At 54.8% G+C, this 54,830-nt stretch carries 54 protein-coding genes (1 of these 54 cut by a window edge); 12 read left to right on the top strand and 42 right to left on the bottom strand.

The genetic code is table 11. The annotated features are described in order from the left end of the window. Window positions 1–42: 42 nt before the first annotated feature. From cysA to OGX89_RS09485, 9 genes are all read right to left on the bottom strand, one after another. Entirely contained in the window at window positions 43–1,140 is a 1,098-nt protein-coding gene (gene cysA / locus OGX89_RS09525; protein WP_003038066.1) for a sulfate/thiosulfate ABC transporter ATP-binding protein CysA, read from the bottom strand. After that, the gene (gene cysW / locus OGX89_RS09520; RefSeq protein WP_003038064.1) at window positions 1,130–2,005 is read right to left on the bottom strand and encodes a sulfate/thiosulfate ABC transporter permease CysW; all 876 of its coding nucleotides are present in this window, start codon (window positions 2,003–2,005) and stop codon (window positions 1,130–1,132) included. Before cysW ends, cysA begins: the two co-directional genes overlap by 11 nt. Continuing rightward, on the bottom strand, window positions 2,005–2,838 hold the full coding sequence (gene cysT / locus OGX89_RS09515; protein WP_003038061.1) for a sulfate/thiosulfate ABC transporter permease CysT: 834 nt from the start codon (window positions 2,836–2,838) through the stop codon (window positions 2,005–2,007). Before cysT ends, cysW begins: the two co-directional genes overlap by 1 nt. Beyond that, complete coding sequence (gene cysP, locus OGX89_RS09510) at window positions 2,839–3,855, bottom strand: thiosulfate/sulfate ABC transporter substrate-binding protein CysP (protein WP_003835019.1); 1,017 nt, start codon at window positions 3,853–3,855, stop codon at window positions 2,839–2,841. A 157-nt stretch (window positions 3,856–4,012) separates the two neighbouring features. After that, window positions 4,013–4,804 (bottom strand): SDR family oxidoreductase UcpA, encoded by a 792-nt coding sequence (gene ucpA / locus OGX89_RS09505; RefSeq protein ID WP_003835020.1) that lies wholly within the window; start codon window positions 4,802–4,804, stop codon window positions 4,013–4,015. 171 nt (window positions 4,805–4,975) lie between these two features. Beyond that, entirely contained in the window at window positions 4,976–5,875 is a 900-nt protein-coding gene (gene yfeX, locus OGX89_RS09500; protein WP_003835022.1) for a porphyrinogen peroxidase, read from the bottom strand. 93 nt (window positions 5,876–5,968) lie between these two features. Next, the gene (locus OGX89_RS09495; protein WP_003835025.1) at window positions 5,969–6,544 is read right to left on the bottom strand and encodes an RpoE-regulated lipoprotein; all 576 of its coding nucleotides are present in this window, start codon (window positions 6,542–6,544) and stop codon (window positions 5,969–5,971) included. A 59-nt stretch (window positions 6,545–6,603) separates the two neighbouring features. Beyond that, the gene (locus tag OGX89_RS09490; protein WP_003835027.1) at window positions 6,604–7,053 is read right to left on the bottom strand and encodes a DUF2919 domain-containing protein; all 450 of its coding nucleotides are present in this window, start codon (window positions 7,051–7,053) and stop codon (window positions 6,604–6,606) included. After that, window positions 7,040–7,465, bottom strand: a complete 426-nt coding sequence (locus tag OGX89_RS09485; RefSeq protein ID WP_003038048.1) for a GNAT family acetyltransferase — start codon at window positions 7,463–7,465, stop codon at window positions 7,040–7,042. The genes OGX89_RS09490 and OGX89_RS09485 overlap by 14 nt, the downstream gene beginning before the upstream one ends. A 212-nt stretch (window positions 7,466–7,677) precedes the next feature. Between OGX89_RS09485 and amiA the strand changes: the two genes are divergently transcribed. Together amiA and hemF are read left to right on the top strand one after the other, a co-directional pair. Further along, window positions 7,678–8,547, top strand: coding sequence for an N-acetylmuramoyl-L-alanine amidase AmiA (gene amiA / locus OGX89_RS09480; RefSeq protein WP_003038046.1), 870 nt, complete (start codon window positions 7,678–7,680; stop codon window positions 8,545–8,547). A 2-nt stretch (window positions 8,548–8,549) separates the two neighbouring features. Then, the gene (hemF, locus tag OGX89_RS09475) at window positions 8,550–9,449 is read left to right on the top strand and encodes an oxygen-dependent coproporphyrinogen oxidase (RefSeq protein WP_048224960.1); all 900 of its coding nucleotides are present in this window, start codon (window positions 8,550–8,552) and stop codon (window positions 9,447–9,449) included. Between the two features lie 95 nt (window positions 9,450–9,544). On the opposite strand, the gene eutR is transcribed toward hemF, so the two are convergent. The 18 genes from eutR to maeB all read right to left on the bottom strand — a co-directional run bounded on the left by eutR (window position 9,545) and on the right by maeB (window position 26,844). Next, window positions 9,545–10,597 carry an HTH-type transcriptional regulator EutR gene (eutR, locus tag OGX89_RS09470; protein ID WP_003835032.1) on the bottom strand — a complete coding sequence of 351 codons (1,053 nt, stop codon included), beginning with the start codon at window positions 10,595–10,597 and terminating at the stop codon, window positions 9,545–9,547. A gap of 48 nt (window positions 10,598–10,645) precedes the next feature. Continuing rightward, window positions 10,646–11,176 (bottom strand): ethanolamine utilization microcompartment protein EutK, encoded by a 531-nt coding sequence (gene eutK / locus OGX89_RS09465; protein ID WP_003835033.1) that lies wholly within the window; start codon window positions 11,174–11,176, stop codon window positions 10,646–10,648. Between the two features lie 11 nt (window positions 11,177–11,187). Continuing rightward, complete coding sequence (gene eutL / locus OGX89_RS09460) at window positions 11,188–11,847, bottom strand: ethanolamine utilization microcompartment protein EutL (protein WP_063941688.1); 660 nt, start codon at window positions 11,845–11,847, stop codon at window positions 11,188–11,190. A gap of 9 nt (window positions 11,848–11,856) precedes the next feature. Next, a complete protein-coding gene (gene eutC / locus OGX89_RS09455; protein ID WP_125112667.1) occupies window positions 11,857–12,753 on the bottom strand; it encodes an ethanolamine ammonia-lyase subunit EutC in 897 nt (298 codons plus the stop codon). Between the two features lie 20 nt (window positions 12,754–12,773). Beyond that, window positions 12,774–14,135 carry an ethanolamine ammonia-lyase subunit alpha gene (gene eutB, locus OGX89_RS09450; protein WP_003038029.1) on the bottom strand — a complete coding sequence of 454 codons (1,362 nt, stop codon included), beginning with the start codon at window positions 14,133–14,135 and terminating at the stop codon, window positions 12,774–12,776. A gap of 11 nt (window positions 14,136–14,146) precedes the next feature. After that, entirely contained in the window at window positions 14,147–15,550 is a 1,404-nt protein-coding gene (eutA, locus tag OGX89_RS09445; RefSeq protein ID WP_003835041.1) for an ethanolamine ammonia-lyase reactivating factor EutA, read from the bottom strand. Next, window positions 15,547–16,779, bottom strand: a complete 1,233-nt coding sequence (gene eutH, locus OGX89_RS09440; protein WP_125112668.1) for an ethanolamine utilization protein EutH — start codon at window positions 16,777–16,779, stop codon at window positions 15,547–15,549. Before eutH ends, eutA begins: the two co-directional genes overlap by 4 nt. A gap of 119 nt (window positions 16,780–16,898) precedes the next feature. Further along, a complete protein-coding gene (gene eutG, locus OGX89_RS09435) occupies window positions 16,899–18,086 on the bottom strand; it encodes an ethanolamine utilization ethanol dehydrogenase EutG (RefSeq protein WP_125112669.1) in 1,188 nt (395 codons plus the stop codon). Beyond that, entirely contained in the window at window positions 18,076–18,915 is an 840-nt protein-coding gene (gene eutJ / locus OGX89_RS09430) for an ethanolamine utilization protein EutJ (protein ID WP_063941690.1), read from the bottom strand. The genes eutG and eutJ overlap by 11 nt, the downstream gene beginning before the upstream one ends. Window positions 18,916–18,927: 12 nt before the next feature. Then, window positions 18,928–20,331 carry an aldehyde dehydrogenase family protein gene (locus OGX89_RS09425; protein WP_003835050.1) on the bottom strand — a complete coding sequence of 468 codons (1,404 nt, stop codon included), beginning with the start codon at window positions 20,329–20,331 and terminating at the stop codon, window positions 18,928–18,930. Between the two features lie 11 nt (window positions 20,332–20,342). Then, window positions 20,343–20,630, bottom strand: a complete 288-nt coding sequence (gene eutN, locus OGX89_RS09420; RefSeq protein WP_003038011.1) for an ethanolamine utilization microcompartment protein EutN — start codon at window positions 20,628–20,630, stop codon at window positions 20,343–20,345. A gap of 114 nt (window positions 20,631–20,744) precedes the next feature. Continuing rightward, window positions 20,745–21,038, bottom strand: a complete 294-nt coding sequence (gene eutM, locus OGX89_RS09415) for an ethanolamine utilization microcompartment protein EutM (protein WP_003835054.1) — start codon at window positions 21,036–21,038, stop codon at window positions 20,745–20,747. Window positions 21,039–21,074: 36 nt separating this feature from the next. Continuing rightward, complete coding sequence (gene pta / locus OGX89_RS09410; protein WP_032944169.1) at window positions 21,075–22,091, bottom strand: phosphate acetyltransferase; 1,017 nt, start codon at window positions 22,089–22,091, stop codon at window positions 21,075–21,077. After that, window positions 22,088–22,891, bottom strand: coding sequence for an ethanolamine utilization cob(I)yrinic acid a,c-diamide adenosyltransferase EutT (gene eutT, locus OGX89_RS09405; RefSeq protein ID WP_125112671.1), 804 nt, complete (start codon window positions 22,889–22,891; stop codon window positions 22,088–22,090). Before eutT ends, pta begins: the two co-directional genes overlap by 4 nt. A 9-nt stretch (window positions 22,892–22,900) precedes the next feature. Then, on the bottom strand, window positions 22,901–23,599 hold the full coding sequence (eutQ, locus tag OGX89_RS09400; protein ID WP_032944171.1) for an ethanolamine utilization acetate kinase EutQ: 699 nt from the start codon (window positions 23,597–23,599) through the stop codon (window positions 22,901–22,903). Then, the gene (eutP, locus tag OGX89_RS09395) at window positions 23,577–24,056 is read right to left on the bottom strand and encodes an ethanolamine utilization acetate kinase EutP (protein WP_003037998.1); all 480 of its coding nucleotides are present in this window, start codon (window positions 24,054–24,056) and stop codon (window positions 23,577–23,579) included. The genes eutQ and eutP overlap by 23 nt, the downstream gene beginning before the upstream one ends. Window positions 24,057–24,068: 12 nt before the next feature. Beyond that, window positions 24,069–24,404, bottom strand: a complete 336-nt coding sequence (gene eutS / locus OGX89_RS09390; RefSeq protein WP_003037995.1) for an ethanolamine utilization microcompartment protein EutS — start codon at window positions 24,402–24,404, stop codon at window positions 24,069–24,071. 160 nt (window positions 24,405–24,564) lie between these two features. Then, window positions 24,565–26,844 carry an NADP-dependent oxaloacetate-decarboxylating malate dehydrogenase gene (gene maeB, locus OGX89_RS09385; protein WP_003835063.1) on the bottom strand — a complete coding sequence of 760 codons (2,280 nt, stop codon included), beginning with the start codon at window positions 26,842–26,844 and terminating at the stop codon, window positions 24,565–24,567. Window positions 26,845–27,124: 280 nt separating this feature from the next. Between maeB and tkt the strand changes: the two genes are divergently transcribed. Then, entirely contained in the window at window positions 27,125–29,119 is a 1,995-nt protein-coding gene (gene tkt / locus OGX89_RS09380; RefSeq protein ID WP_125112673.1) for a transketolase, read from the top strand. On the opposite strand, the gene OGX89_RS09375 is transcribed toward tkt, so the two are convergent. The 3 genes from OGX89_RS09375 to aegA form a co-directional block, all read right to left on the bottom strand. Further along, window positions 29,109–30,152 carry a DUF1176 domain-containing protein gene (locus OGX89_RS09375; RefSeq protein ID WP_125112675.1) on the bottom strand — a complete coding sequence of 348 codons (1,044 nt, stop codon included), beginning with the start codon at window positions 30,150–30,152 and terminating at the stop codon, window positions 29,109–29,111. The two genes, tkt and OGX89_RS09375, sit on opposite strands and share 11 nt — an antisense overlap. Before the next feature lie 123 nt (window positions 30,153–30,275). Then, complete coding sequence (gene nudK / locus OGX89_RS09370; protein WP_008785426.1) at window positions 30,276–30,851, bottom strand: GDP-mannose pyrophosphatase NudK; 576 nt, start codon at window positions 30,849–30,851, stop codon at window positions 30,276–30,278. 156 nt (window positions 30,852–31,007) lie between these two features. Beyond that, on the bottom strand, window positions 31,008–32,987 hold the full coding sequence (gene aegA, locus OGX89_RS09365) for a formate-dependent uric acid utilization protein AegA (protein WP_286560323.1): 1,980 nt from the start codon (window positions 32,985–32,987) through the stop codon (window positions 31,008–31,010). Between the two features lie 260 nt (window positions 32,988–33,247). Between aegA and narQ the strand changes: the two genes are divergently transcribed. Both narQ and acrD read left to right on the top strand, forming a co-directional pair. Further along, entirely contained in the window at window positions 33,248–34,945 is a 1,698-nt protein-coding gene (gene narQ, locus OGX89_RS09360; RefSeq protein WP_125112678.1) for a nitrate/nitrite two-component system sensor histidine kinase NarQ, read from the top strand. A gap of 184 nt (window positions 34,946–35,129) precedes the next feature. Beyond that, window positions 35,130–38,243 carry a multidrug efflux RND transporter permease AcrD gene (gene acrD, locus OGX89_RS09355; protein ID WP_125112679.1) on the top strand — a complete coding sequence of 1,038 codons (3,114 nt, stop codon included), beginning with the start codon at window positions 35,130–35,132 and terminating at the stop codon, window positions 38,241–38,243. Window positions 38,244–38,318: 75 nt separating this feature from the next. Here the strand turns inward: acrD and ypfM are convergent, their stop codons facing one another. Continuing rightward, window positions 38,319–38,378, bottom strand: a complete 60-nt coding sequence (gene ypfM / locus OGX89_RS09350; protein WP_001386977.1) for a protein YpfM — start codon at window positions 38,376–38,378, stop codon at window positions 38,319–38,321. A 389-nt stretch (window positions 38,379–38,767) separates the two neighbouring features. Here ypfM and OGX89_RS09345 point away from each other — a divergent pair, with 389 nt between their 5' ends. From OGX89_RS09345 to OGX89_RS09335, 3 genes are read left to right on the top strand one after another with little or no spacing between them, the layout of a single operon-like run. Beyond that, on the top strand, window positions 38,768–39,124 hold the full coding sequence (locus OGX89_RS09345; RefSeq protein WP_086504403.1) for an ArsC family reductase: 357 nt from the start codon (window positions 38,768–38,770) through the stop codon (window positions 39,122–39,124). 3 nt (window positions 39,125–39,127) lie between these two features. Continuing rightward, window positions 39,128–40,255, top strand: a complete 1,128-nt coding sequence (gene dapE / locus OGX89_RS09340) for a succinyl-diaminopimelate desuccinylase (protein ID WP_003037976.1) — start codon at window positions 39,128–39,130, stop codon at window positions 40,253–40,255. Between the two features lie 27 nt (window positions 40,256–40,282). Then, window positions 40,283–40,483 (top strand): YpfN family protein, encoded by a 201-nt coding sequence (locus tag OGX89_RS09335; RefSeq protein WP_003835080.1) that lies wholly within the window; start codon window positions 40,283–40,285, stop codon window positions 40,481–40,483. A gap of 103 nt (window positions 40,484–40,586) precedes the next feature. On the opposite strand, the gene ypfH is transcribed toward OGX89_RS09335, so the two are convergent. The 6 genes from ypfH to dapA form a co-directional block, all read right to left on the bottom strand. Then, entirely contained in the window at window positions 40,587–41,285 is a 699-nt protein-coding gene (gene ypfH / locus OGX89_RS09330; RefSeq protein ID WP_063941697.1) for an esterase, read from the bottom strand. 73 nt (window positions 41,286–41,358) lie between these two features. Beyond that, on the bottom strand, window positions 41,359–43,374 hold the full coding sequence (locus OGX89_RS09325) for a tRNA(Met) cytidine acetyltransferase TmcA (RefSeq protein WP_125112680.1): 2,016 nt from the start codon (window positions 43,372–43,374) through the stop codon (window positions 41,359–41,361). Window positions 43,375–43,389: 15 nt separating this feature from the next. Next, on the bottom strand, window positions 43,390–44,256 hold the full coding sequence (ypfJ, locus tag OGX89_RS09320; RefSeq protein ID WP_003037967.1) for a KPN_02809 family neutral zinc metallopeptidase: 867 nt from the start codon (window positions 44,254–44,256) through the stop codon (window positions 43,390–43,392). Between the two features lie 128 nt (window positions 44,257–44,384). Then, complete coding sequence (purC, locus tag OGX89_RS09315; RefSeq protein WP_003835086.1) at window positions 44,385–45,098, bottom strand: phosphoribosylaminoimidazolesuccinocarboxamide synthase; 714 nt, start codon at window positions 45,096–45,098, stop codon at window positions 44,385–44,387. Window positions 45,099–45,209: 111 nt separating this feature from the next. Beyond that, entirely contained in the window at window positions 45,210–46,244 is a 1,035-nt protein-coding gene (bamC, locus tag OGX89_RS09310) for an outer membrane protein assembly factor BamC (RefSeq protein WP_003835088.1), read from the bottom strand. Between the two features lie 16 nt (window positions 46,245–46,260). Continuing rightward, window positions 46,261–47,139: a 4-hydroxy-tetrahydrodipicolinate synthase gene (gene dapA / locus OGX89_RS09305; RefSeq protein ID WP_003037957.1), complete on the bottom strand. Its 879-nt coding sequence runs from the start codon at window positions 47,137–47,139 to the stop codon at window positions 46,261–46,263. A 145-nt stretch (window positions 47,140–47,284) separates the two neighbouring features. On the opposite strand from dapA, the gene OGX89_RS09300 reads away from it, so the two are divergent. Together OGX89_RS09300 and bcp are read left to right on the top strand one after the other, a co-directional pair. Then, window positions 47,285–47,857: a glycine cleavage system transcriptional repressor gene (locus OGX89_RS09300; RefSeq protein ID WP_003037954.1), complete on the top strand. Its 573-nt coding sequence runs from the start codon at window positions 47,285–47,287 to the stop codon at window positions 47,855–47,857. Next, window positions 47,857–48,327, top strand: a complete 471-nt coding sequence (gene bcp / locus OGX89_RS09295) for a thioredoxin-dependent thiol peroxidase (protein ID WP_003835095.1) — start codon at window positions 47,857–47,859, stop codon at window positions 48,325–48,327. Before OGX89_RS09300 ends, bcp begins: the two co-directional genes overlap by 1 nt. Window positions 48,328–48,432: 105 nt before the next feature. Here bcp and iadA read toward each other — a convergent pair whose 3' ends face one another. The 4 genes from iadA to OGX89_RS09275 all read right to left on the bottom strand — a co-directional run bounded on the left by iadA (window position 48,433) and on the right by OGX89_RS09275 (window position 51,961). Then, a complete protein-coding gene (iadA, locus tag OGX89_RS09290; protein WP_125112681.1) occupies window positions 48,433–49,596 on the bottom strand; it encodes a beta-aspartyl-peptidase in 1,164 nt (387 codons plus the stop codon). A gap of 11 nt (window positions 49,597–49,607) precedes the next feature. Then, entirely contained in the window at window positions 49,608–50,069 is a 462-nt protein-coding gene (locus tag OGX89_RS09285) for a YjiG family protein (RefSeq protein ID WP_003835099.1), read from the bottom strand. A gap of 1 nt (window position 50,070) precedes the next feature. Continuing rightward, window positions 50,071–50,730, bottom strand: coding sequence for a nucleoside recognition domain-containing protein (locus OGX89_RS09280; RefSeq protein WP_063941700.1), 660 nt, complete (start codon window positions 50,728–50,730; stop codon window positions 50,071–50,073). Between the two features lie 166 nt (window positions 50,731–50,896). Continuing rightward, window positions 50,897–51,961, bottom strand: coding sequence for an AI-2E family transporter (locus OGX89_RS09275; protein ID WP_003037941.1), 1,065 nt, complete (start codon window positions 51,959–51,961; stop codon window positions 50,897–50,899). 226 nt (window positions 51,962–52,187) lie between these two features. On the opposite strand from OGX89_RS09275, the gene bepA reads away from it, so the two are divergent. Next, the gene (gene bepA, locus OGX89_RS09270; protein ID WP_125112683.1) at window positions 52,188–53,651 is read left to right on the top strand and encodes a beta-barrel assembly-enhancing protease; all 1,464 of its coding nucleotides are present in this window, start codon (window positions 52,188–52,190) and stop codon (window positions 53,649–53,651) included. A gap of 123 nt (window positions 53,652–53,774) precedes the next feature. Then, window positions 53,775–54,134 carry an arsenate reductase (glutaredoxin) gene (arsC, locus tag OGX89_RS09265; protein WP_125112684.1) on the top strand — a complete coding sequence of 120 codons (360 nt, stop codon included), beginning with the start codon at window positions 53,775–53,777 and terminating at the stop codon, window positions 54,132–54,134. A gap of 35 nt (window positions 54,135–54,169) precedes the next feature. Here arsC and OGX89_RS09260 read toward each other — a convergent pair whose 3' ends face one another. Continuing rightward, window positions 54,170–54,830, bottom strand: partial view of a DnaA inactivator Hda gene (locus tag OGX89_RS09260; RefSeq protein ID WP_211924219.1) — the 3' portion only. It continues 41 nt past the right edge of the window; the window shows 661 of its 702 coding nt (coding positions 42–702); its start codon lies off the right edge, out of view; its stop codon occupies window positions 54,170–54,172.

Here is a 54,830-nt window from a genome sequence, read left to right as displayed (position 1 = left end):
TAAGCACAGCGCCACCGGATGATAACTATACGAATTAACCTATCAGGCGCTTTGCGCCAGGGCAAGTTCCTCTTCCCGCGTTTCAATACGCTGGTCGCCGTTATACAGACGCGCATTTTGCAGCCCGACAAACAAACGTTCGCCGCGGCTTGGGGAATCATCGCCCTGCATGATGACCGTCAGCGGCTCGTTGTACCACCCCAGGGGTTGCACAACTAATTGGGTGTAGTGTCCTTTCGGGCTGGCTTCCAGCACCTGTACCGGCAACGGCGAATCCAGGCTGGTACGACGGCTCACGTCCACTTCCCACGGACGCAGGAACAAATCCACCGGTCCCTGATAGCCTGGCGTATAACCCAGCGGCCAGCGGTGTGCGCCCACGTGGAATTGCCCACCGCGAATCGTCCCCTGCAGGCGGTTAACCTCACCCATAAATTCCAGAACAAAACGGGTAGCCGGTTCGCGCCATACCTGATCTGGCGCATCAGCCTGTTCGATATGCCCCTGGCTCATCACCACCACGCGGTCTGCGACTTCCGTTGCTTCTTCCTGGTCGTGGGTCACAAACACGCTGGTAAACTTCAGCTCTTCATGCAGCTGGCGCAGCCAGCGACGCAGTTCTTTACGCACCTGCGCATCAAGCGCGCCAAACGGCTCGTCGAGCAGCAGGATCTGCGGCTCTACCGCCAGCGCACGCGCCAACGCCACGCGCTGTTTTTGGCCGCCGGAGAGCTGTGCCGGAAAACGGTCCGCCAGATGAGCCAGTTGAACCATTTCCAGCAGTTTGGTCACTTTTGCTTTGATGGCCGCCGCATTCGGGCGCTCACGCCGTGGCAGGACCGTCAGACCAAACGCGATATTGTCGAAAACGGTCATATGACGAAACAGCGCATAGTGCTGGAACACGAACCCCACCTTACGGTCGCGGGCGTGCAATCGGCTAACGTCGGTACCGTGAAAACGGATATGCCCGCTGGACTGATGCTCCAGCCCGGCAATAATGCGCAGCAGCGTGGTTTTGCCCGAGCCAGACGGCCCCAGCAGCGCAACCATCTGACCTGAAGGAATATCCAGCGAGATATCGTTCAGCACCTGGGTGCGACCAAAAGACTTCTTAATATTGGCAATCTCAATGCTCATGATTTTCCTCCTGCTGCGCGCGTTTCTCCTGGTTCTCCAGACGCCATTGCAACATGCTCTTCAAAAACAGGGTAATAATCGCCATCAGCGTTAATAGCGCCGCGGCGGTAAAGGAGCCGACCGTGTTGTAGTCCTGCTCCAGTAATTCAATCTGTAGCGGCAGCGATAAGGTTTCGCCGCGAATCGAGCCGGAAACCACTGACACCGCGCCAAACTCACCAATCGCACGGGCGTTGGTCAACACCACACCGTACAGCAATGCCCAACGGATATTCGGCAGCGTCACGCGGCGGAACATCTGCCAGCCGGACGCGCCAAGCAGCACAGCCGCTTCATCTTCATTGCTACCCTGGCTTAACATCACCGGCACCAGCTCACGCACCACAAACGGACAGGTCACGAACACTGTCACCAGCACCATCCCCGGCCAGGCAAACATAATTTGCAGGTTATGCTCATCCAGCCATCCGCCAAGCGGGCCGTTAGAGCCGTAAAACAGCAGATAGACCAGGCCGGCAACCACCGGCGAGACAGCAAATGGAATATCCAGCAACGTCAGCAATAGTTGGCGTCCGGGGAAGTTAAAGCGGGTCACCAGCCAGGCCAGCAACACGCCAAACACCAGGTTCACCGGCACCGCAATCAGCGCAATCAGCACCGTCAGCCAGATGGCATGCAGCATGTCCGGGTCCGCCAGATTCTGTAATACCGGCATTAATCCCTTGCTGAACGCCTGCACGAAGATGTAAATCATCGGCACCAGCAAAATAAACGCGGAGACCAGCATGCCCGTGCCGATCAGGAACCATTTCCCCCAGTTGATGCGGGGTGCGCCATAGCGTTTCAATTGGGTAATGTCTGCCATCAGTGACCTACCACACGTCGACCAAAGCGACTTTGCAGAGTGTTAATTGAAAACAGCAGCAACAACGAAGCCCCGAGGATCACAGAAGCAATCGCGCTGGCGGCCGGGTAGTCAAACTCCTGCAAGCGAACAAAAATCATCAGCGAGGTCACTTCCGTCTTCCATGCGATGTTTCCGGCGATAAAAATAACCGCGCCAAACTCACCGAGGCTGCGGGTAAACGACAGCGCAACGCCCGCCACCAGCGCGGGAGACAGCTCCGGCAGCACTACTTTACGGAAACTTTGCCAGCGCGTAGCACCGAGTGTTTCAGCTGCTTCTTCATATTCCGGGCCTAACTCTTCCAGTACTGGTTGCACAGTACGCACCACAAACGGAATGCTGGTAAAGGCCATCGCTACCGCGATACCGAGCCAGGTGTAGGTCACCTTGATATCCAGCTTCGCCAGCCACTCGCCGTAGAAGCCATTAACCGAAAACAGTGACGCCAGCGTCAGACCTGCCACCGCCGTAGGCAGTGCAAACGGCAGGTCCATCAGCGCATCCAACAGCGTACGGCCCGGAAAGCGATAGCGGGTTAATATCCACGCCATCAGCAAACCGAACACGCCGTTAAAAATCGACGCCACAAACGCCGACAGCAGCGTCACTTTATAAGCCGCCACCACCTGCGGATTGGTAATCACATCCCAGTATTGCGCCCAGCTCATTTGCGCCAGTTGCATCACCAGCGCGCTCAGCGGCAGCAGCAATATCAGGCAGACAAACAGTAAGCTGGTGCCCAGGCTCAAAGTGAAGCCGGGCAGCACGCGTCGGGAAGAAACAGCAAACATTTACTTACGCCCCGCCGCCAGCAGTTTGTCCAGCTCACCGCCGCTGACAAAGTGTGTTTTCATCACTTCAGGCCACGAGCCAAACTTATCTTCCACACGGAACAATTCGGTCTGCGGGAATTTATCTTTCAGCTTGTCCATTACCTGTGGGTTATTCACGCGGTAGTAGAAATCGGTAATGATGGTTTGCGCCTGCGGGCTGTACAGCCAGTTCAGGTAAGCTTTCGCCGCTTTTTCAGTACCGTTGGCCTGCACATTTTTATCTACCCAGGCCACCGGGAACTCCGCCAGAATGTTGACCTTCGGCACCACCACTTCGAAGCCCTGGTCTTCATACTGTTTACGGATATTGTTCACTTCCGATTCAAAGGTAATCAGTACGTCGCCCAGACCGCGCTCCACGAAGGTGGTAGTTGCACCACGACCGCCGGTATCAAATACTTCCACGTTTTTCAGAAACTGGGTCATGAACTGTTCGGTTTTAGCTTTATCCCCACCGTCCGCTTTATCTGCCGCGCCCCACGCTGCCAGATAGGTATAGCGTGCGTTACCGGAGGTTTTCGGGTTCGGGAAAATCAGCTTCACGTCCGGGCGAACCAGATCGTTCCATTCATGGATATTCTTCGGGTTGCCCTTACGCACCAAAAACGCCATGGTGGAATAGAATGGCGAACTGTTATTCGGCAGGCGGCTTTGCCAGTCGGCAGGGATCAGCTTGCCTTTGTCATGCAGGATCTGCACGTCGGTCACCTGGTTATAGGTCACGACGTCAGCTTTCAGCCCCTGCAGAATCGCCAACGCCTGTTTTGATGACCCGGCATGAGATTGTTTAATCGTCAGTTTGTCGCCGCCGTTATCCTTCGCCCATTGCTGTTCAAACGGTGGATTAAGGGCGGCAAACAGCTCGCGGGAAACATCGTATGAACTGTTCAGCAGTTCCGTTGCCTGCGCCTGCCCCACCAGCAACAGCATGGCTGCCAGCGTCAGTGTTCTTTTTTTCAGTAAGTTAACGGCCATTGCGCACCCTTATAAATTAAATGACTTTCTTATGGTCATCATATTTATAACCAGTGCTAAAGGAGTAACGGTTTTATATACCGTTTGATGATTTGAAAGTTGAAAAGAGAATAAGGGGTATCTCCTCCCCAACACATGGGGAGGAGACCGGCATCAATCAGACGCCGACGCTTACGCTTTCAGGCAAAGTGCTGCCGCCATCAATCACGTTTTGCGTGCCAGTTAAATAACTGGACTCATCCGATGCCAGGAACGCCGCCAGTTCGCCGACCTCAAGCGGGCAGGCCAGACGACGCATTGGGATCGCTTTCGCCATTTCGACTAAAACGGATTCAGGATCTTCCGGGTTAGACTGACGCGCAATGCTTTCCGCCATCGGCGTACGAACGTAGCCAGGGCAAATGGCATTCACGCGAATGCCGGACTGCGCATATTCTACCGCCAGGGATTTGGTCAAACCGATGATCGCGGCTTTCGACAGCGCGTAGGCCGTTTCGCCCGGGTCAGCAACCATATCGCCGGTCACCGATGACATCATCACGATGCGCCCATCTTTGCGCGCAATCATCTCCGGCAGAACGGCTTTCGTCACGTTCCAGACGCCTTTAATGTTGATATCAATGTGAAAATCGCGATCTTCATCGCTCATATCAAGGAAGTTGCCGAGGCGGCATACGCCGGCATTGTTCACCAGAATATCGATTTTGCCTTCAATCTGCTTCGCGCGCGTCACCGCTTCCTTGACCGACGCAAAATCTCTGACGTCAGCGTGAACGGCTGTGCAACGGTGCCCACGTCCAGCCAACTCATCCGCCAGTTTTTCAATCTCATCGGAGATATCCAGCAGGATTAAGTTCGCACCATGGCGGGCAAACGTTCTGGCGATACCCTCGCCAATACCCTGAGATGCGCCCGTAATCAATGCTGTTTTGCCCGTGAGTTTTCCCATTTCAATATTCTCCTTTTGAATATGAAGCCTTCGCTTCATTCACGCAGAAGATACAGCAATAACAAATTAGTGCTGAGGAATAGCTCACTAAATCAGGTTAATCTCAGGTAAAAAAATCCCCGACGATGCGGGGATGTCTATTTCGTGGCCGATAACAGGATCAGCTCACCATTACAGCGCCATTAAACGGTCCAGCGACGGTGCAAAGTAATAGCCGCCGGTTACCGGTTTGGTGAAGCGCAGCATCGCATCACGCTTACCGTCAGTGTCACCAAACATGCTCAGCAATTGTTGTTCAATGTTGTGCAGACGAGCGCAGTAGGCGCAGAAATAGAGACCATGCGTGCCGCTGGCAGTACCGTATGGCAGGCTCTGGCGCACAATTTTCAGCCCTTTACCGTCTTCTTTGAGGTCAACACGGCTCAGGTGAGAGGTGACCGGACGGTCATCACCGTCGATCTCTTCGTTGGCTTCCTTGGTGCGACCAATCATCATTTCCTGGTCATGGATGCTCATGCGATTAAGCTGCTTCAGGTTATGTTCCCAACGCTGTACAAACACATAGCTGCCACCGGCATCCACGCCATCTTTGATAACGGCAACTTCACGGCGCGTTTCTTCGCCTGCCGGATTTTCCGTACCGTCAACAAAGCCGCTGAGATCGCGCTCTTCGACCCAACGGAAACCGTGGATTTCTTCTTTGACTTCAATACAGTCGCCAAATGCTTCCATTGCCGCCTGCGCAACGGAGAAATTCACGTCATGACGCAAAGAGAGAATATGGATCAACACGTCATATTGGGTTGCTGGTGCCAGACCTTTACCGTAAGGGATAAAGTCTTTTAACTCTTCAGCACCGACGCCGCCGCTCAATGCACGCCAGGTGTTGTTGCCAAAAGCGACAACCGCGCCCAGATGCGCATCCGGGAACTTAGCTTCAAAGGTCGCCAGCTTATCGGCGAAGGTTTTGCTGGCCGCACGCAGGGCATCAACGTCGCCTTTAACATTGGCTTCAATCCAAATCGCCGCACGGCAATGTTCTGGCAAAATGCCACTCTGAACCTGAGACATTGTTCCTCCTGAAAAAAAGATGCCACGACATCGTGGCATTGATGGGCGCTATTCTACCTGTTTTTTTAACAAGCCGATTTGTTCAGACGCAAATTAACGCCGCCAGATAATTTTGCTTACTTTCCACGCTTTCAGCGTGTCGTCAGACGGCATTATATCCTCAGGCCCGCTCCATTCACCGGAAAAAATATAGCTAATATGTTGACTTCCCTCAGCTTTACACTCAACGCCCGCGCTGTCATCGCCGGTTGCTTTTTGGCAATTACCGAAAGCTTTAGTGTAAAGGTCGCTAAACGGTGTACCGATTTCGACACCCGCGGCTGACGAAATATCGTGATCTAATATATCAATACGACTGATGGTTCCCTGGCTGCCGTTGATGACTATCGCCAGCTTGTCGTCTTTCATCGCTTCATAGAAGCGCACCACATTACCGTTATCGGTCTTCATTCCGCTACGCAGGCGGTAATCACCGTCCAGCGCATCAGCAATGGCTTTTTCATCCAGCGGCGTAGCGCCCGTTAACGCTCCGACGCCCTGCTCTGTGACCTGCGTTGAAGAACCAAACCAGTTCCACGGATTGGCGGCAGACCAGTTCACCGAGGACAACGTTGAACACCCGGCCAGTAGCAGCGGCATCGCGCATAAAGTCAAACGCAGTGATTTCATTTCACTTCCTTCCTTATTTATCAACGTTGCTTGGAGTCCGGTTTCCCCAAAAAGTGCCGTTATTCTTTCTCAAGGGAAAAACAGGCGCGCAGACGTTGATTGGTTAACAGCCAGATCAGCGCGACAATATCCGCCACCAGCAGCGCCAGTCCGACGCCATTGAGCGGATCGCCTGCCAGCCACATCACCGGCTGCCAGCACAGCAGCACTAGTTGAGCGAGAATCAATAATCCGCGCAGCCAGCGCCAGATCACCGGAAACGCAAAGCGTCGCCCGCTGAGTAAAAACGCCAACACGGCGGGAACGCCGGGAAGCAACCCCAGCCAGAATGCGTCATGATCGGGATAAAACAGATTCAGCAAGGTGTTGCCCTGCTCACGGGAAGAACCGGCAATCACAAACAAAACCCAGGTGCGTGCCTGCAACAGCAGTACGCACCAGAAGAGAAAAGGCAGGCGCAGACGCCCATGACCATCATAGTCGGCCGGATGAAACTCAGTACTCTTCATCTTCGATCAAACGCTTGCCCAGATTGAGTACATCCGCATGTTCATAGCCCAGACGTTCATACATGCCCTGTACGACGTCGTTATCGTCACGCACCATGATTTGAATCTTCGGACAACCGCGGGCAATGAGCTTTTTCTCCAGCCGGTTGAGCAGCGCATTGGCAATACCGCGTCCGCGAAACTCAGGATGCACGCCCAGGTAATAGGCGGAACCGCGATGCCCGTCGTATCCGCCCATCACCGTGCCGACCACCTCGCCGTTCACTTCAGCAACGAGGAACAAGCTGACGTCATGATTGACTTTACGTTCGATGTCCATTTCAGGGTCGTTCCATGGACGCAGCAAATCACAACGCTCCCAGAGGGTGATCACCTCTTCGAAATCTTCCTGGCGAAAAACGCGTATTTCCATGGTATTGGGTACCTTTTCAGGACGTTAAAAAGCGATTATGGCGCGAACGGCTGATTTAGCCAATATCTGACGCGAAGCGGCGGAAAAAATGGCATAATACGGAATTGTCACGTATTGAAATGAAAAGTAAAACAATTCTTATCTCGATCCGTCGCAACGGACTACGCGATACGATATAACGTTTAGAACCTTTTTTTTACAACTCAGGCCGTATGAGCACTTTTAAACCACTAAAAACACTCACATCGCGCCGCCAGGTGCTGAAAGCCGGGCTGGCCGCCCTGACGCTGTCAGGCATGTCACAAGCCATCGCTAAAGAAGAAGCGCTAAAGACCAGCAATGGACACAGCAAACCGAAAGCGAAAAAATCCGGTGCTAAGCGCGTTGTTGTCCTTGATCCGGGGCACGGAGGGATTGATACCGGCGCAATTGGTCGCAACGGCTCGAAAGAAAAGCACGTTGTGTTAGCTATTGCCAAAAACGTGCGCTCGATCCTACGCAACCAGGGGATTGATGCTCGCCTGACCCGCTCCGGCGATACGTTTATTCCGCTCTACGATCGCGTCGAGATCGCCCACAAGCATGGTGCCGATCTGTTCATGTCGATCCACGCCGACGGTTTTACCAATCCGAGCGCTGCAGGTGCTTCGGTCTTTGCCTTATCCAATCGCGGCGCCAGTAGCGCCATGGCGAAATATCTGTCCGATCGTGAAAACCGGGCCGATGAAGTCGCCGGAAAGAAGGCCACTGACAAAGATCATTTGTTGCAGCAGGTGCTGTTCGATCTGGTGCAAACTGACACCATAAAAAACAGCCTGACGTTAGGCTCGCATATTCTTAAGAAGATCAAGCCGGTACACCGTCTGCACAGTCGCAGCACGGAACAGGCCGCCTTCGTGGTGCTAAAATCACCTTCGATTCCGTCGGTCCTGGTCGAAACCTCGTTCATCACCAACCCGGAAGAAGAACGATTGCTGGGTACGGCGGCGTTTCGTCAGAAAATCGCCACCGCTATCGCCAATGGCATCATCAGCTATTTCCACTGGTTTGATAACCAGAAAGCCCACTCGAAGAAACGTTAACCATGAAGCCCGATGCACAGCGCGTAAAACAGTTCCTGCTCAGCCTGCAGGATGAGATTTGTCAGCAGTTATCCACCGTAGACGGCAGCGAATTTGTTGAGGATAACTGGCAACGCGAAGCGGGCGGCGGCGGGCGCAGTCGGGTGTTGCGTAACGGCGGTATTTTCGAGCAAGCAGGCGTTAATTTCTCTCACGTCCACGGCGATGCTATGCCGGCCTCAGCTACCGCGCATCGCCCGGAGCTTGCCGGGCGCAGCTTTGAAGCGATGGGCGTCTCGCTGGTGGTGCACCCGCAGAATCCCTACATTCCAACCAGCCATGCCAACGTACGGTTTTTTATCGCGGAAAAACCGGGGGCCGATCCCGTGTGGTGGTTTGGCGGCGGCTTTGACTTAACGCCCTACTACGGCTTTGATGAGGATGCGGTTCACTGGCATCGCACGGCGCGGGATCTGTGCCAGCCGTTTGGCGATGACGTTTATCCACGTTACAAAAAGTGGTGCGATGACTACTTCTTCCTCAAGCACCGCAACGAGCAGCGCGGCATTGGCGGGCTGTTTTTCGATGATTTGAATACCCCTGATTTCGACCACTGCTTCGCTTTTATGCAGGCAGTAGGTCAAGGTTACACCGAGGCGTATCTGCCCATCGTCGAACGCCGCAAAATGATGAGCTGGGGCGAGCGCGAGCGTAATTTCCAGCTTTATCGTCGTGGGCGCTATGTGGAATTTAATCTGGTGTGGGATCGCGGCACGTTGTTCGGTTTGCAAACCGGCGGGCGCACGGAATCGATTCTGATGTCGATGCCGCCGCTGGTACGCTGGGAGTATGACTGGCAGCCGGAAGCAAACAGCCCGGAAGCTGCCCTTAGCGAGTTTATTCAGGTCCGCGACTGGGTGTAATTGCCTGATGGCGCTACGCTTATCAGGCCTACAACAACGGCAACCCCGTAGGCCGGATAAGACGCGTTAGCGTCGCATCCGGCACAATAGTCTCATCATGCCCACTGGCGCATACGCTGATGCAGCGTCAACGATGGTTTCTCCGCAAACAGCTGCTGGTAGTCGGTGGCAAATTGCCCTAAATGCCAGAATCCCCACTGCATGGCGGCGTCTTTCACCGTCGCACTCTGCGACCATGGGCTTATTAACTCACGGCGCACGGCGTTCAGGCGAATACGTTTCAACCATGCATTCGGGCCAATACCGAGGATCGCGTGAAAGGCGTTTTGCAATGTCCGGCGGCTAACGTGCAGTTGATTGCATAAGTCGAGCACGGTCAGCGGCTCTGACATATTTTCCAGCACATATTCGCGCGCACGCGACAGCAAGCGACGATAACTCTGATGGCTGATGCTCTCCGCAGTCATAATCGGCTGCGCTTCTTCCAGCATGGTGCCCATCGCCAGCAGCAGGTTATCCCCCAACACTTTACGCACCGCGGGTTGGTGAAGGTTTTCAGGATTCTCACTAAACGTCGCCAGCGCCTGCTGCACAAAGCCCCATAGCGCGGCTTTGTGTTGTTCTTTAACTTCCAGCGCCGACTGATTGCGCAGCATATGCAACACCCTTTCCGGGTTATGCAGGAAGTTGGCCTGACGAGCAATGGCCTCTTCCGAAATGACGACACCCAAAATGGTGTAATCATCCGGCGTACTCAGTTCAAACTCCGTCCCGCCTGGGCGGGTGGCAATTTCAGCGCTACCCAAACACTGGGTACCAATAAATCCCTGCTCGCCGCGCGTGGCCGGAATGCCAAACCAAAATGAGTTTGGCCAGACAAGGCACGACTGACGCAGCGCCAGTCCGGTGTATTCACGGAACACCTGAATATCATCGAGCAGGATTTCCGTGAACTCGCCATGAAATTTTCCCGGATGCAACTGGTCGTAGATCTGCTGCCAGGCGGTAATCGTCAGCGCATGCTCATACACATCCGTTGTTCGCCGTTGGTGAACGTTGTCCACTTCCACTTTCGGCGTCAGTTTAACGTCTTCGGGTAATACTTCATGATAAAGATGGTGCAAGTTTGCAGTACGGTTCTTTTTCATGATCTTTTAAGCCGGAAGCTTCAACGAAGCCCCCGGCCCTCCGACAAGTTAATTTTTTAAGCGGTAGCGACTACTGCGTTTACGCAACGCTCCATCAGAAAAGAGCTGTTCCAGCGCATTTCTGGCTTCATCAAGTGACCAGCCAAAGTGGGCAGCCACTTCCCCTGCCGTCATTCCTTGACGGACCGATGCTAACAGCGTCAGAAGTTGGGCAGAGGATTCAGACGTCACTGGGGCGTCCTGTGTCTTCTCTGGTTTCACTTCTGTTTTCGCTTCTGGCTTCTGTTCAGGTTTCTTCGGCTGGCGTTTAAAACCGCCGATCAGCCACTGGGTGTCATCGTCCGGCCGGCCTATTTCCTTACGGCTGATAACACGGCCCGTACGCGCTGCGGCTGCACTGCCAGCATCCAGCGCTGCGCGGCATGCCGCCAGATCGCCTTCCACCACCAGCGTCAGCCGACCAGGATCGAGCACTTCGTGGCTAAGCAGACGCACGTTCGCGGCTTTCAGCATGGCATCGGCCGCGTCCACGGCAGCCACCATGCCATCCACTTCCAGTAATCCCAGTGCATTGATCATCACTACCTCTCTTACGCGCGCTGGATTGGATTACGGGCAATATCCAGAACGGCATCGGTAAAGGCGTTACATGCGGCTTTACAAGCGGCCTGGCTACCGGTCAAAAACGCGGCTGAATAGTTAGTTTCTGACGGCGGTGGTACATAGGTCACCAGTTGTACATCGGCAGATTTCAGCGCGGCATCAATACCAAATGTCGCTTCCAGCGGCGGAGCTACCAGATACGCCATCGGATCACCCAGTCGGCATCCCGCGGTTGCGGAGAGATACGAACCGGTACGCGAAACCACATGCGCCAGGAAGGCGGTATCTTCTGCGTCATTCGCCCACTGGAATGCCGCCCCGCTTTCAATATTGGCCACCATCGCGTCCAGACCCGCGCGAACTTCGGCCGGGTTTGGTCCACCGAGCATAATCAGCACTTCGCCCGATGTTGGAGAAGGACTGTGCGCCGCACCGGCATACAGCGAGCGGCCATAAACCACTTCGACCATTGCCTGTTTTGTCGCTTCGTCTGCGGCAATATACGCCACGTCATCAGAATCTGCTGTGATGAGTCCGAGGCTACGTATATGTGGCGGCAACTTAAGTTCGCGGGCAAAACCGTCATTAACCGAGGCAATCACGCGCATCGCGGTGACTGAAGGTCTAATCAAATCTAATGCTGGCATGATGCCTCCTTAACGGGTCATATTGATGCCGGATGCTTTTTGCTCCAGCATGCGCTTGGCCAAATCCACAATTACTGCTGCCGCTTCAACCGGAGGCGTACCGCCCTGGTGAATGTTCGAGATGCAGGTACGGTCAGCCTCAACGGTGGTTGCCACACGCGGCGAATAGACGGCGTAGCAAGAAAGACTTTCCGACTGACCGAGGCCCGGACGTTCACCAACCAGCAGGATTACCGCTTTTGCACCCAGCAGTTCGCCGATCTGATCTTCGATTTTCACGCGCCCATAGCGAACAAAGAACGGCGTCCCGACTTTCAATCCAGCCTGTTTTAAGCCCGACAACAGCGGCGGCAGGATCTCTTCGTAGTTGGCGGTAATCGCGTCGGTAGACAGGCCATCAGAAATAATCACCTGCACATCCGGATTCATTACACACTGTGATTTCAGTGCTTCAATGGCTTCCGCACTCAGACGACGCCCCATGTCCGGACGCGTCAGATACAGGTTTTTGTCGCCGATTTCCGAGCGCACTTCCAGCAGCCCCTGGGCTTTTACCCACTCTTCCGGCACTTCTTTCAATACCGTATCTTTCGAACGTGAGTGGTCAGCCAGGAAACGCAGCAGCGCCTGGGTACGCGGACGAGGACCGGCACGACCGGTACATACACGCGCAGCGGTGCTACGGCGAAGTTCAGTCAACACCTCTGCACGGTGCGGATTCTCTACGCCAATCCATGCTTTGGCTTCGGCTGAGCCTAAGTCCATCGCGCAGCTTTCACCGGTCGGCGCGGCGCACTGCGTGGTGCTGCATTTTGCTGGTGCTGACGGTTCTTGAGCCTGCGGTTGAGACTCACCCATTGACGCCATTACGCTGCGTACAATTTCTTCAATCTGTTTTTGATCCATCGTGTGTCATCCCCGCGTCATCAGAAGAACAGTGACGGATCGCCCGCCCGTTTGGTCAGGCGACCGTTTGCCATAATGCCCATGGTTTCCAGCCAACGTTCAAACTCCGGCGACGGACGCAGGTTCAGCAGCTGACGCACGGTCGCGGTGTCGTGGAAGGCGGTGGTCTGATAGTTGAGCATGATGTCGTCACCGAGCGGCATGCCCATGATGTAGTTGCAGCCAGCGGTGGCGAGCAGAATCATCAGGTTTTCGTTAAGGTTCTGGTCAGCATCAGCATGGTTGGTGTAGCAGCAGTCGCAGCCCATCGAGATGCCGCTCAGCTTGCCCATAAAGTGATCTTCCAGACCCGCGCGAATAATCTGACGGTCGTTGTAGAGATACTCCGGCCCGATAAAGCCCACCACGGTGTTCACCAGGAACGGATCGTAGTGGCGTGCCAGCCCGTAGTTACGCGCTTCCATCGTCACCTGATCGGCGCCGAAGTTCGCGCCCGCGGAAAGCGCAGACCCTTGCCCGGTTTCGAAGTACAGGCAGTTTTCCCCGGCGATACGGTTGAACTCAGCGCCCACTGCACGCGCTTCATCCAGCATGGCCAGCTCAACGCCAAACTCTTTTAAGCCTTTTTCGCTACCGCAGATACTCTGGAAAATCAGCCCGCCCGGCGCACCGCGACGAATCGCTTCGATCTGGGTAGTCACGTGTGCCAGTACGCAGCCCTGGGTCGGGATGTTGAATTTGTCGATAACGCCGTACACGGTATCCAGTACGCGGCTTAAGTTTTCCACGTCATCCGTTACCGGGTTAACACCAATCACCGCATCGCCCGCCCCGAAGGACAGCCCTTCGTAGATTTGTGCGGCAATACTCTGCACGTCATCACGGGTGTCGTTCGGCTGTAAACGGCAGCTGAAGGTGCCCGGCAGACCGATGGTGGTATTGGCCTTTTTGATCACCGGCATTTTCTTACCGCCGTAGATCAGGTCCGCGTTAGAGCAGATTTTTGCTACCGCAGCGACCACTTCCGACGTTAACCCTTTGCGCGTAAACGCAATGTCATCAACGGAGGTTTCATCGCTCAGCACGTACTCGCGCAGCTCGCTGATACTCCAGTTTTTGATACGGTTATATGCCGTTTCGTTGACGTCATCCTGAATCAGACGCGTTACACAGTCCTCTTCATAGGAAATCACCGGGTTATTGCGGATATCCGCCACCGTCATTTCCGACAGTACCTGCTTGGCCGCCACGCGCTCCTGCGAACTGGTTGCAGCCACTCCTGCCAGCACATCCCCCGAACGCAGTTCGTTGGCTTTTGCCAGCACCTCTTTAACATCCTTAAACTGATAAACATTGCCGAACAATGTGGTCTTTAGTTTCATAAGTCGTTCCCTCAGGAAGGAAATGCGAGTGATTTCACCGTCACCGGCACAACCGATCCGCCAAAAAGAGGCGTACCAATGTCGATATAGTCCCCCGCCCGGACAACCACCTCATCGATGACTGCCAGCGGGTGTTGCTGTAACTGTGGGCGTAACAGCATGCCCAGGGCCTTACCAAAATCCTGCTCGGCTACCACCAGCAGGGGATGCGGATTCGGATAGCGCGCGACGAAGGCCAGCAGCGCATCAATCACCGTTAACAGCGCGGCGTAGCGCACCGGCAGTGAACCGGGCAGCGCCAGCACGTAGGCGTCTGTTTGCGGGTCAAGATCGAGCTGCATTAGCGCCTGTTGCCAGGCGGCCACCAAATCAGCCTCATCAACCGGAATCGCCACCGGCAGATTGCGCAGCGGAAGCGCCACACCTTCCAGCCAGATAGTGCTGCCCGAAAGCGACAGCGTATGTGCACCAGCGCCAATCACCGTGGCGCGCACGGTTTGCGCCGGGAACTGCACGTTCATCTCACGCAGGCGCGGATGTTCATGCAGAGCCGTCGCTAACAGCGGGCCAATGTCGGAAAAACAGAACGGGTCGGCGGGTTGGTTGCGGTAGCACTCGCCCACCCCGCCGGACAACGTAATCACTTCCGGTTTCATGCCCGCCGGTAACAGGCCGGTTTGCATCAGCGCCTGTGCCAGCGGTGATAACGTGCCGTCGATCACCTCCACAATCAGCGCCGCCATCCGTCGGGCTACCTGAACAAGCTGCGCCGCATTGAGAGTTCGGGCATCAGTGCCCGGACCAAATACGTCATCAACAATCATCTGCCCCGGCTGATGCGCATGCACTACTCGCCCCTGGCCGTCCGTTTCCAGCAGTCGTCCGCCGACGTTGAGGCAAGCCGAACCGCTGACCTTTCCGGCATCGAACAGAACGTAGTTCGACGTACCGCCACCGATGTCGATATTCAGTACGCGGCACAACTTCTGCTCGGACAGGGTTTGTGCCCCCGCGCCGTGACCGGCAATCACCGATTCCAGATGCGGACCGGCGCTGGCAACCACGAAGTCCCCCAGAGACTGAGAGAGCGCCATCACCGCCGGACGCGCATTTCGGGTTTTGGCACTTTCTCCGGTGATGATGATCGCGCCGGAATCGACAGTCTCAGGCGCAATACCCGCCGCCTGATACTGGGCGAGGATTAGCGCCTTAAGTTCGGCCTCTTTTAACCCGCCCTGCTTATCAACGGGGGTAAAGAACACCGGGCTTTGCCAGCTAATTTCGCGTTTGATGAATTCGTAGCGCGGCACCTGCGACACTGCCGCACGGTTGACCAGCTCAAGGCGCGAGAAAATGACCTGAGTGGTGGTGGTGCCGATATCGATACCGACGCTCAGTAGCTGGCGAGTATTCACGATTGCGCCTCCGGGTTGGTTTCTACTTCAGTTGGCACATCTTCATCTTTCGGTACCAACAGCATAGCCACACCAATCGCCGTCACACCGCCAATCAGCTTGCCGACAATCATCGGGAAGATCATCGCGTTCATGTTGGCAGCGGCGAAGCCTAAGTGGTCACCCAATGCAAAGGCCGCGGAGACCGCAAAGGCGCAGTTGATCACTTTGCCGCGGGTATCCATATTCTTCATCATGCCGAACATTGGGATGTTGTTCGCCAGCGTCGCGACCATGCCGGCAGCCGCAATATTATTGATTTTTAACAGGTTACCGACACTCATCAGCGGTTTTTCAAACCAGCGAGTCAGCAGCAGTACCATTGGATACGCACCGAGCAGTACGCAGGAAATAGAACCGATAACTTCGATGGCGCGCATCACTTCACCCGGCTTGTCGCCCGGAGCCATGAAGATAGGATCAAGACCTGGGATCAGCTCCCAGCCGAGCAGGAATTTAACCACCGCTGCTGCCAGGCCGATGGTGATCAGCGCCACCAGGAATTTCGCGAAGATCTGGAAGCCGTTGATCATTTTTTCCGGGATGAATTTCAGTCCCAGCGCCACCAGCACAGCCACGATCAGCACCGGGATCATATTCATCAGGATCAGCGCGAAGGTGAACTCCACCGGCTGCCCGTTGATTTCGACGCCGGAGTACATCGCAATCAAACCGCCCGCAATACAACCAATCGGAATGGTGACAATACCCGCCAGCACGCCCAGCGCCAGATAACGACGGTCAGACGGTTCAATAATCCCCAACGCAACCGGAATGGAGAAGACCAGCGTCGGCCCCATCATCGCCCCGAGGATCAGGCCAGAGTACAGCCACGCCGCAACGTCGCCGCCCGCCAGTTCTTTCGCCAGGAAGAAGCCGCCCATATCGCACGCCAGCAGCGTTCCGGCAAACATCGACGGGTTCGCGCCCAACATTTCATACAGCGGAATAATCACCGGCCCGAGCACATGCGCCAGAACCGGCGCCAGCGCGGTCATACCAACCATCGCCAGACCCAGTGCGCCCATCGCCATAAAACCTTCTTCAAACTGGCCGCCCGATCCCTCAATACTCTTACCGAATTTACCGAGGAAGCGTGCCGAACCGCCGAACTGCGACAGGATCCTGTCCACGGCGGCAATCAGCATAAAGAACATCATGATGTACATGATGATTTCGTTAATTCCCATAGCCCCTACTCCCTGTCATTTGTGATTTGTAGGCCGGATAAGACGTTTACGTCGCCTCCGGCATTAACGCCGTGTTATTGCCGGATGACGGTGCGAGCACCTTATCCGGCCTACAGGCATTACCCAGCAGCCGCGTACAGGTCGATGATCTGTGCCTGCGTGGCGGTGCGTGGGTTACTGCGAATACAAATATCCTCCAGCGCAGCGTGAGCCCATGCGCTGTACTGCTCGGGCTTTGCCCCAACGTCAGAGAGTCGTTTGGTCTGGCCCACTTCGCTAATCAACTCGCTGACCGCGTTGATAGCATCACGATCGTCCGATTTCTTGTTGGTTAACGCGCGTCCGATATGGCTAAAGCGCTCACGACACACCATGCGGTTGAACCCCATTACCGTGGGAAGCAGCATGGCGTTAGCCTGTCCGTGTGGAATGTGCAACGTCGCCCCCGGCTGGTGCGCCATCGCATGGCACAGGCCAAGCCCAGCGCTGGAAAACGCCATCCCGGCCATACAGGAAGCCAGCAGCATGCTTTCGCGCGCAGCCAGATCCTGACCGTAGCCGACGGCCTTCGGCAGCGATTTACCGATCATCGCTATCGCGCCAATCGCCAGGCTGTCGGTAAACGGCGTCGCGTTCAGCGCGCTATACGCTTCAACGGCGTGCGTCAGTGCATCAATCCCAGTCATCGCCGTTACGTGTGCAGGCACGCCTTCCGTCAATGCGGCGTCAAGGATCGCCACATCCGGCATCAGGGTTGCGTGGGCCAGCACTTTTTTGAGTCCGGTCACGGCGTCGATAATCACCGTGACGTTCGTGGTTTCTGAACCCGTTCCGGCGGTAGTCGGTACGGCAATCAGCGGCAGACGCGGGCGTAACACGCTACGCTCGTCCATGTCAGCCAGCGTCTGGGTAGGATTGGTCACCAGCAACGCCACTGCCTTGGCGGCATCCAGCACGGAACCGCCACCGAAAGCCACGACGCCGTCGCACTTTGATTCACGCAGTTGCGCGACTGCCGCGCAGACGTCCGTAATGCACGGTTCACCTACCGGACAAGGCCACAGCGTCATTGCCACACCTTTCATCGCCAGGCTGCGCTCCAGTGCGGCGGTCATCCCCGCCTGATGCAGAAAGCTGTCAACCATGACGAACATATGCGTCAGTCCGCGCGTTTGTGCTTCCTGTCCGCAGGTACTGAGCGCTCCCAGTCCACATAACGTAACCGGGGGAACGCTAAACGTTTTTACGCGTTGCAGATTCAGGGTATCGAATGCCTGAAAGAGCGCGGTCTGCAATTCAGCTTGCATAGATTCCTTCCGCTTTTTCTTTTCCGCTGTTTGCAATCGCCAGCGGAGTCATAAACAGGCTGTGCTGGGGTAAATGCACCTGCAGTTCCGGGAAACGCTTACGGAACAGTTCATCAACGCCTGGCTGCATACAGGAGCCACCCGCCAGCCACAAATCAGCGACACTCTGTCCGGCAATATGGTGCGCCACGATTTCCGCCATCTTTTCGTAGACAGGCTTCACCACCGGCCAGATTTCTTTGCCATTGCTGCGCTTGTACTGCTCGGCTTCCTCCAACTGGATACGACGGTTCCCGGCCAGCGTCAGAGAGATATGGTGCCCGCCGGTCGCTTCATCAGCGGAGTAAGTCACTTTTCCCTGTTTAACAATTGCAATCCCGGTAGTGCCACCACCAATATCCACCACGCCGGCGTTATCAAGCTGCAACAGATCCGCCACCGCGGTTGGTTCGTCGAGGACATGGCTCACTTCAAGCCCGGCAGACTCCAGCACGTTAATAGAGATGCGTGGGTCAGTTCCCGGTGGAAACGAGGTTGCCGCATGGGTAAAACGGCAACCCAGCTGTTGTTCGAGCGTATCGAGATGGCGACGAACGATGGTCACCGCACCAAAGAAATCCCAGACGATGCCATCGCGCACGACATCGGCCCAGTCCAGGCAAACCGCGACCGGTTGTCCGTCACTGTCCACAACCATCGACACCACATCACACGTTCCCAAATCAATGCCCAACCACAGCGGTGAATCGCTCTTTGCGGGCGTCTGGTTACATAGCGTTGCCGCTTTTAGCAGTCTGGGTGTCAACCAACGTTGTTCGTCGTGCGCCATCTCATTTACTCCTTATACAATTCTGAAGGCGTCCACCAACACACAGCGACGCAGACGCACAAACGTACGCGCACTGGTCACCCCTTCCCCGGTTGGTGTGGTAATGGTCATCGTGGTCCAGCCTTCACCGCCCAGTCCAAGACCGGCAATGCACGGTCCGTTCTTAACGAAGATGCTGGTATCAATGGCGTTTGCCATACGGTTCATATTTTCGATATTGCGTGAGTGCATCGCCGCCGTATGGTGGCAGCCGCCTTCCAGCTTGACCGCCAGTTCAATGGCTTCATCGACGTTGGCAACCCGTACGACCGGCAGCACCGGCATCATCAGTTCGGTAACGGCAAACGGATGCGTCGCTGAGGTTTCGACGAATAACAGACGGGTTTGCTCCGGTACGTTCAGACCAATCGCCGCAGCGATTTTTCCGGCATCGCGTCCGACCCAGTCACGACTGACCGTGCCTTTACCGCGCTCATCGATATTTTTCAGCAGCACCGGCTGCAGCTGTTCGGCCTGAGCAGCGGTCAGTTTCACCGCATGCTGGCTTTCCATCAGACGCATCAGTTCATCAGCGACGCTATCGACCACGATCAGCACTTTTTCGTCGGCGCAGATGATGTTGTTGTCAAACGATGCACCTTTGACTATCGACTGCGCCGCACGTGCCAGGTCAGCCGTTTCATCAACCACCACTGGCGGATTACCCGCACCAGCGGCAATCAGACGTTTGTTGGTGTGCTTACGCGCGGCGTCCACTACGGCTTCACCACCGGTCACCACCAGCAGGCCGATACCTGGGTACTTGAACAGACGCTGGGCAGTCTCGATATCCGGGTTGGCAACCGTCACCAACAGGTTTGCCGGACCGCCTGCGGCAACCACCGCCTGGTTAAGCAGAGTGATAGCGCGCTGAGAGACTTTTTTCGCCGCCGGATGCGGTGCGAAAACCACGCTGTTACCAGCGGCAATCAGGCTGATGGCGTTGTTAATGACGGTCGCGGCCGGGTTGGTGGATGGGGTTACCGAGGCCACCACGCCCCACGGCGCGTTTTCAATCAGCGTCAGACCGTTATCGCCGGTCAGAACCTGTGGAGACAGGCATTCCACACCCGGCGTGCCGCGCGCCTGCGCCACATTTTTGGCAAATTTATCTTCGACGCGTCCCATGCCGGTTTCAGTGACGGCAAGTTCCGCTAATTCTCTGGCGTGCTTTTCGCCCGCCTCACGTAGGGCCGTGATAGCCAGTTGGCGCATGGCGACGCTTTTCAGCCCCTGCTGGGCCAGTTTTGCTGCCGCCACTGCGTCATCCAGGGAGGCAAAAACGCCCATTTCTTGAACGGCACTGACGGGTTGGCTGCTGTCTTTCATTTTCAGCAGTACCGCTTTCACGACCTGTTCAATATCCTGTTGATTCATGATTTTCTGCCTTATTTATGGAAGATCACCTGACCACCTGCCACCACTTCATCGACAATGCCAATCACGCACAGATCGACAGGCGATGATTCATTCCGGTGCGCCTGACGGGCGGAGCTTCCGCTGACCAGCAGCACCCACTCTCCGGTTCCCGCCCCGATGCTGTCGATAGCAACAGCACATTGCCCGTCGGGATTTCCCTGGGCGTCAATCATTTCCACCATCAGCAACTTGTCGTGCGCGAGCCCCTGATGGCGTACGGTACAAACAATTTGTCCTGTAACGATTGCCAGTTTCATACGCGCCTCCGTGGCATATTTCAGGTAAAACCTCCCCCTACCCTCCGCAGAAGGTAATGTGAAAAGGAGAGAGGGTGACGCCAGCAATGAAGTCTGTGGCGTCACATGGACGACTTACATGTCGTTGCTGTCGCCTTTAAAGCTGATCGGGAACACTTCTTCCAGATCGCCGTGCGGACGTGGGATCACGTGTACTGAAACCAGCTCGCCAATACGCTGTGCTGCCGCAGCACCTGCGTCCGTTGCAGCTTTACATGCCGCTACGTCGCCACGGACCATGGCAGTGACCAGACCGCCACCGATCTGCTTCACGCCAACCAGTTTCACGCGTGCCGCTTTAACCATTGCGTCAGAAGCCTCAATCAGTGCAACCAGGCCCCGGGTTTCAATCATTCCTAATGCTTCCATTGTATTTTCCTCTCATTAAGGGGTCCAGAACGGGACCTAAACAACCAGTGTTTGTGAGGCGTTTTCACGACTCACGTCAGTCTGGCGCGGCACTGCTGCCACCAACGCCAGTTCGATAATTTCCTGTACGCTACAGCCACGAGAGAGATCATGAAGCGGTGCGGCAAGCCCTTGAATCAACGGACCTACTGCGCGATACCCTCCCAGACGCTGAGCGATTTTGTAGCCAATATTGCCTGCCTCCAGCGATGGGAAGACCATCACATTGGCATTGCCCTTTAACGGACTGGCTGGCGCTTTTTGCGCAGCGACATCCGGAACAAAGGCGGCATCAAATTGCAGTTCTCCGTCCACGGTAAGCTGCGGGGCACGCTCACGAACGATCTCGGTCGCCTGCTGCACGTTAGCGACGTTAGGATGGCGAGCACTGCCATTGCTTGAAAACGACAGCATGGCGACGCGCGGCTCTTCACCAGTGATCGCCTGCCATGTCTGTGCGCTGGCAATCGCAATATCCGCCAACTGTGCGGCGGTGGGCTGCGGTACGACGCTGCAATCGGCAAAGCCTAATGACGGCCCAAGGTACTGCGGCAGCATCAGGAAAATTGACGACAGCGTTTTACAGCCAGGCTGTAGCCCGATAATGCGTAATCCGGCACGCAGCACGTTCGCTGTTGATGAGAGATTGCCCGCAATACAGACGTCAGCTTTACCCGCGCTGACCATTGCAGCGGCGAACATCAGCGGATCGTTGAGTTTTTCCAGCGCATCCGCAGGCGTTTTATCTCCCGCGCGGGCCAGCCAGCGCAGCGCAAACTCTTCGCGCATTGGCTGATTGCTTTGCGGATCGATAACCTGAATGCCATCCATTGCCACCCGGTGGCTGAGGGCAAACTGGCGCAGCGCAAACGGACTGGCGACGAGAATGGGATGTGCCAGACCGTGCTGATGCAGGTAATTCGCCGCCTTCAGCACCCGGACATCCAGCGCATCCGGGAACACCACCCGTGCCGGTGAGCGTTGGGCGAGTTGACGAGCACGTTCAATGATCATTGCTTCTCCCCCAGTCGCTGTTGAATTTGGTTAACCGTCAGCGGATGCTTCGCAACGCTCAGAATCATCATCACGTAGACCGTACTGGAAAGGCGATTGAGCGCCTGCATAATGTCCGGTCGCATAACCTCAAAACTGCGAGTGATGAACACCTGGGCCGCCACCGTCTCCGTTTCACGGACTTTGGTACGCAGCAAATTAAGCAGCGCGCAATCACGTCCGTGGCTGGCCTCCGGCACCAGATGGTCGTGGTCCAGATAGCGCAGCGGTTGATGCGAAAGACGGTGTAAATCTTCGTCACTTAAACCCACGACAGCTTGTGCTGCCAGCGGCTCATCCATGGCGTCAGCGCGCATAATATTGCCCAGGCGCGAGCGGATATCCGCCAGCCACGGCTGCCACGGTTCTGCCATCTCAATCTGCAACCACACGGCCAGGGCGATGGTGCTGTCCAGCGCGGCGCGAAATCCCAGACGCGGATCGCTTTTGGCGACCACCTTGTCCGCCGTCAGATGCGTCAGGGTGTCCGGTTTCTTCACCACCGGTTGATGACACAGTTCGCAGCTGGCCTGTGGATGCGTATCGCTGCTGGTTAATCCATGCACCGGCTGCGGCTGCTGTTCTTCGTCATCAATAAACAGGCTGCCCTGCTCGTCGATAAACTTAATACGCAGATGTCGGCTTTCCAGTAATTCCCGGGCAGACGGCGTCAGGCGAGCGTCAGCGGGGAGATGAATTTCAGCCCCTTCGCTGAGCGTATGATTCGCTCTGAGCCATGCTTCGGTAATGAAATCCTTCATACATCCGCCTTAGCAGGACTGCCAGTTCGCAGGCCAGGCCACATACAGAAACTTCACCGTCGATGGCGTACCAAATTCGATGCTGGAACCTTTCGGGATAAACATTACGTCCCCGGCTTTTGCAATCATGGTTTCGCCTTCGTGGCGAACGTGCAGCTCGCCTTCCAGAATCATGTCGATTTCGTCGTAGTTCAGCGTCCATGGGAAAAAGGCGTTATCCCACTGCATAAACCCGGCGGCCATACTGCTACCGTCCTGGTCGGTCACCAGATCGGTTAAGCCCACGCAGTGCGGCTGCGCGCCGTCAAAACGACCAAACTTCACGCTGCTGCCGTCGATGACTTTGACGCCGCCTTTGCCGGTTACCGAGTTAAAACTCGGCTGCATTCCGCCCTGTTCCAGCGACTGCTTCTCCTTCATAACTTTGTCCATCAGCTGGGCGACCAGGCTTTCGGTAAACTGCCCTTCCGGTAACTGCGCAATGATGGTTTCGCGAATGCGCTGGCTTTCCGTTTTGCCATCATCAACCGCCGCCGGTACAGCAGCAGTTGGCGCGGATTCATCGCATTCACTGATGGTAACGCCCAGCAGCTCCGCAACTTCGCGCGCCTCCGGGGTGATGATGCTGGCGCGCAGAACAACCGACATTTCCTGTTCGCCGCGTGCGTGGGCCGCACGAATATCATTAGCTGTGATGAGTTTTTTCACCTGCCCTTTCCTCCTTTTGGCTGAGCTCAGTCAGATAATCCACCAGGTGCTGCACGCTGCGCGGGTCATGGCTATTGAGCTCAAAAATCGGCTCCTGAAACCCCATCCCGCGAAGTAGTTGTCGCGTTGCGGCGACGTCGGCATCCGGCATGTCCGTTTTACTGATAACGGCGATTTGTCGTTTACTGGCGCCGATATCCAACAGCCCGGCAGGTAAGCGACTTTCTTTATCATTTGCCGCGTGTATATAAATCAACGTATCGACATCCTGCAGCGTGGTAATTAAGGCGTGATACCAGCGCGGATGGCTAAAATATTCCCCTGGCGTATCGATATCGCCATTTTCATTAAACTCCACGGCCTGTGTTTTTCTGGCGAGGGAATAATTCCCCTGTAGCGCATTAAAGAGCGTTGTTTTCCCCGCCCCCACCGTACCGACAAATGCAATACGTTTCATCGCCGCCTCTGATTAACTTTTTGTCAGGTTGCACAAAGTGAAATTTAATAATCGACCCAGACCGCTTACCGTCTGTAATAACGCTTCTTCTACTGCGCCTACCGAACCGTAGATCACCAGTGCGCCGCTGAATCTATCGAGAAAACCGATATGTACATCCGCCGCCTTCATGGCTAAGTCACCGGCAATCATCGCGGTTTCGCCTGGCGTCAGCGTCATGATGCCGATAGCGCCCGCTTCGGGAACGCCGATCTTTTTCGCTAATTCCTCGCCGGGGTGCGCAATGAGATGCGCCAGTGTGACCTGTTTCCCCGGCACAAATTCCTGAATAATGCGTTCTTTTTCCATTGCTCACCGCCTCCGCTAAAACTGCCCTCATCGTGGCAATTTTTTGTCAGAGTAAATAACAAAATTCGGCAACCAGGTTTAAAAGGTGAAGTAGATCACTAAGAAAGGGAAAATAAAAAGGCGCGGGAGAAACCCGCGCCGGAAATAAATTAAAGTGAAATTACAGCGGCTGCGTTTGGGCTTCTACAACCGCCAGCGCCACCATATTAACGATACGACGAACAGAGGCGATCGGCGTTAATACGTGAACCGGTTTCGCAACCCCCATCAGCACCGGGCCAACCGTTACGCCTTCAGAACTGGAAACGCGTAGTAAGTTGTAACTAATACGGGCCGCTTCCATATTTGGCATCACCAGAATATTCGCTGAGCCTTTCAACGGACTGTCCGGCATGCGGTCATTACGGATGCTTTCCACCAGCGCGGCGTCGCCGTGCATTTCGCCGTCAATCATCAACTCTGGCGCGCGCGCCTTAATCAGCTCCAGCGCGTCGCGCATTTTGCTGGCCGACGGACAGTTAGAGGAACCAAAGTTGGAGTGCGACAGCAACGCCACCTTCGGTTCGATACCAAAGCGACGCACGGTCTCTGCCGCCATCACGGCGATTTCCGCCAGTTGCTCAGGCGTAGGATCGTCGTTGACGTAGGTATCGGCGATAAAGGTGTTACCGCTTGGCAGCAGCAAGGCGTTCATCGCCCCGGCAGTATGCACGCCGTCGCGATGACCAAATACCTCTTTCACCACGCTGAAGTGCTCATGGTAGTCGCCAATCGTACCGCAGATCATCGCATCCGCTTCGCCGCGCTGTACCATGATTGCGCCGATCACCGTGGTGTTGGCGATCACCGCACGCTGCGCCTGCTCTTGGGTAATCCCACGACGCTTCATAATCTGGTAGTACTCGCTCCAGTACTCTTTAAAGCGCGGATCGGACTCATTGTTGACGATTTCAAAATCGACGCCCGCTTTGATCTGCAGACCCAGTTTCTGGATGCGCATTTCAATAACGCTTGGACGACCGATCAGGATCGGCTTCGCCAGCCCTAACGTGATCAGCTCCTGGGTAGCGTGCAGTACGCGCGCTTCTTCCCCTTCGGTCAGCACCACGCGCTTCGGCGCTTTGCGTGCCAGGGAGAAAATCGGCTTCATGAACAGGTTGGTTTTGTAGACGAACTCGGTCAGTTTATCGATGTAAGCGTCAAAGTCGGCAATCGGACGCGTTGCCACGCCGGAGTCCATCGCCGCTTTCGCTACAGCAGGGGCGATTTTGACGATCAGACGCGGGTCGAACGGTTTCGGAATGATGTATTCCGGGCCGAAGCTCAGGTCCTGATCGCCATAAGCAGAGGCCACCACTTCACTCTGCTCGGCATGCGCCAGCTCAGCAATGGCGTGCACCGCCGCCAGTTTCATCTCTTCGTTGATGGCCGTCGCACCAACGTCCAGCGCACCGCGGAAGATGAACGGGAAGCACAGGACGTTGTTAACCTGGTTCGGGTAGTCTGAACGACCGGTACAGATGATGGCGTCGGAACGCACCTCTTTTGCCAGCGGCGGCAGGATTTCCGGCTCCGGGTTGGCGAGTGCCAGAATCATTGGCGCACGCGCCATCTTCTTAACCATTTCCTGCGTCAGCACTTTCGGGCCCGAGCAGCCGAGGAAAATATCTGCGCCGTCAATAACATCATCCAGCGTACGCTTACCGTCATCCACCACCGCGTAAGCCGCTTTGGTTTCCGCCATGTTCGGTTCGCGGTCTTTGTAAATCACACCTTTGGAGTCACAGACCACAATATTGTGTTTCTGCATACCCAGCGCTACCAGCAGGTTCATACAGGCAATCGCCGCCGCACCTGCACCAGACACCACCATGCGCACGTCAGAGATATTTTTCTCAACCACCCGCAGACCGTTCAGAATAGCGGCAGTACTGATGATTGCCGTACCGTGCTGATCATCGTGGAAGACCGGAATATTCATGCGCTCGCGCAGTTTTTGCTCAATGTAGAAGCACTCTGGCGCTTTAATATCTTCGAGGTTGATACCGCCAAACGTGGGCTCCAGGGCCGCAACCACATTGATAAACTTATCCGGATCGAGTTCATCGACTTCAATGTCGAACACGTCGATCCCGGCGAATTTCTTAAACAGAACGCCTTTACCTTCCATCACCGGTTTGCCGGCCAACGCGCCAATGTTGCCGAGACCCAGCACCGCTGTGCCGTTGGAAATAACCGCAACCAGGTTGCCGCGCGCGGTGTATTTGTAGGCTGCCAGCGGGTCCTTTTCAATTTCAAGACACGGTGCAGCCACGCCCGGCGAGTAGGCCAGCGCCAGGTCGCGCTGCGTTGCCAGAGGCTTGGTCGGAGAAACCTGGATTTTACCGGGTACCGGAAATTCGTGGAAATCGAGGGCGCTTTGTTTTAACTGGTCATCCATCTTGTTGTTCCTTTCACGTATCTATCAAAAAAGTGGCGCGGGTAACCATTCTACTGAGCCGCACATTATCACCTCAGTCAACGGTACAAACTTTGAAGGTCCCCAAACTCTCACCATTCAAAGAAAGAATTTGTTATCAATTTATAACAACCATGTTACCTGCTTAATCCAGCAATACCATGCCTGTCTGCTATGCTTTTTGCTGACAACGCCCGCAATTTTCCCAAAAGTGTGAATCACAACACGCATCTAACACTTTACTTTTCAAGGAGTATTTCCTATGACCCGTAAAGAGCTTGCCAATGCCATTCGTGCGCTAAGTATGGATGCCGTCCAAAAAGCTAACTCCGGCCACCCTGGAGCACCAATGGGGATGGCCGATATCGCCGAAGTTCTGTGGAACGATTTTCTACGCCATAACCCGACCGACCCCACCTGGTACGATCGTGACCGGTTTATTCTGTCCAACGGCCACGCCTCAATGCTGCTTTACAGCCTGTTGCATCTTTCCGGTTACGACCTGCCGATCGAAGAATTAAAGAACTTCCGTCAGCTCCATTCGAAGACGCCAGGGCACCCGGAAATTGGCTACACGCCGGGCGTGGAAACCACGACAGGACCGCTGGGTCAGGGTTTAGCCAACGCCGTCGGCATGGCCATTGCCGAGCGTACGCTGGCAGCGCAGTTTAACCAGCCAGACCATGAGATTGTTGACCACTTTACCTGGGTCTTTATGGGCGACGGCTGTCTGATGGAGGGTATTTCACACGAGGCTTGTTCGCTGGCGGGCACGTTGGGGCTTGGCAAACTCATCGGCTTCTACGATCACAACGGCATCTCGATTGATGGCGAAACCGACGGCTGGTTTACCGACGATACTGCAAAACGCTTTGAGGCTTATCACTGGCATGTGGTGCACGAGATTGACGGTCATGACCCTGAGGCGGTGAAAAAAGCCATTCAGGAAGCGCAGGCTGTTACCGATAAACCGTCGCTGATTATCTGCCGCACGGTGATTGGTTTTGGCTCACCAAATAAAGCCGGGAAAGAGGAAGCACACGGCGCTGCGCTGGGCGAAGAAGAGGTGGCGCTGACCCGGCAGAAACTGGGGTGGCATCATCCTGCTTTTGAAATCCCCAAAGAGATTTACCGGGCGTGGGACGCACGCGAGAAAGGCGAAAAAGCGCAACAGGGCTGGAAGGAGAAATTCGCAGCTTACCAACAAGCCTACCCGGAACTGGCGGCAGAGTTTTCTCGCCGGATGAGCGGTGGGCTGCCGGAAAAGTGGGAAGAAACAACTCAGAAATATATTACCGAGCTGCAGGCCAATCCGGCAAAAATCGCCACCCGCAAGGCCTCGCAAAATACCCTAAACGCTTACGGGCCTATACTGCCTGAGCTGCTTGGCGGATCGGCGGATTTGGCCCCCAGCAACCTGACCATCTGGAAAGGCTCCTCCTCTCTTAAAGAGGATCATGCAGGAAACTACATTCACTACGGCGTGCGGGAATTTGGCATGACGGCGATTGCCAACGGTATCGCCCATCACGGGGGCTTCGTACCGTACACCGCTACGTTCCTGATGTTTGTCGAATATGCCCGTAATGCCGCGCGTATGGCGGCGCTGATGAAAGCCCGACAAATCATGGTTTATACCCACGACTCGATTGGTCTTGGGGAAGATGGTCCCACGCACCAGGCCGTTGAACAGCTCGCCAGCCTGCGTCTGACGCCTAATTTCAGCACCTGGCGACCATGCGATCAGGTTGAGGCGGCGGTAGGCTGGAAGCTGGCAGTCGAACGTCACGACGGGCCAACCGCGCTGATCCTCTCGCGGCAGAATCTGGCGCAAGTTGAGCGCACGCCTGAGCAGGTACAGCAAATTGCCCGCGGCGGCTATGTGCTGAAGGACGGCGGCGGTAAGCCGGATGTTATTTTGATTGCTACCGGTTCAGAAATGGAAATCACGCTACTGGCAGCGGAAAAACTGACCGGCGAAGGTCGTAACGTGCGGGTGGTTTCTCTGCCCTCAACCGATATCTTCGACGCCCAGGATGAGGCGTACCGGGAATCGGTCCTGCCAGCAAACGTCAGCGCGCGTGTGGCGGTAGAAGCAGGGATTGCCGACTACTGGTACAAATATGTCGGGCTGAAAGGGGCAATTGTTGGGATGACGGGTTATGGGGAGTCGGCTCCGGCGGACAAGCTGTTCCCGTTCTTCGGCTTTACGGTAGATAACATCGTCGACAAAGCGCACAAGGTGCTTAACGCGTGATCCACAATGTGGGCCAGGCATCTGGCCCATGCCAGTTATCGCAGCTTGGCTCCTGGGCATAGCGCACCAGGCGAAAACGTTGCCCGTCGTAGCGCCAGCGGGTCTGGATACCGCAATCTGCCAACCCTCGCCCTTTAGCGAGGGTGACCAGCTCCCGCGACTTCTCGTCAAACGTCGCGTTGGTCAGCTCCATATCGCGACTTTCTGCATCCGTTTTAAACGGCAGGTTTAACCGTACCGCGCGTGAAGTCAACGGAGTCGTACGTGAAACCACCCACGCCAGATCGATGGTGTTATACGCCCCGGCCTCACAGCCAATCATCAGCAGCGCTTTATCATCCGTTAGGGCCGTGACGCGCATCTCGCGACGCAGCGGATCGATAGAGCAGCGAATACCGTTGATCCGCCAGTTACCATAGTCCAGCAGTTCACTGCGCTCCTGCTGTGTGAGAGGCGTTGGCGTTGGATTAATGACCGCTACACCTTTCAGCGCGGGGGCCGGAGGTACGCTGAGCGGAGGCTCGTCACCTTTTTCAATCCATGCGGTTTCGCTCCCCACCCGTTTTTGCTGGGCGTCGATAAACAACAACGCGGCTTTTAGCCCGACCAGCGAAAGGTTTTGCGCACCTTTTTGCAGGGTAATCGCCTTCGCGTCCTGTACGGTTTGTAAAAATGCGCTGATGGTGGCGGGATCATCGGTCGTCAGCTGCCAGGGAGTTATGCGCCAGTGCTCGCCGCTCAGCGAGAGTGGCGCACCATCCAACAGCAGACGCGGCGCAATATTGCTCTCTTTGACGCTGGACGATTCCAGCCCGCCCAGCTCAATACGCAACACGGCGTCGGTATGTGCCCCGGCGCTGCGGCTCAAGGTCATGACCAGGCCGTGGTGCTCTCCGGTATTGCGCGCCACGCAAAAATTTTGGTTATTACACGTCACCTGCCAGTCAGAAAACGCCTGTTGCGCGGGCGCAGCCCACAGCAATCGGGCGGGTAGCAACCCGAGCAGGAAAAGGAGAATAACGCGATAGCGCATGGACGGTACAACCCCGAAGTCAAAACACACAGCCTAAGCGGTATCTTCCTTGCGCGACTGATGTGGCTCAATAAGAATCGTCGGATTGGCCGTAAATTTGTAAAGAAATATAAATCCCGCGCATTAGTCCATGAGATGCGATGACTGCAAATAGTTCAGCAATAGTACCGTTTTACCGTCACGGATCTCACCCGTTTTGATCATTTCCAGCGCCTGTGTGAACGGCAGTTCCAGAACTTCAATATCTTCATCTTCCACGCCGCCACCCGCGTTTGTCCGCTGACTGTCACGGTATTGCGCGATGAAGAAGTGGATTATTTCCGTCACACCGCCCGGCGACATGTATAGCTCAAACAGTTTACGTACTTCACCCACTTCAAAGCCGGTCTCTTCAATCGCCTCTTTTCGAATACATGCTTCCGGTTCGTCGTTATCCAGCAGCCCGGCGCAGGTTTCAATCAGTTGACCGTCTTCGTTACCGTTGACCCATGTCGCAACGCGAAACTGGCGGATGAGCACCACCGTTTTCTTCTCCGGGTTATACAGCAGAATTGTGGCGCCGTTGCCACGATCGTAAACCTCACGTTTGTGACGGATCACCTCTCCATTCTTACGGGTCAGGTCATAAGTGATATTGCGCAGGACGAAGTAGTTATCGGAAAGGACTTTATCTTTGATGAGGGTAATTTTTTGCGACATACCGGCTCCACAGCAAGAAGTGAGAAATAATACTACGCCGTGAAACCGGGTTTGTCTTGGAACAATGTAGGCCTGATAAGCAAAGCGCCATCAGGCATTCATGCGGCACATTGCCGGATGGCAACGCTAACGCGTTTTATCCGGCCTGCTCGCCGATTAATGAGATTTGACTGATTTTACGCCCAGCCAGTCGACGATCCCCTGGGCAGCATGCCGCCCTTCCGCCATAGCCGTCACCACCAGGTCTGCACCGCGTACCGCGTCACCACCGGCAAAGATTTTCGGGTTACTGGTTTGATAACGGTATGCACTTTCAACATCGGCGGCAATGCGCCCCCAGTTATCGACCTTAACGCCATGCGACTCCAGCCACGGCATGCCGTGTGGGTGAAAGCCAAACGCCATGATCACCGCATCTGCGGGCATAACAAACTCACTCCCGGCGATGGGAACCGGGCGACGACGGCCCTGCGCATCAGGTTCGCCAAGTTGGGTTCGTAAGAAACGCACGCCGCTGACTCGCCCATCGGCATGCAGCACCAGCTCAACCGGCTGGACGTTAAACTCGAAGTTTGCCCCCTCTTCCCGGGCGTTCTTCACCTCTTTTTTTGAGCCGGGCATGTTGGCTTCATCACGACGATAGGCGCAGGTCACCTGGCTTGCGCCATGACGCAGGGCGGTTCGCACACAGTCCATTGCCGTATCGCCTCCGCCCAGCACAACCACGTTTAGTCCGGCGGTATCGATAAACGGTTCTTCAGGCAGTTCCTCCAGCCCCATCACCTGCTTGGTGTTGGCAATCAGGAACGGCAGCGCATCATACACGCCAGGCGCATCTTCATTTGGCAGGTCCGCCTTCATGGAACGATAGGTTCCTACGCCCACGAACACGGCATCGTAATCCTCCAGCAGCTTTTCAAGCGCGACATCCTTACCCACTTCACAGTTAAGTTCAAAATGAATGCCCATGGCGCTGAAGATTTCACGGCGACGCGCCAGCAGCGATTTGTCCAGCTTGAAGGCCGGAATACCGAACGTCAGCAAACCGCCAATTTCAGGATGGCGATCGTAAACGGTGGCGCTGACGCCGCTGCGCGCCAGCACATCCGCACAGGCCAGACCCGCCGGACCCGCACCGATGATGGCAACACGCTTGTCCACTTTCTGCACATGGCTTAAGTCCGGTCGCCATCCTTTACTCAGCGCCCGATCGGAGATGTAACGCTCAATATTACCGATGGTGACTGCGCCATGCTCGCTACGCACCGTGCATGCCCCTTCGCAGAGTCGATCCTGCGGGCAAACGCGTCCGGTCACCTCCGGCAGGCAGTTGGTCTGGTGAGAAAGCTCAACCGCCGCGTCGATATTCCCGGCTTTGACCAGTTCAATCCACTGCGGAATGTGGTTATGCAGTGGACAGGTCCATTCGCAGATACTGTGGTCGCCGCATTTCAGGCAGCGAGAGGCTTCGCGCTCCGCCTGTGCCGTACGAAACGGCAGATAGATCTCTTCAAAGCTGGTTTTCCGGGCTTCAATCGCCAGTTTATCCGGCTCCCCACGCGCAGGCGTCGCCTGCATTTGCTCACGTTTAGTGATGACATGTGGAACAAAATCGGTAGTGCTGGCATGCCATGGCTGGCTTTCCAGACTTGCGGTACGCAGCCTGCGCGCTTTTGACAGACCGGTAAGCGAATTTTCCGTCACCAGCTGTAACGCCTGTGCCGGACAGTTCTCTACGCAGGCGGGTCCCTGCTCACGCCCCTGGCACAGATCGCATTTGTGCGCGGTAGCTTTCACCTTCCCTTTGGCGACGGGAGTGAGTACGATCTGCATGGTGCCGAAAGGACAGGCAACGACGCACGATTTACAGCCAATGCACTTTTGCGGGTTCACCTGAACGATGTCGTTATCATGGCTAATTGCCCCGTTTGGGCAACTTCTGGCGCAGGGTGCATCTTCGCAGTGGTGACAGGTCACCGCGCTGCGCTGCTGCTGATGCTTAATGACGGTAATTCGGGGCTGAAAATGCCGTTGGTCCAGGACATGCTGTTCGCCATTGTGAGCCATGACGCAGGCGACCTCACAGGCATGGCATCCCAGGCACTGCTGGCTATTGACCATAATAAAACGATTCATGGCTTCCTTCTTTTTTGGTTGCAAAAACCTTATTCTTTATAAGAGTGCTATTAACCGACACGGAAGGAAGCGGCAATGTTCATTTGCCCAGGAAGCACAACTATTTATCCAGAACCTGTGGCAGATCAATTTATTTCATCGCATATGAAATTGTGTTTCAGTTACCATCCAGTTTCATGGCGTTTTATTAACATTTATCAAATACACCGCATCGTTCACGCTGTTTTCAGGCGCGACGTGTATTGTGTGAGGATGCACAAGTGACGGTAAAGCGTCCGGTCTCGGCCAGTCTGGCTAAAGCTTTTTTCTACATAGTGCTGCTGTCAATTCTCTCAACAGGTATTGCGCTGCTCACGCTGACCAGCAGCTTGCGAGATGCCGAAGCCATCAACGTTGCTGGCTCGTTGCGCATGCAAAGCTACCGTCTGGGTTACGATCTACAAAGCCAGAGCCCGCAGCTTAACGCCCACCGCCAGCTTTTCCAGCAGGCGCTAAACTCGCCAGCACTACAGAATCTGAACGCGTGGTATGTGCCACAAGCGGTAAAAAGCCGCTATGGACGTCTGCATGCTAACTGGCTGGAAATGAACGCCCGCCTGGTCGACGGCGATTTGAAATGGTACCAGGCCAACATCAACAACTACGTCGATCAGATCGATCTCTTCGTGCTGGCGTTGCAGCATTATGCCGAACGCAAAGTGATGCTGGTATTTGGCATCTCGCTGGCGGGCGGGATAGGCATATTCACCCTCGTCTTCTTTACCCTGCGGCGCATTCGCCAGCAGGTGGTGCGTCCGCTGAATAAACTGGTGATGGCCAGTCAGCAAATTGAACACGGTCAGTTTGATATCCCACCGCTGGATACCGGTTTGCCCAATGAACTGGGATTGCTGGGCAAAACGTTTAGCCAGATGTCGAGTGAATTACACAAGCTGTATCGTTCGCTGGAAGCGTCTGTGGCCGAGAAAACTCACGATCTCCACGAAGCCAATCGCCGTCTGGAGGTGTTGTATCAGTGCTCCCAGGCGTTAAATACCAGCCAGATTGACGTGCACTGCTTCCGCCATATTTTACAGATCGTCCGCGAACATGACGCCGCGTATTTCCTTGAACTCACCGTCGGTGATAACTGGCGGATTAGCGAAGGGACTAAAAGCCCCGAGCTGCCGATGCAGATCCTGCCTGTCACCATGCAGGAAACCGTCTACGGCGAACTGCACTGGCAAAGTCCAAACGTCAGTGCTTCTACTCCGCTGCTCAACAGCGTCTCCTCGATGCTGGGACGCGGGTTGTACTTCAACCAGGCACAAAAACATTTTCAGCAGCTGTTGTTAATGGAGGAGCGAGCGACAATTGCACGCGAACTGCACGACTCACTGGCGCAGGTGCTCTCTTATTTACGTATTCAGCTCACGCTGCTGAAGCGTTCAATTCCGAAAGATAACGCCCCGGCGCAAAGCATTATGGCGGATTTCTCCCAGGCGCTGAACGATGCCTACCGTCAGCTACGAGAACTGCTCACCACCTTCCGTCTGACCTTACAGCAGGCAGACTTACCCTCCGCCCTGCATGAAATGTTGGAAACGCTGCAAAATCAAACCTCAGCTAAACTCACACTCGACTGTCGGTTACCCACGCTAGCGTTGGATGCGCAAATGCAGGTGCATCTGTTGCAGATCATCCGTGAAGCGGTTCTGAACGCCATTAAACATGCGAGTGCGAGCGAAATTGCCGTCAGCTGCGTAACGGCTCCGGACGGCAACCACACGGTTTATATCCGCGATAACGGCATCGGCATTGGCGAGCCGCATGAGCCTACAGGGCACTATGGACTAAATATTATGCGTGAACGGGCGGAAAGACTGAGCGGCACGTTGACCTTCTCTCAACCTTCCGGAGGGGGAACGTTGGTGAGCATCAGTTTCCGTTCGGCTGAATCAGACAGTGAGCTAACGTAAAGAACCGCAAAGCGCCGTCGAGTCTGGATCCAGGCCTGACGGCGTTGGCACGAAAGGTATGCTGTAAACGGGCATGATAATTTACATTATCTTCTTTTTTTCTCCACGTTTGACCCGTACCTTGCCGCTAAAGTGAAGCAAGCCATACCCATAACGATACGCAGAAACACGAGGTCCTCTTTTAATGGCGAATTTTTTCATCGATCGCCCCATTTTTGCCTGGGTGTTAGCTATCCTGTTGTGCCTGACAGGAGCCCTGGCTATTTTTTCACTGCCCGTTGAGCAATATCCCGATCTGGCACCGCCAAACGTGCGGGTCACCGCCAACTATCCCGGCGCTTCGGCTCAGACTCTGGAAAACACCGTCACCCAGGTTATCGAGCAGAACATGACCGGTCTCGATAACCTGATGTACATGTCATCGCAGAGCAGCGGGACAGGTCAGGCGACGGTTACGTTGAGCTTTGTTGCCGGAACCGATCCTGACGAGGCCGTCCAGCAGGTGCAAAACCAGCTGCAATCGGCAATGCGTAAACTGCCGCAGGCGGTACAGGATCAGGGGGTCACGGTGCGTAAGACCGGGGACACCAATATTCTGACTATCGCCTTTGTCTCCACCGATGGCTCAATGGATAAGCAGGACATCGCCGACTATGTCGCCAGTAACATTCAGGATCCGCTTAGCCGTATTAACGGCGTGGGAGATATTGACGCTTACGGCTCACAGTACTCCATGCGTATCTGGCTTGACCCGGCCAAACTGAACAGTTTCCAGATGACCGCTAAAGATGTGACCGACGCTATCGAGTCACAGAATGCGCAGATTGCCGTCGGACAACTTGGCGGTACGCCTTCGGTGGACAAGCAGGCGCTGAACGCGACGATCAACGCCCAGTCGCTACTACAGACTCCGGATGAATTCCGCGCCATTACGCTACGCGTCAACCAGGATGGCTCAGAAGTTAAACTGGGCGATGTGGCGACGGTCGAAATGGGTGCTGAAAAGTATGATTACCTCAGCCGCTTTAATGGAAATCCTGCCTCCGGCCTGGGCGTGAAGCTGGCCTCCGGCGCCAATGAAATGGCGACGGCGGAGCTGGTTATCAACCGTCTGAACGAGCTGTCGCAATATTTTCCACACGGGCTGGAATATAAGGTGGCATATGAAACCACCTCCTTTGTCAAAGCCTCAATCATCGACGTGGTAAAAACCCTGCTGGAAGCGATCGCGCTGGTATTCCTCGTGATGTACCTGTTCCTGCAAAACTTCCGCGCCACGCTGATTCCCACCATCGCCGTTCCCGTCGTCCTGATGGGTACCTTCTCCGTGCTTTACGCCTTTGGCTATAGCGTTAATACCTTGACGATGTTTGCGATGGTGCTGGCGATCGGCCTGCTGGTCGATGACGCCATTGTGGTAGTGGAAAACGTCGAGCGTATTATGAGTGAGGAAGGACTCTCTCCGCGGGAAGCGACACGGAAATCGATGGGGCAAATCCAGGGTGCGCTGGTCGGTATCGCCATGGTGCTGTCAGCGGTGTTTATCCCGATGGCCTTCTTCGGCGGCACTACCGGGGCTATTTACCGTCAGTTCTCGATTACTATCGTCTCCGCTATGGTGCTGTCTGTTCTGGTGGCGATGATCCTGACCCCCGCTCTGTGCGCCACCCTGCTCAAACCGCTGCATAAGGGCGAGCATCACGGACAAACCGGTTTCTTCGGCTGGTTTAACCGGATGTTTAATCGCAACGCCGAGCGCTACGAAAAAGGCGTTGCCAGAATTCTGCACCGCAGTCTGCGCTGGATACTGATCTACGGCCTGCTGCTCGGCGGGATGGTTTTCCTGTTCCTGCGCCTGCCAACCTCCTTCCTGCCGCTGGAAGACCGCGGCATGTTTACCACCTCGGTACAGTTGCCCAGCGGCTCCACGCAGCAGCAAACATTGAAAGTGGTTGAGGAAGTGGAGAAGTATTACTTCACCCATGAGAAAGACAACATTATGTCAGTCTTTTCCACGGTCGGTTCTGGCCCTGGCGGGAACGGTCAAAACGTGGCGCGTATGTTTGTCCGCTTAAAAGGCTGGGATGAGCGCGACACCACTACCGGAACCTCTTTCGCCATCATCGAACGTGCGACCAAAGCCTTTAATAAGATTAAAGAAGCCCGCGTCTTCGCCAGCAGCCCTCCGGCTATCAGCGGTCTCGGAAGCTCTGCCGGTTTCGATATGGAGCTGCAGGATCACGCCGGTGCGGGCCATGATGCGTTAATGGCCGCGCGCGACAAACTCATTGAGTTGGCCGGGAAAGACACCTCCCTGACCCGCGTTCGTCATAACGGTCTGGACGACAGCCCGCAGTTGCAAATTGATATCGATCAGCGCAAAGCCCAGGCGCTGGGCGTTTCCATCGACGACATCAACGACACATTGCAAACGGCCTGGGGTTCCAGCTACGTCAATGACTTTATGGACCGGGGCCGTGTGAAGAAGGTTTACGTGCAGGCGGCAGCAAAATATCGCATGCTCCCGGACGACATCAACCTCTGGTACGTACGCAATAACAACGGTGGCATGGTACCTTTCTCGGCCTTTGCGACTTCACGCTGGGAAACCGGTTCACCACGTCTGGAGCGCTATAACGGCTACTCCGCGGTCGAGATTGTCGGCGAAGCCGCGCCGGGCGTCAGTACCGGTACGGCAATGGACATAATGGAATCGTTGGTGCGCCAGTTGCCGACCGGGTTCGGCCTCGAATGGACGGCGATGTCCTATCAGGAACGGCTGTCGGGTTCTCAGGCCCCCGCCCTGTACGCCATTTCTCTGCTGGTCGTGTTCCTGTGTCTGGCGGCCCTGTATGAAAGCTGGTCGGTACCCTTCTCCGTCATGCTGGTCGTGCCGTTGGGGGTTATTGGCGCGCTACTGGCGACCTGGATGCGCGGCCTGGAAAACGACGTTTATTTCCAGGTCGGGTTACTTACCGTTATCGGGCTATCGGCGAAGAACGCAATATTGATTGTTGAATTCGCCAATGAGATGAACGAGAAAGGACACGATCTGCTCGACGCCACGCTCCATGCTTGTCGCCAACGTTTACGCCCAATCCTGATGACCTCACTGGCGTTTATCTTCGGGGTGCTGCCGATGACCATCAGCAGTGGCGCTGGTTCTGGCGGTCAACATGCAGTGGGGACTGGCGTAATGGGCGGGATGATTTCAGCCACAATACTGGCGATTTACTTCGTTCCCCTGTTCTTTGTGCTGGTGCGCAGACGCTTCCCATTGAAGCCACGCCCAGAATAATCGGGCACAAAAAAGGCGACTTACGTTGAGTCGCCTTTTTTTATCCTTTACAGGATATGAATTTCTTCCAGAAAATTATTTACGAAGCATCACTTCGATAAAGTCTTTCCAGTTCCCCAGTTCACGTTCAATCATAACAACCTCTCTTATTATTATGGGCATTCTACGAAATCATCATCATTAAAAGAAGGCAATTTAACCGATGGTTGCGATTGATTCCTCCAGTGTTTGGGGTTTATGTGATCACTATGCGCTATACCCATAAATTTTATGTGACTAACTGCAATATTTTGAAATATTCATACATCATCTACTACTTTTGCAATTCTGATGGAAAAACAGGCTGATGCAAACAGGCAGATTCTGATTTTTAGTTATACGGTATTTTTTGGAGCTTTCAGGAATCATTATTCACTGTTGTTCAACAATGTTATATTTTTCTATAACGATTGAATGACAATATGTATTATTCATTGCCACAGAATAAAAGAATAAATATTCAAATTACGTCAATAAGGATTCAAATGATCACCCTCTACGGCATTAAGAATTGCGACACGATTAAAAAAGCCAGACGCTGGTTGGAGGCTCAAGGTATTGACTACCGATTTCATGATTATCGCATCGACGGTCTGGACAACACGCTATTACAGTCCTTTATCAGCGAATTAGGTTGGGAGGCGCTGCTCAATACGCGTGGAACCACCTGGCGTAAACTCGATGAATCCACGCGCAGTCAAATCACCGATGCGGCTTCCGCCGCCGCGTTGATGATTGAAATGCCAGCAATTATCAAACGCCCATTGCTCTGCGCGCCGGGTAAGCCTATGCTGCTTGGTTTCAGTGAATCCAGTTATACTCTGTTTTTTAATGAGGTGTAGTCTATGTCGTGCCCGGTCATTGAGCTGACACAGCAGCTTATTCGCCGTCCTTCCCTGAGCCCGGATGATGCCGGGTGCCAGGCGTTAATGATTGAACGCCTGCGCGCGGTAGGTTTTACCGTTGAGCGAATGGACTTTGGTGACACACAGAATTTTTGGGCATGGCGCGGTAAAGGTGAGACCCTGGCATTTGCCGGTCACACCGACGTAGTGCCTGCCGGCGATGTCGATCGCTGGATCAATCCACCGTTCGAACCGACCATTCGCGATGGCATGTTGTTCGGGCGTGGCGCTGCCGATATGAAGGGTTCACTGGCGGCGATGGTCGTGGCCGCAGAACGTTTTGTCGCCCAGCATCCAAACCATCAGGGTCGTCTGGCCTTTTTGATAACGTCTGACGAAGAAGCCAGCGCCAAAAACGGCACCGTGAAGGTGGTTGAAGCGCTGATGGCGCGTAATGAACGACTGGATTATTGCCTGGTGGGTGAGCCATCCAGCACGGAAATCGTTGGCGACGTGGTGAAAAATGGACGTCGTGGTTCACTGACCTGCAACCTGACCATTCACGGCGTGCAGGGCCACGTAGCCTATCCGCATCTGGCCGATAACCCGGTACACCGCGCGGCCCCCATGCTCAACGAACTGGTGGCGATCGAGTGGGATCAGGGTAACGAATTCTTCCCGGCGACCAGCATGCAGATTGCCAATATCCAGGCTGGAACCGGCAGCAACAACGTTATCCCTGGAGAACTGTTTATCCAGTTCAACTTCCGTTTCAGCACTGAGCTGACCGATGAGATGATTAAAGCACGGGTTCACGCGCTGCTGGAGAAACATCAGCTGCGTTATACCGTCGACTGGTGGCTTTCCGGTCAGCCGTTCCTGACCGAACGCGGTAAACTGGTGGATGCAGTGGTGAACGCCATTGAGCACTATAATGAGATTAAACCGCAGTTACTGACTACAGGCGGGACGTCCGACGGGCGTTTTATTGCCCGCATGGGGGCGCAGGTAGTAGAACTTGGGCCGGTCAACGCCACTATTCATAAAATTAATGAATGTGTTAATGCCGCCGACCTGCAGCTGCTTGCCCGTATGTATCAACGTATCATGGAGCAACTCGTCGCCTGATGAGTGTTCCTGTAAGAGGAAATGAGCATGGACTGGCTGGCAAAATATTGGTGGATTCTGGTGTTGGTGTTTCTGGTAGGCGTGCTGCTGAACGTGATTAAAGATCTCAAGCGCGTCGATCACAAGAAATTTCTTGCCAACAAGCCGGAGCTTCCCCCGCATCGTGACTTTAACGATAAATGGGATGACGACGACGATTGGCCGAATAAGGACCAACCGAAGAAATAATTAATAGGCAGATAAGTCCCGTAGGCCCGGTAAGCGTTAGCGCCACCGGGCATTACGTGCCGGATGGCAACGCTTCGCGTTTTATCCGGCCTACGGTGATCAATCAGATCATGGCAATCACATCATCATCGTGAGGCTTACCGCCGCTCAGCGCTTCATCAAAGTAGTGCTTCGGTACGGTAAAACGCAGATGATCGAGCGCAAACTGCATGCTGCGTTCATCAATGGCGTGCCCCAGATTTTCGACGATATCCAGCGTCACGTCTCCACCAGCGCGCATTAACGCTTCCTGCGCGGCAACGGCATGAGATAACTCAATTACCCGGTCTTCACCACCGTGAATCAAATGCACCGTCGTCGCGGTGGTTGCAGCCTCTGGCAAGGTGGCATAGCGGCCATTGAAGGCGATGACCCGCGATGCCAGCCCCGGCTCAGCTTTGATGCTCTCAAGTGACATAATCGCCCCCTGAGAAAAGCCAATCAGCGCGGTTGCCTGCGGCGAAACGCCGCTGTGCTTCTGCCAGTAACGCACGGTTTCGATAAACACCGGCATTATGGCGTCAACGCGTGCCTGACGACTCTCTTCTGTTACGCCCTGCACCGAAAACCACTGACGTCCGGACGTCGTCCCGTAAGGCTCTGCCCCGCCAATGCTAACGATTAGCGCATCCGGAAACAGCGGCGCAAACCAGGTGCCAATTTCACCCATGGCAACCGGATTATCGCCGACGCCATGAAACAGCAGCAGTAGCTGTTGAGCGGGTTTTTCGGGACTTTGAACAACAAAATGGTCATGTTTCATGGCGGTCTCCTTAGCTGATGAGAATCATTCTACGCCGCTTAACCGCAATGACCATGCCAGGAAATTGAAGAAGTTAGTGAAAAAATTGCCATTGCATAATGCGATTATGTAGCCGCTGTTCACGCTCTGCATCCAGCTGATTTAATGCCTGCGCCGCTTCGGCGCGCTGAATGACCAGCAACGCTTTACGACCAGAAATCTTGAGCTGTTGGCACAATTCGGCGTCGCTACGTTTAGCCTGGATGCGTCCGCGCAAGGCCGGAAGAGGTAATTCACTGTGCTCAAGCAGACGACTCAGACAGCCTAGAGACGTCAATAATGGCCGATGCGCGAAGGCAAACCCAGCCAGCTCAGCCCAGTCATCCTCATTAAGCGTAGCCTCTTTCAGAGGGACCAGCGGAATGTTCTCACCGTTCCATCGCGCAAGGATTTCCGCATCACGACGCAAATGCTGGTGCTCCCGCTCAGCAAGGCGTTTCCCCGTTTCGCTAATGGGAAGTAACGCCATGGCGGTATAACAGCCGCTGCTGGCTTCCCGATGATTTCCCATTCGCACCAGCACAAAACCGCAGCGCTGCCAGAAACGCCATAGTTCAGCCGTATACCCAAAACTGACCGACAGATAGTCACACGATGTGGAATAGCGGTAGGCCAGCATAATCAGCTGTTGCCCAATACTTTCTCTTTGGCGCGCAGGATGAACCGCAATTCGACTGACCCGTCTCCCGACGAGCGTCGCCGCCAACGGGTCACCACCGTGCGCCGCCAGCGACTGCGCAACCAGATTCCCTCTCGGTCGGCGATATCCGGCCCAGACGGCCTGGCTTAATTCTGCGGATAGTCCCCCTTCATCGACCAACCAGACGGCTCCCGCCACTGAGTCAGCGGTTGATGCCTGAAGAAAATGCTGTCCAGGCGCGTCCATCATTCGTCGCAGGTCCAATGGCGAGGTGCGATAATGCGCTCCGGAAAGCAGTTGGTATACCGCTAACGGCAGCGCCGGGTTAGCATGCCAGGACTGTTGCTCAAATGCCGAGAAGTGAAGCTCCCCCAATGGGGCATGCGTGAACGTTTCATCATCAAACACCAGCGCATCGCTGACGATTTGCTCCAGCGGACATCCCTGCGCCCAGCGTACCGGTTGCTGCAATTCATAGCGTTGAAGATTGGGGAAGCGGGCACAGAATTTCAGCAAGAAGCCTCTCCCCGTTCCCTCGTAGCCTTGTACTGTAGTGGTTAACAGCGTACGAGGAAAACGCGCCACCAGTTGATGCAACAGCGGCGCGGGGATCGCGGCGGCTTCATCCACAATTAGCCAGTCTGCGATTGCAGAACTGCTTAACAGCGCATCCGGGGCCATAAAACGGTAACGCTCCCCGGCAAATTGCGCCAGCACATCGGTTGCCGCTTTGGCAGGCGCTGTCACAATCGCAGTGCCGTTAATCCGCGCTATGAGTTGCCCTGCCAGAGCGGATTTACCCCGACCCCGTGCCGCCGTCACCGCAACCACACCGGGAGGCATAGCCAGCAAATGATTTAATATCATCGCCTGTTCTGGCTGGGGTTCGCCGGTTGCCGCGTGCCAGGCTGCGCGAGCAGGAAAGTGCGGACAGGAAACCGGCTGATGCTGTTGCCAGTGCAGAGCCTGTCTATCGCGGGAAATCACCCGTTTGACGTGTTCAATAAAGTGCGGTGTAGGGATAGGTTCAGCACAATCGCTCCAGCGTAGTGAATCCGCGTCCGGATGCGTGTGCCAGGAATGCCAGGGTGGGGTCAGCAATACCAGCCAACTGCCAGAAAGCAGTGTGCCGCTTAAGGCGGCAAACGCCGCAGCGTCAAAACCTTGCCTGGCGTCAAAAACCGCATGACGAAACTCGCGCCCTAATAATGTTTTTAGCGCCTGCGGCGTACAGCACGGCTCGGTAGGGGCTTGCTCCCCTACCCACAGCCAGTCGCCGGGTAACATGCTGCGTAGCGCTAATGCCTGTTCCTGACACCAGTTATCCTCGCCGCTGATAATCAGCAGACGACGGATCCCTTCGAGGGTCATTTGTTCGGTTAACGTGCTCAGCGCCGTGTTATCGGACATCCCTGCCTCAGTATCTTAAATACCTTTACCAAAGGTATTACATTGCCCCGGATCGCCGCTATCAAAACCGCGTTTGAACCAGGTAAAACGCTGTTCAGAGGTTCCGTGAGTAAAGCTGTCCGGCACGACGCGTCCTTGTCCCTGCTGTTGCAGACGATCGTCACCAATGGCCTGTGCGGCGTTCAGTGCCTCTTCCAGGTCACCAGACTCCAGTACGCCCTGCTGCTGCATGCTGTGGCCCCAGACACCGGCAAAGCAGTCTGCCTGCAGTTCCATTCGAACGGAAAGACGGTTCACTTCTGCCTGTGAGGCATTCTGCTGCATCTGACGAACTTTAGGTTCAATGCCCAGCAGTTTCTGCACGTGGTGACCCACTTCATGGGCGATAACATAGCCCTGAGCAAAATCACCATCAGCGCCCAGCTTGTTTTTCATGTCGTCATAGAATGAAAGGTCGATGTAAACCGTACCATCTGCCGGGCAATAAAATGGCCCCATCACGGACTGACCCGCGCCGCAGCCGGTACGCGTCGCGCCCCGGTACATCACCAGCTTCGGCTGTTGGTAGGTGCGGCCCATTTTTTCAAACTGCTGTCCCCAGGTATCTTCTGTGGTAGCCAGAATCACCGAGGTAAATTTTGCCGCTTCATCATCGTTTGGGCTGATGGAGCGTGATGATTGCTGTTGGGAGACCGGCTGGCCAGTCATTAGCCCGGTGAGATCCACGCCATAATAACCCGCCACCAGCACCACAATCAGCAGAATGATGCCGCCTTTACCACTGGGCAGACGAAAACCAGGCCCACCCATAGAGGGGCCGCCGCCAGAGCTGTTTCGTCTGTCTTCCACGTTGTCACTTTCACGACGCCCTTGCCAGCGCATAATCACCTCAACTTTTTATTCATTATGATGATGATCGTAGGCGGTTCGGAACAGGATTACCATAAGAAATAGTAATCAAATCAGGTGGGGTTAATGAGCCGGAGAGCGATCGCCGGCTCAGGGGATGATTAGTCTAACTTCACACCCAGGCGATGCGCGACGGCTTCATAGGCTTCGATCAGGCCGCCCAGACTCTGGCGGAAGCGATCTTTGTCCATTTTATCCAGCGTTTCTTTGTCCCACAGGCGGCTACCGTCCGGTGAGAATTCATCACCCAGGACCACTTCACCTTTATACAAACCAAACTCAAGTTTGAAGTCGACCAGAATCAGACCAGCATCATCAAACATCTTTTTCAGCACGTCGTTAGCTTTGTAGGTCAGCTCTTTCATACGTGCCAGATTCTCTTTGCTCACCCAACCAAAAGTTTCGCAATAGGAATCGTTAATCATTGGATCGTGCATAGCATCGTTTTTCAGGAACAGATCAAACAGCGGCGGATTCAGTTCAATACCTTCCTCAACGCCTAAACGCTTAACCAGAGAGCCTGCCGCGCGGTTACGTACCACACATTCAACCGGTACCATCTCCAGTTTTTTCACCAGACATTCGGTATCAGAAAGCAGTCGCTCCATCTGGGTAGGAATACCCGCTTCTTGCAGTTTAGTCATAATGAAATGGTTGAATTTGTTGTTCACCATGCCTTTACGGTCAAACTGTTCAATGCGCGCGCCATCCCCTGCTGACGTATCATTGCGGAATTCGAGCACCAACAGGTCCGGGTTTTCCGTGCTGTATACGGTCTTCGCTTTACCACGATACAACTCAGCTTGCTTTTGCATCTTTATTACTCCTGGGTGTGAATTAACGATAAATATTGCGTTTTTCTGCCGACGCACACGTTTGCGTATCATATCAGAAAAAAAGGGCTGGAGTTATCCAGCCCTTTATTTTTACTTACTGAACGCTGCCTGGAAGACGGCGACCAGCGCGTCGTTCTGGCTTTGCGTCAGGGTATGCCCCTTCGGATCGATAAACTGCAAGCTACTGCGGTTGTCTAAATCACCGACCTGCAGTTTATAGTCGCCGGATACCAGACCCGGGTCGCTTGCACCCAACTCCTGCCAGTTGCTATCGGACAGTGGTTTGTAGGTCACCGCGATGCTGCCCTGAGAACGGGTGCTGTCGGTTACCTTCATCCCCACTTTCTCAAGCGCTGCCGGCAGACGCTGCCACACCACGTTGAACGGCCCGCGTACCACCAGCATTGGTAAACCGGTGTCATCGGCGGCGCTCTGAACATCCATGGTGGCTGCAGAGCGGTTCTGCGCGGCATTCGCGGCGTCTGTGGCGTTCTTATCCAGACCAGCAGAGATAACGTTCATCATTTCAGCGCTGTAGCGCTGCATTGATGCCGCATCGGCTACGGGTTTACCCGCCTGCTCGAGGTTAACCAGTTTCACCGTTACCGCTTGCTGATAGCCCTGCGGTTTAACCGAGATTTGATAACGTCCACGGTACTGCTCGTCTTCATCCAGACGGTTCCAGTCAACCCAGTCGGTGGTCAACGTCTGGCTGGCATCATCACGTTTGGTGATCGTGTAGTTTTTAGACTGAATGACGCTAACGACCTGCGGCCACAGTGTGTTGCCACGACCGTTTTCCACCAGTAATGTCGACGTATCACCCGCGATCTGTGTGCGAGCACCGGTGACTAATGCTAACGGCTGAGCCGGTGGACGAATATCCAGCGCTTTACCCACGGCACCACTGCCGTTGGTTACCGGGATATTATAGTCGCCCGACATAACCGGCAAAATCATCCCAGCTGGAGCATGAAGCTCAGCAAGCGGTGCGGCCTCCAGATAGGATTCATCACCGCTCACCTGGCGCTTATAGCGCGAGTCAGAGCTACAGGCCGCGAGCAACATAACAAGCGAAACACCCGCAACCTTGGCCAGGCGCGACTTTTGTACTGAGTAAGCCATCAAATCTCCCTAAACTTTACAGCAAACCGGCATGCTTAAGCGCCGCTTTGACGATTTCACGAGCATTGTCCGTGATTGGCGTCATCGGCAGACGTAGCGTATCGGTCGCCACAAGTCCCAACTCCTTACACGCCCATTTCACGGGAATAGGGTTGGGTTCGACAAATAGTTTGTTGTGTAACGGCATCAGACGTTGGTTAATCACCCGCGCCTCGGCAAATTGCCCGGCTGCCGCCAGTTTGCACATTTCAGCCATATCACGTGCCGCAACGTTAGACGTTACGGAAATCACGCCATGACCACCGAGCTGCATAAAATCCAGTCCGGTCGCGTCATCACCGCTGAGCAGAATAAAGTCGTCCGAAACCAGCTCTTTGATCTGGTGAACGCGACTTAAGTTCCCCGTGGCCTCTTTAATAGCGATAATATTTTTAACTTTCGCCAGACGACCAACGGTTTCCGGCAGCATATCGCAGCCAGTACGGGACGGCACATTATACAGAATTTGCGGCAGGTCAGTATGCTCAGCAATGGCTTTGAAATGCTGGAACAAACCTTCCTGGGTTGGGCGGTTGTAGTAAGGCGTCACCGTCAGGCAGCCGACAACACCGCTGTCGTTGAAACGCTGCGTCAGACTAATGGCTTCCGCGGTCGCATTGGCGCCGGTTCCGGCAATCACCGGAATACGCCCGTCAGCCAGTTCCAGCGTCATCATCACCACATCGCCATGTTCATCATGACTCAGGGTGGCGGACTCACCGGTGGTGCCAACAGAAACGATCGCCGAGGTGCCGCTGGCGACATGATAATCAATCAGTTTTTTCAGGCTCGACCGGCAGACTTTACCTTTCTCATCCATCGGCGTAACAAGCGCGACAATACTTCCCGTGAACATGGGCCATCCTCTGTGCAAACAAGTGTCTCAATGGTACGTTTGGTACGACAATAAAAGCAAGCGACCAGAGCCGTTCTGATTGTTGTATGCATGTTTTTTTTATGCTTTCCTTATGATTACCTCACCGCTCAAAGGAAGAACAGGTTTGACATCGTCATCGCAACACTATCTGGTCATTACTGCGCTGGGTGCCGATCGCCCAGGAATTGTGAACACCATCACGCGTCATGTCAGCAGTTGCGGCTGTAATATCGAAGACAGCCGACTGGCCATGCTGGGTGATGAGTTCACGTTTATCATGTTGCTGTCGGGAACCTGGAATGCCATCACCCTGATTGAATCAACCCTGCCATTAAAAGGCGCAGAGCTGGATTTACTCATTGTGATGAAGCGCACGACCGCGCGCCCCCGTCCGGCAATGCCTGCTACGGTATGGGTGCAGGTCGATGTCCCTGATTCTCCCCATTTGATTGAACGCTTCACCGCTCTGTTTGACAGCCACCAAATGAATATTGCGGAACTGGTTTCACGCACGCAACCGGCAGAGAATGGAAAGGCGGCGCAGTTGTTTATTCAAATTACCGCACATAGTCCTGCGTCACATGATTCGGCAAATATTGAAGATGCGTTTAAAGCACTCTGTACAGAACTCAATGCGCAAGGCAGTATTAACGTCGTCAATTACTCACAGCATGATGAACAGGATGGAGTTAAGTAATGAACCCACTGAAAGCCGGTGATATCGCACCGAAATTTAGCTTGCCGGATCAAGACGGAGAACAAGTAAATTTAACCGACTTCCAGGGACAGCGTGTTCTGGTTTATTTTTACCCGAAAGCCATGACACCCGGCTGTACCGTACAGGCCTGCGGCCTGCGCGATAACATGGATGAGTTAAAAAAAGCGGGTGTTGAAGTGCTGGGGATCAGCACTGACAAACCAGAGAAGCTTTCCCGATTCGCGGAGAAAGAAGTCCTGAATTTCACGCTCCTGTCCGATGAAGATCATCAGGTTTGCGAGCAGTTCGGCGTCTGGGGTGAGAAGTCATTTATGGGCAAAACCTACGATGGCATCCACCGCATCAGCTTCCTGATTGATGCCGAAGGGAAAATTGAGCATGTGTTTGATGACTTCAAAACCAGCAACCACCACGACGTGGTAATGAACTGGCTGAAAGAGAACGCCTGACCGTGAAATGCCGGATGGCGGTGTGAACGCCTTATCCGGCATACGTGCGTGCATTTGTAGGCCGGATAAGGCGTTAGCGTCGCCATCCGGCAGATGACCGCCCGGTTACTCAAACGTCCCTTTCACGCACGCTTTCTGCTCTTTCACCACGGCTTTTCCCTTCGCCCACAGGTGATGAACTTCCAGCGCGTCGTTGAGCACCAGAATGTCCGCATCGCATCCCACCGCCAGACGCCCTTTATGCTCCAGTGCCAAAAATTCTGCGACCGTACGCGTCAGCGGACACAGCGCCTGTTCCAGCGGTATGGCATGAATCTTCACCAACTGGCGCACCGTCTCGGCCAGTGATTCAAACCCCGCGACACCGATGCCGGTGAGATTGCCAAGCTCATCAAATTCCGGCTGGCTGCCGTTGCCATCCGAGCTAAGGGTAATGCGCGACAGCGGCACGTTCTGGCGTAGCGCCGTGGCGATAGCCGTGGCCGGGTCGACGGGCTCATCAATGCTGCTGGTAATGTCGATATAACCGCCTTTACGGGCATACTCCAGCGCCGCCTGGAACAACGGTTCCGCACGGTTAACGTGTGTCGGCAACAGTTTAGTAATCGGCACATCGCAACATTCAAGGATCTGGTACAACGGTTCCAGCATGTGCGGGCTGTCGCCCATATGGAAAACGCTGATCCCCGGTTTGCGCCCTAACAATCCGCCGACACGCGACTGCGCCGCCATATTTGCCAGCGCCGAGGTCTCCGGGGCTGAAGAACGATGGTCCGAAACCGCACATTTCACACCAATAACTTTATCAATCAGCGCCACATCGCGATCGATACTGCCGGTGATCGTCGGGGAAGGCAGAGAATACGCCCCGGTCAGCATCCATGCGCTGATGCCTTCAAACTCCAGCGCGAGGGTTTTTGCCAGCAGCGATTCCGGGTGACGGGTAATGCCATCGGTACCCAGCAAACCCACCACCGACGTGACGCCAGCTTCAACCAGCCGTGACAAGCGCACTTCCGGGGTGCGGGTATGCGGCCCCGCCTCCCCACCGCCGCCAATAAGATGGACGTGTTGATCGATAAATCCTGGGCATACAATCGCGCCGTCAAGATTGATACACTCGCAACCGGGAAAGTCTTCAGGAGAAATTGACGGGGCGATGGCAACAATTTTGCTGCCGGAGACCAGTATATCCTGTCGCCCTAAATCTTCCGGCGCATACACGTGTCCCTGCTGGAACAACGTCAAATCAAGAATTGAACAGTTCATAACCTTCCTTGTCAGGCAATAACCTGCATAACCCAAATAGAGAGCAGCGCATTAATGACGCATACCGCAATAATTAGCGGGTAATAACGAGGATGAACCCCCGCGGTCCCCAGACAACGGCCCACATTTTGCACCGGATTTCCCATCAGGTAGATAGCCGGTAACAACACCGTGGCATCATGTCCCGAAAGCGTACCGGCGACAACCAGGCTGGCGCACACGCCGACGCCGCCTCCCATACTCATCACCGCTGCCAGCAGCACAGTGGCAGATTCCCCCGGCAGCCCCCACAGCGCCATTACCGGCTCGCATACCCGCCCGACAACCTCGAGCAGCCCTGTCACCTTCAGCGCCTGAATAATCACAAACGCCATCACCACGTTAGGCAACAGACTGGTTGTTGCAATGGTAAACCCGCGCCGTGCGCCATCGATAAACATATCCATGACGTTTTTACGTACCTGTGTTGTCATCTCACGCCTCCTGCTGCATACGGCGATTTTCCAGCTGCGCGATCCATACACGCAACAGGTTCGCGCCCACAAATTTGAAGACAAGGATCACCGCCAGCGGCGTAATCACCGGAACGGTCACCATCGTAAACAGCGCTGCGCCAGAAGAAAAATAGTTGGTAATGCACGCGCTGCCGCTGGTTTGCCAGCAGGCAAAAATAGCGCGTTCCTGCTCTGTGATAATGCCCTCTTCCGCCATTTCTTTGGTCATCCCGGCCGCGGCATCGGTATTTTGCAAATTCGCAATCAACGCCAGCGAACAAATACCCGGAATGCCCAGTAACGGACGCAGGACCGGCGTCATCAGCTGTTGTGCCGCGCGCAACCCACCCAACCCTTCGGTGACAGAAATAATCCCAAGCGAAAGAATGACGGAAGGTGCCAGCTCAAGCGCGAATAAGAAACCGTCTTTGGCCCCCATCCCCCCTGTGCCACGAAAAGAGACCGCCGTGCCGCCCGCAGCATTAATCTGCCCAAACGCACCGTTGAGGACGGTGAAGTCAAAGACCCGCCACCATTCGGTACTTTTCGCAAACATGCCGGAAAAAAGAATAATCGTAATAAAAAAAGCGAGATAACCGCCCCATCCCACCTTTTGCTGCGTGTGTGTGCTGTGATCCATTTTGTTCTCCTGTTGGCCTTAATCCTTGTGTGACTAAAAGACATCACGATGGTCAAGTTAAAGACAAACGCGGAGAAAAACGACACCAGAGGAGATTATTCAGAAAGAGTGGATAGAGGTCAGACAAGTTCAGATCCGGCGACATGATATCGCCGGATCTTGCAGATTAGGGTTCGTCAACGACCTGACCATCCGGCCAGGCATGCATTACCGCTTTGATTAACGTCGCCAGAGGAATCGCAAAGAATACGCCCCAGAATCCCCACAAACCGCCGAAAATCACCACGGAGAGAATAATGACCAGTGGATGCAGATTGACCGCCTCGGAGAACAGCACGGGAACCAGCAAATTGCCGTCCAGCGCCTGGATTATCAGGTACACGGCAAAACAGCTCCAGAACTCAGTGCCAAGGCCAAACTGGAACAGCGCCACGCCAACCACCGGAATCGTCACCACAAAAGCGCCGATATACGGGATCAGCACAGAGAACCCGACCAGCACCGCCAGCAGCAGCGAATAGTTGAGACCAAACAGCAGGAAGCCGAGCCAGGTCGCTACGCCGACCACCACCATTTCCAGCACCTTTCCGCGGATATAGTTGGTGATTTGCTGATTCATCTCTTTCCATACCTGCCCCGCCAGCCCGCGGTTACGCGGCAGCACCCGGCGCACAGCGTTCAGCATCTGTCCTTTATCTTTGATCAGGAAGAACACCATCAATGGGACAAGAACAAGATAGACCGCCAGGGTCAGCAATCCAACCAGTGAGGCTAACGAATATTTCACCACCGAATCGCCCATGGTGAGCATTCGCGAGCGCATATTTTCCGCCATCGCATCAATGATGCCTGCATCCATCAGCGCCGGGTAACGTCGTGGCAAGGTGGCGGCAAAATCAGACAATTTATTGAGCATGCCGGGCATGTCGCGGATCAGGTAAATTCCCTGCTGCCACGCAACGGGCATCACCACAAAGGCCATCAGTAGTAAAATACCGACAAACACCACCAGCACAATCGATGTCGCCCAACGTCGTGAACAACCAATATGTTCCAGCCGCACTGTCGGCCATTCAAGCAGGTACGCCAGCACAATGGCGACCAGCAGCGGCGCCAAAAGGCCGCTAAAGAAAAACAGGATGCCAAAACCGGCAACAAGAATAATCAGCAGGGCGATGGCTTCGGGGTCGCTAAAGCGGCGACGATACCATTGCATCAACATTTCGAGCATAAAACCCTTCCATGAACCCAATAGCGGGATTGCGATCCCGAATTGTATCGAAATGTCACAAAAAAGACTTCGCTTTTTATGGCTGATTACGCAAAGTGAAAAGACATTTTTCCTGGGTGTTCATCGTCAGGTTTCGCAGTTACACTCCGTAAGCTTGCGGAGTGTGAACGATACTTCACAGCATCGGTCAAATGGCTATCTCAAAAAAGAATACAGGACAGAGGTTATGTTCAGGCAGTTGAAAAAAAACCTGGTTGCTACCCTCATTGCCGCACTGACTATCGGTCAGGTTGCGCCCGCATTTGCTGATACTGCGGACACCCTGCCTGATATGGGAACGTCGGCAGGCAGTACGCTTTCCATAGGACAGGAAATGCAGATGGGCGATTATTACGTACGCCAACTGCGCGGCAGTGCGCCATTAATTAACGATCCATTGCTCACCCAATACATTAATGCGCTGGGGATGCGTCTGGTCTCGCACGCCGACTCGGTTAAAACGCCCTTCACCTTCTTTTTGATTAACAACGATGAAATCAACGCCTTTGCTTTCTTTGGCGGCAACGTTGTCCTGCACTCTGCACTATTTCGCTATTCCGACAACGAAAGCCAGCTGGCATCGGTTATGGCGCACGAAATTTCCCACGTTACGCAGCGTCACCTGGCGCGTGCCATGGAAGATCAGAAACGCAGCGCGCCACTAACGTGGGTTGGCGCATTAGGTTCAATTTTATTGGCGATGGCCAGCCCGCAGGCGGGTATGGCGGCGCTGACCGGTACGCTGGCGGGTACACGTCAGGGGATGATTAGTTTTACGCAGCAAAATGAACAGGAAGCGGACCGCATCGGTATTCAGGTGCTGCAACGCTCGGGATTCGATCCCCAGGCCATGCCAACGTTCCTGGAAAAACTGCTCGATCAGGCTCGTTACTCTTCGCGTCCACCGGAAATTTTGCTGACTCACCCCCTGCCGGAAAGCCGTCTGTCTGATGCCCGTAACCGCGCCAACCAGATGCGCCCGGTGGTCGTCCAGTCGTCAGAAGATTTTTATCTGGCTAAGGCACGAACCTTGGGCATGTACAACTCTGGTCGTAACCAGTTGACCGATGACCTGCTGAGTAACTGGTCGAAAGGCAACGTACGTGAGCAACGTGCGGCGCAGTATGGCCGGGCATTGCAGGCGATGGAAGCCAGTAAATATGACGAGGCGCGTAAAGCGCTGCAACCGCTGCTGGCGGCAGATCCTAACAATGCCTGGTATCTCGACCTGGCAACGGATATCGATCTCGGCCAGAAGAAAACCAGTGATGCCATTAACCGCCTGAAAAACGCCCGCGACCTGCGCACTAACCCGGTTCTGCAGCTCAACCTGGCGAATGCCTATTTACAGGGTGGACAAGCCAAAGAGGCGGCGACCATCCTGAATCGCTATACGTTTAACCATAAAGATGACCCTAACGGCTGGGATCTGTTAGCGCAAGCGGAAGCCAACCTGGGCAACCGCGATCAGGAGCTGGCGGCGCGTGCGGAGGGGTATGCCCTCGCGGGACGTCTGGATCAGGCTATTTCGATGCTCAGCAGCGCAAGTTCTCAGGTGAAACTGGGTAGCCAGCAGCAGGCCAGATACGATGCCCGTATTGACCAGCTACGCCAGCTGCAAGAACGCTTTAAACCGTACACGAAGATGTAATTATCGAACCTTTGCCGGATGGCGACGCTGTAGCGTCTTATCCGGCCTACGTCAGACGCAATATGTAGGCCGGATAAGGTCTTTTGGCCGCCATCCGGCAGTATTGTTATGCAAGGAGAAGTCATGTCAGACGCGATTAAAATCTACCATAACCCACGTTGCTCCAAGAGCCGTGAAACGCTGGAATTACTGAAGTCCAACGGCGTGGACCCGGAAGTGGTGTTGTATCTGGAAGCGCCGGCTGATGCAGCAACCCTGCGTGAACTGCTGCAAATGCTCGGCATGTCCAGCGCGCGTGAACTGATGCGCCAGAAAGAGGATCTTTATAAATCGCTTAACCTGGCGGACAAAAATCTGAGTGAAGACGCGCTGATTCAGGCAATGGTGGAAAACCCGAAACTGATGGAGCGCCCGATTGTGGTTGCCAAAGGTCAGGCTCGAATTGGACGCCCGCCTGAGCAGGTACTGGAAATCGTCGGTTAACCTGCAACCTGCCGCAGTCTTCCCGGCTGCGGCGCTTACAGCTTCAGAATTTCTTTTACGAACGGAATGGTCAGCTTACGTTGGGCGGTGATCGAAGCATGATCAAGCTGATCCAGCGTCATAAACAGCGTACGCATTTCTCGATCCAGACGCTTTAGCAGAAAACGTCCCACATCTTCCGGCAGTTCAAATCCACGAAGTCTGGCGCGTAATTGCAACGCCTGCAGCTTATCTTCATCGGAAAGTGGTTGCAGCTTGTATATTTGCCCCCAGTCCAGGCGTGAGGCGAGATCCGGCAACCCCAGATTCAGCTGTCTTGGTGGACGATCGCCGGTGATCAGCAGGCGCGTTTTCCCCGATTCCAGGATACGGTTGTAGAGATCAAAGATCGCCATTTCCCACAGCGAATCACCAGCCACACATTCGATGTTATCGATGCATACCAGCGATAAATGCTCCATCCCGTCGAGCACCTCGGGGACGAACCAGGTGCGTTTGTCGAGCGGCACGTAGCCTACCGCATCGCCGCGCGCGGAGAGTTCCGCACAGGCTGCATGCAGCAAATGACTACGGCCAGCGCCTTCACGCGACCAGAGATAAATATACCCGCTATGTTCCTGACGCAGCACGTTTTGCAGTGCAGCCAGTAAAGAGGAGTTATCCCCCGGCCAGAAACTTGCGAAAGTTTCGTCGTCA

This window comes from Citrobacter sp. Cpo103, from assembly GCF_030332605.1.
GTDB lineage: Bacteria > Pseudomonadota > Gammaproteobacteria > Enterobacterales > Enterobacteriaceae > Citrobacter > Citrobacter portucalensis.
Note: the sequence above shows the minus strand (reverse complement) of the source record. Positions and strands in the feature narration are given on the sequence as shown.

Coding starts and splice junctions, on each gene's coding strand:
- maeB (WP_003835063.1), bottom strand. CDS start 26,844: ATGGATGACCAGTTAAAACAAAGCGCCCTCGATTTCCACGAATTTCCG.
- OGX89_RS09490 (WP_003835027.1), bottom strand. CDS start 7,053: ATGAAGAGTACTGAGTTTCATCCGGCCGACTATGATGGTCATGGGCGT.
- cysA (WP_003038066.1), bottom strand. CDS start 1,140: ATGAGCATTGAGATTGCCAATATTAAGAAGTCTTTTGGTCGCACCCAG.
- cysW (WP_003038064.1), bottom strand. CDS start 2,005: ATGGCAGACATTACCCAATTGAAACGCTATGGCGCACCCCGCATCAAC.
- eutK (WP_003835033.1), bottom strand. CDS start 11,176: ATGATCAATGCACTGGGATTACTGGAAGTGGATGGCATGGTGGCTGCC.
- OGX89_RS09495 (WP_003835025.1), bottom strand. CDS start 6,544: ATGAAATCACTGCGTTTGACTTTATGCGCGATGCCGCTGCTACTGGCC.
- iadA (WP_125112681.1), bottom strand. CDS start 49,596: ATGAACTGTTCAATTCTTGATTTGACGTTGTTCCAGCAGGGACACGTG.
- OGX89_RS09280 (WP_063941700.1), bottom strand. CDS start 50,730: ATGGATCACAGCACACACACGCAGCAAAAGGTGGGATGGGGCGGTTAT.
- yfeX (WP_003835022.1), bottom strand. CDS start 5,875: ATGTCTCAGGTTCAGAGTGGCATTTTGCCAGAACATTGCCGTGCGGCG.
- OGX89_RS09345 (WP_086504403.1), top strand. CDS start 38,768: ATGATCACCCTCTACGGCATTAAGAATTGCGACACGATTAAAAAAGCC.
- arsC (WP_125112684.1), top strand. CDS start 53,775: ATGTCAGACGCGATTAAAATCTACCATAACCCACGTTGCTCCAAGAGC.
- nudK (WP_008785426.1), bottom strand. CDS start 30,851: ATGTCGCAAAAAATTACCCTCATCAAAGATAAAGTCCTTTCCGATAAC.
- dapA (WP_003037957.1), bottom strand. CDS start 47,139: ATGTTCACGGGAAGTATTGTCGCGCTTGTTACGCCGATGGATGAGAAA.
- eutH (WP_125112668.1), bottom strand. CDS start 16,779: ATGGGAATTAACGAAATCATCATGTACATCATGATGTTCTTTATGCTG.
- OGX89_RS09275 (WP_003037941.1), bottom strand. CDS start 51,961: ATGCTCGAAATGTTGATGCAATGGTATCGTCGCCGCTTTAGCGACCCC.
- aegA (WP_286560323.1), bottom strand. CDS start 32,987: ATGAATCGTTTTATTATGGTCAATAGCCAGCAGTGCCTGGGATGCCAT.
- ypfH (WP_063941697.1), bottom strand. CDS start 41,285: ATGAAACATGACCATTTTGTTGTTCAAAGTCCCGAAAAACCCGCTCAA.
- purC (WP_003835086.1), bottom strand. CDS start 45,098: ATGCAAAAGCAAGCTGAGTTGTATCGTGGTAAAGCGAAGACCGTATAC.
- eutL (WP_063941688.1), bottom strand. CDS start 11,847: ATGCCAGCATTAGATTTGATTAGACCTTCAGTCACCGCGATGCGCGTG.
- bcp (WP_003835095.1), top strand. CDS start 47,857: ATGAACCCACTGAAAGCCGGTGATATCGCACCGAAATTTAGCTTGCCG.
- cysT (WP_003038061.1), bottom strand. CDS start 2,838: ATGTTTGCTGTTTCTTCCCGACGCGTGCTGCCCGGCTTCACTTTGAGC.
- eutN (WP_003038011.1), bottom strand. CDS start 20,630: ATGAAACTGGCAATCGTTACAGGACAAATTGTTTGTACCGTACGCCAT.
- eutG (WP_125112669.1), bottom strand. CDS start 18,086: ATGCAAGCTGAATTGCAGACCGCGCTCTTTCAGGCATTCGATACCCTG.
- eutC (WP_125112667.1), bottom strand. CDS start 12,753: ATGGATCAAAAACAGATTGAAGAAATTGTACGCAGCGTAATGGCGTCA.
- eutT (WP_125112671.1), bottom strand. CDS start 22,891: ATGAAGGATTTCATTACCGAAGCATGGCTCAGAGCGAATCATACGCTC.
- bepA (WP_125112683.1), top strand. CDS start 52,188: ATGTTCAGGCAGTTGAAAAAAAACCTGGTTGCTACCCTCATTGCCGCA.
- eutP (WP_003037998.1), bottom strand. CDS start 24,056: ATGAAACGTATTGCATTTGTCGGTACGGTGGGGGCGGGGAAAACAACG.
- pta (WP_032944169.1), bottom strand. CDS start 22,091: ATGATCATTGAACGTGCTCGTCAACTCGCCCAACGCTCACCGGCACGG.
- OGX89_RS09485 (WP_003038048.1), bottom strand. CDS start 7,465: ATGGAAATACGCGTTTTTCGCCAGGAAGATTTCGAAGAGGTGATCACC.
- eutR (WP_003835032.1), bottom strand. CDS start 10,597: ATGAAAAAGAACCGTACTGCAAACTTGCACCATCTTTATCATGAAGTA.
- ypfJ (WP_003037967.1), bottom strand. CDS start 44,256: ATGCGCTGGCAAGGGCGTCGTGAAAGTGACAACGTGGAAGACAGACGA.
- OGX89_RS09325 (WP_125112680.1), bottom strand. CDS start 43,374: ATGTCCGATAACACGGCGCTGAGCACGTTAACCGAACAAATGACCCTC.
- eutB (WP_003038029.1), bottom strand. CDS start 14,135: ATGAAACTAAAGACCACATTGTTCGGCAATGTTTATCAGTTTAAGGAT.
- hemF (WP_048224960.1), top strand. CDS start 8,550: ATGAAGCCCGATGCACAGCGCGTAAAACAGTTCCTGCTCAGCCTGCAG.
- OGX89_RS09285 (WP_003835099.1), bottom strand. CDS start 50,069: ATGACAACACAGGTACGTAAAAACGTCATGGATATGTTTATCGATGGC.
- ucpA (WP_003835020.1), bottom strand. CDS start 4,804: ATGGGAAAACTCACGGGCAAAACAGCATTGATTACGGGCGCATCTCAG.
- OGX89_RS09425 (WP_003835050.1), bottom strand. CDS start 20,331: ATGAATCAACAGGATATTGAACAGGTCGTGAAAGCGGTACTGCTGAAA.
- eutJ (WP_063941690.1), bottom strand. CDS start 18,915: ATGGCGCACGACGAACAACGTTGGTTGACACCCAGACTGCTAAAAGCG.
- OGX89_RS09375 (WP_125112675.1), bottom strand. CDS start 30,152: ATGCGCTATCGCGTTATTCTCCTTTTCCTGCTCGGGTTGCTACCCGCC.
- eutM (WP_003835054.1), bottom strand. CDS start 21,038: ATGGAAGCATTAGGAATGATTGAAACCCGGGGCCTGGTTGCACTGATT.
- cysP (WP_003835019.1), bottom strand. CDS start 3,855: ATGGCCGTTAACTTACTGAAAAAAAGAACACTGACGCTGGCAGCCATG.
- OGX89_RS09335 (WP_003835080.1), top strand. CDS start 40,283: ATGGACTGGCTGGCAAAATATTGGTGGATTCTGGTGTTGGTGTTTCTG.
- amiA (WP_003038046.1), top strand. CDS start 7,678: ATGAGCACTTTTAAACCACTAAAAACACTCACATCGCGCCGCCAGGTG.
- bamC (WP_003835088.1), bottom strand. CDS start 46,244: ATGGCTTACTCAGTACAAAAGTCGCGCCTGGCCAAGGTTGCGGGTGTT.
- eutS (WP_003037995.1), bottom strand. CDS start 24,404: ATGGAAAAAGAACGCATTATTCAGGAATTTGTGCCGGGGAAACAGGTC.
- acrD (WP_125112679.1), top strand. CDS start 35,130: ATGGCGAATTTTTTCATCGATCGCCCCATTTTTGCCTGGGTGTTAGCT.
- tkt (WP_125112673.1), top strand. CDS start 27,125: ATGACCCGTAAAGAGCTTGCCAATGCCATTCGTGCGCTAAGTATGGAT.
- dapE (WP_003037976.1), top strand. CDS start 39,128: ATGTCGTGCCCGGTCATTGAGCTGACACAGCAGCTTATTCGCCGTCCT.